Genomic DNA, 57104 nt, shown 5'->3' with positions numbered 1-57104 from the left:
GAACAGTAATTCTTTCAGCATCACAGACAGATTTCAGTCAGGGTAAACACAGTACTGAACCTCAGAAGCAGATCGCTTAATCAGCTAATCATCATCGTTTTCCATCAGGGTGACCATTGCTCCCCGGTGAGCTTCAACCATACGAATGTAGCGCATGACAGTCTGGGTCTGCGTCCAGGTACCTTCCTGCATGATCTGTGCAATGGATATTCCTTTTCTGGCCATATCCTGTGCGGCACCGACGCGGGCGCTATGTCCGCTCCAGCTTGCATAGCGCCCTTTATTGGTTTCAAGAGCCTTTGTCTCACCCGCAGCCTGACGGGCACGACGATAAATATCTTCCAGGCAGGGTGCGCTCATGGGGACTTCCGACACCCTGCCGATACGGTTAGATCGATGAACAGGACAGAAGATAACAGCGTCAGGTTCGCTGGCGAGACCCGCCGCGGTGACCCATTCGGTCAGCCTGCGGGATGACTTCGCACTGAGGGACTTAACGATGCCACCTGACTGCAGGATGGTTTTAGTCCAGCCAACGTCCAGAATGATACGCCCGTCTGCTGCACGGGAGATATCTCTGATCCGCAGACGGGAAAGCTCGCTCATGCGCAGAAGTGTGCTGTAAGCAACGTGCATAAACGCAAGGTCGCGCAACTGCTGCAGGCGCGGAGAATGAGCCCATTCAGCATCAAGACGGTTCAGATCTGGCCGGCAGAACGGGACGGCCTGTCCTGTACGCTCACCCGACATGACCGCTATACGGTTTATCTTTTTCCTGGCGCGAACTACGTCCGACGCAATCGTTGGCGGCACCAATCCGGCATTACGGTGTAACATCGACATAAGCGCCGCGTGCACCGAAATAGTTGAAGTTGAACGGCCAATGGTCTGCAGGTGAAACAGGTAGTCCTGCATGTCATCCGGTGACATCGGCAGAAAGGACCGACGATTCTCCTGCGACCAGCGCCAGCAGATCCGCATCACGCTCAGTAGCTGACGCCACGTGTTGGCAGAAAAGGCCTCTCGATGGCGGACGAACGCGGCCAGTTTAGCAGTGAGATCATCACCGGCGCTGCCGCTAAGAGTCACACCGGTAAAAGCGGAGATATCGTTCATGTTTGCTCCATTTACAACTCTTGGCTGAAAGGCAGCGCTACGTGAATTCTGAGAAAGAAGCAGGGGTACTGCTCGTCAGATTTTACGTAGCGACGCCTATTTTTTAAACACCGTCTTTCAGCCGCACGCCGTCCAGAACTTCGCCGTTTCATATAAATGGCTGTAAAGTTCAGGATCCAGCCCCGATCCGCATGATACAAGGTTTCAGAGACTATGTCTGGCCTTATATAAAGGTAATTATATAAGGTTAGAATTTTTGCCCGAACGCGAGGGCCGCTACTATAGTTAAAGAAGCATGATAATTGACGGAGCGTTTAATTTTATAAATTCTGAGGGCAATTTAAGTTCTATAGCCTAAAATAATAGAAAGTTAGCTTTAGCTGTTTATCTTAGCTTTTCAGGTGTTTAGAGTGTTTTCAATCATAAGAGCGAATAGCTTTATCAAGACATAACCTCAAAGATTTCTATTTTAACGACGTACTTGATTTAAATTAAGTACAGTTTATATAATACTTCGCAATGTATTTTTTAATGGAAAATGAGTTTTATAAAAATTGGAGTGTTAATGAAAAAGTTAGCAGAGACATATGTAAAATACGGGGTGCCTAGTGATCTAGCGGCAAAGTATGAAAAATTAAACTTATCAGCATCTTCTTTCAGAAATTTACCCAACACAATCCTGAAAGAAAAATACAAATTAAGACAAAATGAAATTAAAATAGTTAAAACCTATTTAATAAGACAGGTTATACCTCAAGACACCTTGCAGAAGTTATTAGAGAACAGTAATTTCACGTGTTGTTGCTGTACTGGAACAAAAAGTGATGCTTATATAGTTCATCATATTGTTAAATATGAGATATCACAAGACAATTCATATGAAAACCTAGCCGTTCTATGCCCAAATGATCACGACCTAGCTCACAGAGGAACAGGACTAACAAATAGTTTGACTTCTGACCAAATTAAATCGGCAAAGGATAATTGGGAACAAATTGTTCAGCTTAGAAAGCTTGTTGCTGCGTCTCCAGCCGAACTTAAAAAGTTTTATTTATCCATCCCAAGATATCAGGAAATAATTGATGAAATTGAAAGATTAAAATCAACCATCGCTGATAAAGAAGATATTGCGAAATTAAGCATTTCGGCTTTGCGAGCCGAGAGAGAAGTTAATGAATCTAATATCACAAAGCTATCAGAAGAAAAGAATACCCTTGAATTGCAAATAAAGACACTAATAAACAAACTATCTCAGTTCCAACCTGATCAGTATTCAGAAATTCATAAAATCGGAGTTGAATTATTTCTTTCAGGTGATATCAATGGAGCCTTAGGAGCATTAAGTGAAAAGGAACTTAATGTTCAGCTTGAAAAGATTATCGACACTCAAAACTCTTTACTTGAGAGTGTCAAAGGAAATATTGAATCTCGTTTTTTACGTGCAAACTTACTGTTTATAAATGGTAATGAAGCCGAGGCCTGTCATTTCGTTGGTGAAACACTAAGAGTCTGCGAGAATCTATGTGACAGCTACACTGAGTTACTCCCAAAACTAGCATCCTGCTTTGAGATAGCGGGCACTATATATTTTTGCTGTGGGCACATCGATTCAGCAGAAGCGGTTTTTCAAAAAGGGTTAGATTTATGCGATTATTTAATCAATAACGATATACCATCAATTACGCCCTTGATTCCTGATTTTTTGCATAACCTGGGAACGGTAAATTATTCGCGTAATAGGTATGTCGAAGCAAGAGAATTCCTTGAAAGCTCTTTAGAATGGTACAAAGACCTATCTTCTATTTTTATTGGAAATGAATTTCCATCTAATAACTTTATAACTAGCAATCTCATTAGAAACTACATTAACCTGAGTGTCACATATCAAGCAATGAATCTTGAAAAAGAAGCAAAAACTGCATTTGAAGAAGCCCAAAAGCTTAAGATAGAATCAAAAATATTTGAAGAAAATTCAGGTTGTATAGACGAATTACAAATAAGGTATTTATCCAGTAGCGCTAACTTATCACTTAAATCTGGTGATGCAAGTATGGCTATCAAACCTTTAATGGAATTAATTTTAATCCTTGAAGATAAATCCAAAGAAAATCCGAAAAGGTTTCTCCGGGAATTGGTGAACACCTATTTAGAAATATGCGCTGCATCATTGCAAAATAATACTGAAGTTGAGTTGGCGAATTACATTGAGCTGGCAATCATCAAAGCACGGTCTCTACTTTCCTTAGAGGTAAATGGAGACCCTAGTCCGCTTGCATATGCAATAATGTTCAAAATATTAAATAGTTTACAAAATGGATCATTGAGTGCATCAGACTTAGAAATTTTTCAAGAAGCTGTTGATATCGTTGAAGATTTAAAGCCTGAAGAAGGAGACCCAAAAATTCGCGAAGGGATAAATATACTTAAAGGCCTAATCGGCCAAAAAAAATAACTTGCTATCTTTTATTATAAAAGAAAAAACCTGAAAACACTCCATAAAAACTGTCTTTTTTACATTATGCCCATTATTTTAAAGATCTTAGAGTTTATTCAGGGCATAATGTTTGTTTAACCCCATAAGCCAGAAATATTAGGTAGCATTATTGGCTAAAGAAAAACAGCTTTTTTAACATAATAAGTGTTATGCAACATATTTTCGTCCGTTACAAATCCACGTTTAAACACCATAAATCTATTAACTGTGCAGGTAAGCAATGCGAATAAATGAACTGATGATACTCTCAGGATAAGTATGTGGTTAGATAGAAGGTACAGTAATCGCTTTTGTAATGTCTGACAGAATGATGCCGGACTCCTGCTACCGTTCTCCCGGCTGAGTGTGTTGGCATCATCAGTACCTGTAATGGTTCCGGTGACATTTAATACGTTGCGGAAGCCTTTTAAGCTCAGTCCCAATATAAAGGCGTGACGCTCAGCAGGTTGATGTCCAGCTGACTGTGCATCAGCATCACAATAAGGATGGCAGCAGTGCAAATCATCTGCGTCACTACTGCCTTATGAAGGCGTGCCACCGTTGAGATCCAGTTCTCGTCGCTAGGATGCAGCTTAGTGAGCGCGGCAATGGCCGGGTCACGCAGCCGCTTCTCAGCCAGTGAATCGATAATGAAAATAGTCACGCTCAGCACAAACCAGATCTGAAAAAGACGGTGCCAGTCATACAGCCAGAACATCCCAATGCCGCTCAGCATCAATGCCCAGCCGGCGATATTATAAAATCGGTCAGTCACAGTCAGCCCCTGCAGTAGCAGCGCTGCATTCTCTGCTCGACAAATCTTTAGCCGTGCGGAAAGCCAGGGGGCGAAGAGCAGCGGGCCAGTTGCAGCAACCGCTGCCAGTGCGTGAAATATTTTGATGACGTCATAGTTCAATTCAATTTCCTCTAGGTGTTCAGGGACAGGCGCTACTTTACTGGAGGTGGTTGGCCCTAAGAATGTTCACAGAACACATCTTATCGAATCAAACGGACAGTTTTGTGAAGTTATTGGGGCGCACTGGTCCGCTGATCCTGCAGGTGCTTGCGTATCTGACCAGGGCTGCTGTCCGCTACACGTCGGAACCAATGTCCGAATGAGTCACCGGAGGAAAAGCCCAGCATCACTGATAACTCTTCATTGGAGGCATCATTCGCCAGTCCCTGCCAGGCCACAGCCAGCAGCAGACGGTTATGCCAGTCAGTAAAACGCAGCCCGGTTTCTTTGCGGAAAAGGCGCGCAAGCGTGCGTTCAGTGGCGCCAACGCGGTGCCCCCATTCCGCCAGACTCAGACGCTGCGCGGGATCGGCTATTAGGCTGTCAGTGACCTTTTTCAGCCTAAGATCCAGCGGCAAAGGTAACGTCAGGTTGCTGTCGGGCTTCTCCTCGATCTCTTCGAATAACAACTGCAGCATGCTGTTGCGGCGTGTTTCCGACAGCGGTGCATTGGTGTCGGCGAGCCGATCGCATAGGGCAGAGATCAAAAACGAGGTATCTATCAGCTTCACCTGGGAAGTGAAGGAGTGACAAAGTGTCGGCGCAATATAGAGTACCGTCAGATCGACGCGGCTATAAGCCGCGCCCCAGTGAACAGTGTATGGCGGGATCCAGACGGCCATTCCCGGCTTCATGAGCCAATGCTGCTCAGGTGTATGCCCGTGCAGTACGCCACGTTTAACCAGCACAAACTGGCCGAGCGGATGGCGATGAGGCTCATTCTCCTTCGCCGAAATTTGTTCCAGCACACGCTCAATAATCAGCGCGTCATTATTTAACGTCACGGTATCCCTTTGTTCCGTTTTAAGGCTATTTCGCCGGATAAGCGCGGGGCAATAACAGGGTAAAGATCACCCCTATCAACATACTGACGCCAATGATAATAAAACAAATCGGGAAAGCGAGCAGGCCACTAAGATGCAGCTGCATCGTCGCCAGAATATTTACCCCCAGCGCCGCGCCCAGGTTGCGCAGAAACTGTACGGTCGCGGTCCAGGTACCAAGACGTTCCGGCGGCGCGGCGTTTTGCGCCAGCACAAGTGTGGCAGTGGCGGTGAAGCCCATGCCCAGACCGGTCAACAGCAGCGACGTCGCCATCAGCCAAGTCTGCTGCTGCGAAATGGCCCATGCCATCAGCAGACCACCGACAGCCAGCAGCAGCATGCCAGCTGCCGCCATGCGCCGATAGCCCGCTAACGCCAGCCTGGCGCCGCATATCGCCGCACCCACGACCCAGCCCAGCGCAGCCAGCATTACCAGCAGGCCGGTCGGGACACCTGTCGGCTGCTGGCTGAGTGCCAGCGGAAGCAGCGTGACAGACGCATAAAGCGCGGCACTGGAAAGCAGCACCAGCACGATAACCGGAAACAGTGTGCGCCGCTGAAAAAATGGCAGTGGGATCGGGCTACTCTCTGGCTGATACCGCACACGGGCGATAAGTGCCAGTACCCCAGCTATCAAGCCTACAGCCAGCATCGCTATCAGGGTATCGCCGCTTTCCGGTCGCGCCGTCAGAAGCAACAGGCAGCACGTGGCGACTATCAACGCCCCCTGTGCAGGAAGATCCAGACATGCTTTGCCTGCTCCTTTACTGACCGCCGGCGTTATAAACAGCAGCAGCAGCGCCAGCAGGCCAAGGGGAATATTCAGCCAGAATATAGCCCGCCAGCCGAACGTTGCATCCAGAACGCTGCCCAGCAGCGGACCAACGACGGCGGAGAGGCCCCAGACGCCGCTCAGCATTCCCTGCATCTTACCGCGCCGTTCGGCATCGAACAGGGCTGCCAGCAGAGAATAGGAAAGCACGATAATCCCACCAGCGCCGATGCCCTGTAGCGCCCTGGCCAGAATCAGCATTGGCATGGTCGTACTGACTGCCGCCCAAGCCGAGGCACAGAGGAATATCAGCAGGCATGCCTTTAGTGTTGTGGAGACGCCAAACCGGTCACCACATGCCCCGGCCAGTGGCGCCACCAGCGCCACTGGCAGTAAAAAGGCGGACATTACCCAGGGCCAGAGTGTCGGATGGCCTAACTGCTGGCTGATAGTCGGCAGCACCGTACTGACGATAGTGCTGTCCACTGCGGCAAGAAACAGTGCGACGATCACCGCCAGCACACCGACATTGTTTTTTTTAGTCAGCGCTACGGCGGGCGCTAAGGTGGTCTCTTTCATTTTCTCTCCTTACCAGGCGGTGTGCACGCGCGAGGCCTGAGAAAACTGCTGCACAATGGCTGCCGTTTCCTGGTCCATATAGTCGTCGACATTACGGATCGAGTCACCAGACTGCACGATCTCGCGAAAACGCAGTGTCATGTCCAGCTGCGTCCGGGCAGCGATATTGCCTTCGGTGTAGTCGAGATCGAACGCCGCTTTCACTGTTTCTGCGCTGGCGATTGCCAGTTGCGTATTCAGTGCCTCCGTCTCCTGCACCAGCTGATGCATACGCCGGTTTTCCGCCGCGCTAAAGGTGGGGATTATCTGCTCGAATATGGCATGATCACACTGGATATGGCGCGCTTCGTCCAGACCGTGGAAATGCAGCAGTTGTGTGAGGAAGCTGCGCTGCATCGGATCCAGAACCTTCAGACGACGCTCAAATACCGTAATGATCGACTCGCCTACATAGGCGGTGGAACAGAGTGCCGCCAGCTTGATCATCGGCGCGTCATTATCGTTGTAGAGCGCCACACGATCAGCGAACAGGTTGTTCTCCAGTTTGATATCGCGTCCTGACAGATGACGTACATATTGATAGAAGCTGTTGGCGTGATTGATCTCCTCCGAGGCGAAGCAGGAGACAGCATGATAGAGTCCGTCGCCCGCTTTAAACGGTGTCGATTCCGCCTGAAGTTCGCACAGGATGCGTGTCATCACTGTGGCGACGTGCATCTCTATTTCCGCCAGTTGCGCCAGCTCTTTATAGAGATAAGCGACCGCCTTATCTTCCTGACCCGCTTCACCGACCAGCGCCCGTGACAGAAAATCCAGCTCTCTGTCGCTAGCGGCCTGCTCCCATGGCATGCGGTTAGGATGCAAGTAATTAAGATGCGCGTATTGGTTGATACTTTTGAAATCAGTCATGATGCATTCCGTCAGGCCAGGTAAGAGAGAGCATTAAAAATGGTGCGGGCTTTGTCTTCGATGCGACGGCGGCCGTGCATCACCCGGGTGTTATCAATCAGCACGATATCGCCATGCTGCCAGCCGATATCAAAGGTAAAGCGATCGCAGATGGCATCTGCTTCACCCAACAGTTCGGCGGGAATATCATCACCATTGGCGAATGTGATTACCGGCTTCTCATAATGATTCGACGGGCCAAAAATACTGTTGGCGAAGTTGTGGCGCTCAGTCCGGTTCAGGCGGCTGGCCCTTATTGCTGGAGTCTGGAACGCATAGTGAATCGAGCCATCGTCGTTGAGGGTGATGCGGGTATTGTCTGAACCGGCGGTCAGCGACAGCAGATGATCCAGTGTGGTTTTCGCAAGGCTTTCCGGGGCATTTTCCTGAGAGGCCAGCGCGTAAAACGCATAGGTTTTCCACTTCTGTTCTTCTACCCGTCGCGTATACATAATCTCCTGCGCGCTAAATGCCCTTTGCGCTGCTGGGCTGAGATGCTTATAAACCAGCTTGCCATCACACACTGTGGTCTGCGAACCCTGTGTCGGTGCCTGCTGGCAGTAAAACCAGCAGAGATCAGGCCAGAAGGGGCTGTTGCCGTTTTCACAGTGCAGGCCGACCTTATCAAAACCGGCATCGACTTTCTGCGCGGTATCGCCGCTGAAGCTGCGCGCCGGATCGAGACTGATACGGCCGCTTGACTGGCGAACTAACTGAGAAAAATGGTCAATGCTGTGGTTAAAGCCACGCAGCACCAGATAGCCATGCTCGGCCAGTTGCGTCAGCAGGTAGGTTTTAGATAACAGGTCTACATCGCCTTCATTCAGCGAGGTGACTATCAGACCGCCGACGCGGGTATGGGCAGTTTCACGAATATTCATGCAGTCAAAGTCTCATGTTGGGCTAAGAAAGCCTTAACGGCGTTACGACGCGGTCGTCCGGTAACGGTAAACAGGCGCTCCATGATCTCCGCACTATGCGGAACCAGTAATGGCTCAGGAATAAATTCAATTTCGTTGAGATGTTCACGCGCATAGGCAGCGATGGCCTGGCGAATAGCGGGTGCCTGCCGTATATCCTCCACCACAAAAAGACCACCGAGAAACTCCTGCCTGTCACCGTAAACAATGACCTGCTGCACACCAGGAACGGCGCGATACGTGCTTTCCAGCCACTCAGGAGAAATGTTGCGGCCGTTAGCGGTGATGATGAGTGTTTTCTTGCGCCCGATGATGGAAATAAACCCATCCACATCCTGCGTGGCCAGATCGCCGGTGTGCAGCCACCCCTCATCGTCAATTGCGCAACTACTGGGATCTTCGCTGGAGTAACCGGCAAACAGCGAACTGCTGCGCAGGCAAAGTTCACCATCTTCAGCAATTTTCACTTCAACATGTGAAAGCGGTTTTCCCACTGTGCCGATACGGTTGGCACCGCGCGAGTTCCAGGTGGCAACCGAGCTGTTTTCACTCAGGCCATATCCCTGATAGACCGGAATGCCGTGGGCGTTAAGCACCTGAAGCACTTCCTCAGTAACCGGCGCGCCGCCCGCCGCCAACAGCGGAGGGACTTCCCGCCCAAATAAAGCCTGCAACAGGCCCGGACGGTCACCGTGGCTAACGGCATGTTCGGCTAACGCTTCCACCAGTGCTGGCGTCAGTGTCATTGCGCTGGGTCGTGCCGCACGGATTAGCATCAGACGCTGGGCCGCTATTACGCCAGGATGGCCCAGCGGCGGCATATCAGCGGGCGGCATTACCACCGCGCCTCCGGAAGTAAGAGGCATATAGAGAGCAGTGACCTGTTCAATCAACAGGCTGAGCGGTACCAGGTTCAGATAGCGTTGGTAGTCATCGGGTAGGGCGCACTGCCAGAGTGAGTCGACCAACGCATCCAGACCGTGTCGGCGGATCATTACCCCTTTAGGTTGGGAGGTGGTTCCCGAAGTGTGTATGATTTTAATCACACCATCCTGCGTGGTGTCGGCTGGCTGAAGGGCAACAGATGGAGCATATTGCGGCGTTTCACCCAGCGTTAACGGCACTATCACCGACTGGAGATTCAGCCCGCTAGCCTGCCACTCAGCCAGGCGCTGTGCACCTGTCGTATCTGTCAGCACAACCTGACAGTTCTGAAGCAGAAAGGCAGCCTGTTCCCAAGAAAACGCCAGCGGCACTGGCACTTCGACCAGATCTGCCAGCAGTAGCGCGATATCCGCCAGCACCCATTCAGGCGTATTGCCCATCACCATACCGACCTGTGTATGCTCGCCTGCCTCAGCCTGCAGATTGGCGGCCAGCTGGCGCGCCTCCTCAAGCAGATTGCGATATGAGCAGCACACCTCTTCTTCAAATTGGCCGTTATCTCTCTGCCGTAACTGAATAATCGCGGCGGCTTGCGGATGGCGCAGCGCCTGTGAGATGAATTCATTAATAATATTCATGCTGCCACCTGAGCGGAGGAAAGCGTGCAGCGTGAGATATGTTCAAATTCCGAGAAAACCAGACGGCCGCAGAAGTGATTAAACAGATGGCCGCATTGTTCGAGTAAAATAACGCCGGTCTGGGGCGTCTGATCATAATAACTTCCCCAGGCTGCGCGCATTTCTGGCGAAAGTTTTTCCGCCGATGCTTCGCTCAGCATGCAAAAGGGTACCTCATGAAAAGCCAGTAATTTTCTCAAGCGGCGTGTAGAAGTGCAGAGAATTGCTTTACTCCCCATAAACCAGGCGATAATCGGCATTAAACGAATTAAGTCGGCGGCTGCGTTAGGGTTATCTGACGCGAGAGAACCAATCTCAACCACCTGATGGCGAGACAGTTTTTTCCCGGTTTGTTTCAGGATGGTTTCGTCCAGCGGGGCGGAAAGATAGCGCTCCGAAAAAAGAGGTTGTGCATGCGTTACGAAGGAAATTCCGGTACAGGCGATTAATGCTGAAGTCTCTTTATTTCGACTGGCGATAATAATGTCAGGATCAGGCTTTATGTTCGCACCATAATTTTTGTTATAAATATCGGAAATATAACGCCGCGCTTCTTCAGCCGTATCGTCATCACGGCGAATAATATCCAGCGTTGTCGAAAAAATATCGATATTCTGCTGTCTATGTAAAAAGCTACTCATCCAAGCTTTCCCTCACAGTGGGTGATAACCGGGAAGAATGATAAGTTGCATTTATAAATAGTGACATGCTCAGCTATGACAAGATATCGAATGAAACAGACAACAGAATCATGAGGCTGCTAAAGTCATAGAAGTGTGATTTGATGTGAAGAAGTGTCTTAAAACACTGCAGGCAGGTGGATGTCACACCAGCGACTTGTCATCCGCAAAGTCAGCCTGCAGAGTATGACCATGCATGCGAGATTTAATTTAACATAAATAGCATTAGGCGCATTAATTCGCTGGATTTTCATTAAACAGATAGGCTCGCAGTTTTAGAACAATCACTCTTAAAACTAAATTTATTTAATCAAGTCCGGGTCAACTGCGGGTATGTCTGCACCATAATATTCTGTCATAAGGTGCGCCCGGGACGTCACCATGGATACAAATTCTGCGTCATTTCTCGCTCCCGGAGGTAACAACATAATCATCGCTACTGTATCGCGTTTTTCGAATAATTCTAGCTGGATAATAAAACTACGAAGGGCATAACGCGGAAGTCCTCTAACACCCCATTGCTTAGAGTCTAAATCCGCTTTTGACATAGCCAACTCTGCGTGATACTTACTGTAAAATAAGGGTATATAGTGTTTTTTTAATTTATCTATAAAACCGCAGTAATAAGACCCGGTATTTTTCCCTTCTCGAATTTTCATTATAGTCCAGAAAGGTTCACCAACATAAGACTCGTCGGGTAAAGCAACCGTCATCAGGCGCTGGGCAATAATTTCATTTAGTGCTGGTAAATCAGTTTCAGTAAGAAGCGTAATACCATAAGATTCACCAACCTGTCTGGCACCTTTTTGATACCCACTTTTAGATATCATAACCCCAGAGACGCCACCAATATCACTAATTTTAAAAGAAAATGAAGCAACGTCCTCTTTCTCCACAGCTCTTCCTTTGTGTTTACATTCGATCATCACTTTATGCCTGACACCAGCTTTGATGAATTCATAGTAAACGTCAATTTGATGATTAGCGCCAGATCTGCCAGTAACGCATACATTTCGGGAAACCATTACTCCTTCATCTTTCATATTTAAAAGCTGACTATAAACTTGCTGCACTTGCTCTTCCAGCATTTTCCAGTCCGTATTTTTACTCATCTCACAGATCCTTAATTCATCAAATCCAATCTTGGTATAGCGGAAAATGTCATGCTGAGCAGCCGATGACTAATGCACAAAGATCCGGTCGTAGCCGAGGTCCGCATAGCTATTTTTATGATGACGGTCCACCCAGAACGCGGTATCCATCAAAGCGTTGAGGTTGTTATACATTTCCGCCTGCCATTGTGTGGTTTGGAAGCGCCCATCATTTCACCTCTGGCCCCAGCTTTGCAACTACACGCACCTTACCAGTGTATATTGTTCCCCACCAAGTATGCAGGACAGAGTGCCTGGTACGCCCCCTGCCCCGCCCCGTTTCCGCTCTTCCCTTTACCATCATAGGGTTACACGACGATCGCAGCCCGGTTCAGAGGCTGACGCCCCGCTGTTTATTCGAGGCTGACCAGGTTATTCTCCGTATTCAGGAGAAAAGCCGGAAAACAGATCCAGACCGGATCCTCTGCGGATCGATTTATTCCCGTGGTTTTCGCTGGACAGACAGGGGAAAATACGTTCCACCCCGCCAGACAACGGAGATTGAAAGTTTGAGTACTTTGCCCCGCGAACTTATGCAGAATTCACGCAGCGACGTCAGTGGTCATAATGTGACCAGTTCGGGCGCCGCACGCTATTTTGACTACGAAAGCGCGGTAGCGCTGCGAAACCTGGCCGCCGCCTACGGCACCGACATGCCGCGCTACCTGCTGGCCCCCGAAGTGGCCGTCCTGCTGTCCAGTGTGCCCGATCTCCGCAAGCGTCTGTTCATCGATGCGCTGTGGAATACCGGGGGGCGACTTAATGAGATCCTGCCGCTTACGAAAGAAGACTTTGTGCTGGACGACCCGCTCACCGGCGCGCCGCTCTCCTCACCGTTCGTGGTCCTTCGCACTCTCAAGCAACGGAAGCTCGAAGAGGCAGCGCGCAGCCGCAGCCGCCGGCGCGGGCGCCCGACGAAGGAAGAGCAGCTGGCCGAGCGGGAAACAGAGGCGGAAATCCGGGACAACCCGCCGCGGGCAGTGCCGCTGACCGATCCGGGATTCGTGCAACGCTTAAGGGAATGGTTTGCGACGGCAGGCCTGCCTGCGGGGGCGCGGCTCTGGGACATAAAGAGTGAGGACACGGCGCGCATCTGGATAAGTCAGGCAGTGGCGGCGGCGGCGCGTGACGGTGTGACGTTTTCCATCCGGCCGGTGACGCCCAAGACATTCCGGGATTCGTTTGCGATGCATCTCGTGCAGCACCAGGTACCACAGAAGGTCATTCAGACCCTGATGGGCCATAAGGACGCAAAGTCTACCGAGTGGTATACGCGGGTGTTTGCGCTGGACGTCACCCGTCAGCTCGGGGTGCGGTTCTCCATGGATCCACATGAGGCCAGCAGGCTGCTGCTGCCCCGCTGATCTTCGCCTTGATAACGCTTACTGTCTGAATTGACGGAGAAGGCTTTCCGGTAAAAACCAGGAAGCCCCCCGGGCGAACTGACAGGCCACGCAGAGTTTGTTGCGGGTAGCGGGTGGCAACTCATTTCATCGCCGGACTGCGAGCAGCGCCCGGTGTGTTGCATCAGGCACAACACAGACGTCGGTAAAATGTCCGGGTTCTTTACTGGCTCCCCTGTTCAGGGAATGCCAGCCATACCGGTGATGTTCCTGGTAAAAGAGCTTGATGACTTCATCATCTGCGTGAAGCGTCGCCGCCTCATTCTGGCAGGTAATCAGCTCAATCTGCTTCTCATCCATACGGTGCGACTCAATTCTGATGCAGGGACTCTCGCAGATAGAACTGCACACCAACGGTGAGCTGCGCCTTGTTTTGCTGAGGATATGCCTGTCGGGTCGTGAATTGTCTTACCGCAATTGATTTCAGCAACCGGGAAAAGCTATCCAGTACCTGACATACTCCTGCCTCATTAACAGGACCGCGGAGGATACGGGAAACGTTAATAATCAATATGCCTGCTGTCTGTGAGGGGTTCAAAACATGATGTCACGCCTGAAGGCAGGGATTAGAATTGTGTGACGTACATCTGGTTCCATAGCAGGTTATGCGGAGGGAATGAATAGACATCCAGGATGGTGAGAACGTTGAATCAGCACGGCTGAGCCAGACACACCATCTTTCCTGTCGCGGCTCGCAGAGAATTGCTGTTTTAAAAATGAGTTTTTATACGCGAGGTCCCCTGTTCTTTTATCATGCTTAAGGCTGGACAGCTATGATAGCTCTGTTGCTTTGACCAGAACCGGCCCTGTCAGCTGCTGGCAATTAAAGAAAATGCTATTCGGGGAATTTCAGATTGAAATTTTCTTTCTTTATTCAAAAAAAAACATAAGGTTAAAGAAGTTTTTTTGCGGGAATCCTCTTCTGGATTTCCCGCAACCGGCAGTAAGTCATGCGTCTTTTTCATTCACAACCATACGCTCAATGACGCTTCTGACAGCGGCATCAAGTTCAGCCTGACAGGCTGCAGAAAGGCGCGAGAATTCATAAGTAACCATCCGTTTATCTGAATCCGTTTTCTTTCTGGCAAACTGCTTTTTATCAGCAAATTCAGCCAGTTTTTCAGTCACGACTTTTTTGCCGGCCGACCCTTTTTTAGGCTCTGCGATTTCAGCGCGAAAATAACTGATTATTTTTGCCTTATAAGTGGGATCACCCCTGTCGTAATGCGCGTCACTTTCGATACGTGCACGAACGTGGCCAGTTAACTCCTCCGTGCTGATGCCTCTCGTCCGGGCTCTCTCAGTCACCTCAAGCAGAATCTGATAGTCACTGATGGAGAGTTCACTGACAGAAGGAAACACCGCAATGATCTCTTCAGGAACTGCAGCCGCCTGAAACGCCCGGGTGACCTTGGCCGCAGAAAGTCCTTCTGCGGCGGCAATATCTGACTGATTCATATCTGCAGGATACATCAGCTTTAATCGTTTACCGAGTTCACGCAGCGTATGTTCTCTGGCAGTCTGAATGTCAGCGGCCAGTTGTCTGGCATCAGAGAGAGACAACGCATCACGCGTCACCAGCACTTCAAAGGCGGTCCCGTTGTAAAGACAGGCCGCCCGGCGGCGTGAACCATCGAGAATCTCTGTACGTCCGTCTACCTCCCGGCCAATAGCGGGAAAGAACTGCTGCAGTCTTATGGTACGGGAAATATCACTGACCGATTCGCGCGTCAGAAAGGCCTGGTCTCGACCATTAACGGCTGCGTCTACAAAAGTCTGTGCTTCAATGTCATCATGCAGAAACTTTGTCAGAACAAAACGGGCCTGAGTACCAGACTTCAGGGTGAAAACCCGCTCGCTGTCAGACTCGCTCATCATTTTCGAAAAACTTGAGTTACCCAGCTGCCGGCCCAGTTTCACCATTTCTTTCTTCATTTCACACCCCTGATGAACTCAATCCTTTTAAATACAGCCTGAGTAAAACGTTCTGCTTCCCGTTTTGCCTTTTTCAGCGCCTCAGCACTGCCCGGATAAGAACCCGGATCGGCGCTGATGATGGTATCAAAGCTCTCTCCACAACGTTCAAAGCCATCCAGCCGTGGCAGTGCCGCATCAAGAATGTAAGAAGTGAAGACATCGCGGGCCAGACCATGTGTCATCTCATGGTCACGCTTTGAGGTCATTTTCGACATAAAGCCTATATTCCCTTTTATACGCGGCGTAATTCCCTCTTCCTCAAGCTGCTCAATCATTTCAGGCAGTCGGGTAAGATATTTCAGAGTGGAGTGAAAATCCACCTGTGCCGGCGGTGTGGGTGTGAGCAGTAAATCGCTTGCCGCGAGAGCATTCAGCATGAAAGCATCAAGGTGAGGACCGGTATCGATAAAGATAAAATCATAATCCCCGCCAACACGGTCAATGATAGTGCGGCGCAGAACTTCTGAGGGTAACTTGTCCGGCAGGTGTTCTCTGACGAGATCATTCCACTGACTGGCAATGAAACCATCGTCTATGGAGGCGGGGATCACATCCACACCAGGAATGATTGTGGGTTTAATAATGTCTTCACGGAGCTGCTCAGCGTCAAGATCGTTAAGCATTGCCTGTGCAGCCGTCTCCATTATAGAGCCAATGCTGTTTTGCTGGCTGAGAAACATGGTGCTTGAGGCCTGGGGATCAAGGTCAACCACAAGGACACGAAGATCATGCTGCAGAAGATCCTGATGAACACGTAATCCATGTGCAAGCGTCACCGTGCTCACGGTTTTCGACACGCCACCCTTCAGATTCACAACAAAGATAACAAAGGGGCCTTCCCCGGCGTGCAAATCACGGTATTTAGGCACTTTGCGGTGAGCGTAAATATCAACTACGTCTTTAATGGTCAGCGCATAGTGTCGGGTATTACCGGCGTCTTTTCTGCCGAAGACATGCCCCTGCGCTTCCATTTCATCGATCGCCTGCTCAACTGCACGCCGGCTGAGTTTAGGCAGGTTCGCCACAGAGTTACGTGTGAATGTCTGGTAGTACTGATCCAGACCAAACTCATTTCTTCTGAGGGATATATCGTCGCTCATACTGCGCAACATTGCGCTGGCTCTGCGTGCAGTCTCGTCCACGCCACCATAATGACTTTTCATTTAACGGTTCCGTTGTCAATTTTTATGTTGATTGTACATGTCAAAAATGTCAGAGCAACATTTTTCGGAAAGACATGAATTTCTTGTACATGAGAAAAAAATATTGCTCACAGTATCACGTCTCTACCGGCAAAAGTGATGTCCTGTTAGTGAGTGAATCACAGTCTCAGCATAAGAAATGCACTGAAATTCAGATGGGTTTTACCCCACATCATAAAGCATTCAAGTATATGTTTTTGTTTGATTTTATTAATTTATTTCAGGCTGAAATTCCCTCTACTTCAGCGATAATACGCAATGTCTTTCAGTTACTCTGCAGCTGATGCCTGTACAGTTTCAGAAGTTTCGAAGGTCATTCATGCATGCTTCAGTAAATTTGGCAGAGGCACAATTTTAATTAAAAAACTGAGTACGGTTATTTTGGTAGAGAAGATGAAAAGTCTCATTTACTCAACCTTTTAGACAATACACGTCTGAAATAGGAGACTTGCAACCTAAAGCATCTAGAACTAAGCAATAGATCGTGTGTGCTGGCGGGATACGGTTGGCATGAAAGAGAATGTGCGCTGGCGGGATGTCATTTCCCAAAGGAAAATGTGTGCTGGCGGGTATTAAAAAGCACAGGACTTCAACATATGTTCTGGCGGTTCTGCTTACAGGCAGTTCCTCAAAAAGCCGTATATAACGGGCTATATGGAGCAACTGACTGATAAGGTGGACGCCTATTTACTTTGCAGAAGCAAAGAAATGCAGGCTGACAGGCTTTTTTCTTCATTTTGGATACAGAAATGTGTGCTGGAGGGATACGAGTTTAGGTGAAACTAAAATGTGTCATGGCCGGTTAAGCCCGTCCGAAAGTCACGATCATGTGTGTTGGCGGCAAACTGAGCTTCAGGAACTTCAGAAAAGTGTGTGCTGGCAGGATAGGTTATCCTGAATGACTCATAATTATGTGCGTTAGCGGGAGATTAATGTGTGCTGGAGGGGATCAGCTGTGCTTAAATTACCCGAGAGTGTGTGCTGACGGGCTGCTGTTAAGAGTCAGAGCCCTTAATATGTGCCCTGGCAGGTTTCCGGAACAATGCATTGACTGAGCATGTGCGCTGGCGGGATAGCATAATTACTGTTCTGAAGTGGAGGGCTGTCTAAGGCCCCCGATAGCACACATTCAGATGTCAGCTGGTTTAAGTTTGGGGTTACGCTTATGAATAATAACGAAATTTTCCCGCGCTTTACGAACCAGTGAGAATTCCAGGTAACCTATCTTTTGTAACTGCTCAAGCGCTTTTTTGATTGTGCGGTTTTGTTCGCTTACAGAACTGCTGAGAGAGAGACGTTCACGTAAACGTGAAAAGCTTACCGGAATAGGATTGGCTGGAAGGCTTTCAATGAAAGTGTAAATAGCCTGAGCCGCTTCCTTCTTGGGTAGTGCTTTGATTGCATGTTGCTGAAGAAGGACTCTGTAGTCCAGCTGAAACAGTTCCCAGAGTTTTTCATCCGCTTCAAGCTGGACGATATCTTTTTCAGCATCAAAGTAGCCTGTTTTCAAAAGCCCTGTCTGATAACTTCCCTTAGCATCACGTCCACGTTTGAAAGAAATTGATTTATTACGTAATTTCCCCAAAGACTCATGGATCGAAAGGCGTAGCCTGCCGTCTATACGTTTAGCAGAAAAGCCACACCCTTTAGCAAACTCAGTGAATTTCAGTTCAATTTTATTCGATGTCAGTCCGTGTCGGCTGAAAGCATAGATAACTCCTATCCACACTTTGAAGTCACTATCCATATCGAGTCGCGGACCTGAAATATTGATATGATCGTAACCTTCAGCCCGGGCAATCTCCAGCTGTGAAAACAATTCCGAAGCATCAACAATATTGTTTTCACCCTGTGATTTTGTGGGTTTAGGCACGAAAACACCAAGGCGCATCAATGCCACTGGCTGAACAGTATTGTTAGAATTAACTGTGAGCTGTTTTTCTTTACTGACCATGTCACTATAAAGTGCATCGCCAATGAATGACTTATCTGTCATATAGTTATCTCAACTCTGCGTCACAGGATCTTCCTGTTACTAAAAATGGCTTCTATCCCAACAGCACACACACTACATCCCAACAGCACACATTACCAGCCCACCAGCACACATGATTTTCCCTTCAGAACACATGTTTATCCCGCCACCACACATCATAAAAGTGCTTCAGGCCTTATGTGGCAGGGCCTGAGAGACAGCGGGATCTTTTAGGAGCTATAAGGATCTAAATTGGTAAGTTATTGGATCGAGCCTGTGCAAATGTGGATAAACGATCTTCTTTGCTAACGCGCCTGCGGCTTGTTCAACTGACGGCGCACACACAAACAATTTGTGTGTGCGCCGTCAGTTACCGGTAAAATCTTGCTGCTACTCCATGCAGTCTCTCATTTAACGAATTTCCATACGTGTGGCGGAACGCGATCAAACAACTTTCCCATTGTCAATTCAGCTTTACGATGATCATATGCTGAGTTAATTGCGAACTCTTCTTTCGAGTCACCTTTGTATTTCAGGTGCTCATATACAGCCTCCAGCGTATCAATCGAACGACAACGTCTGAATCGCATCAACCAATCTGTTTTTGTCATTTTTCCCTTATGCCAGTTCTGACCTGCAGGCGGGCTTTCACAGGACTGCACCGCTCTGATACTCATCATATATTTTAAACGCCCAGGTGCCGGTTCTGCCGAAGTGTCTCTGTACGAATTTACAAATGTTCCAGTAGCAGAAGCGCTTGAAAGCTATCAAAACGGGGTGTACTCGTAAGAGTGGTGGTTGATGAAAAAAAGTCACGGCAGCTGGTTACTGATTAACGGACTGCCGATTCGGGTGTTCCGGTCAGAAAGGATACACAGTAAAGTATTATGCATAACGAATTTATTACGACAGGAAAAAGTGGCGTGCAGACCGGAGCGTTTAATTACACCTCATCGGCTGAAAAACGTAATGCTGAGAATGCCCTGGTTATCCGGGGCAATTCATTCCTGAGTCAGCAGTATCAGAATGAATTTAACCGCCTTTGGGCAGAGTCATCGCCCGTACAGTGCAACTATTCATGATCTACAGGCGAAATATAATCTGCTGAGCGGACTGTATATGACAAAGAAAAAAGTTTATCCGGTTCACTTCACTGGTCAGCGGGGCCAGCAGGAGGCGTCTGAGGCTTTCCAGCTGAATGAAATATCCGCCTGGCAGCGCTGGCTTAAGCACTCCCGGGATAATAAAAAAACTACAGTGGTGACCTGCAGGTGTCTGCCGGCGGAAAGTGATCCTGTCAGGAGGCGCCTGAAAGTTCACTACTCCCGGGATACCGAACGCTGCTGGCTATCTTCATACGCGTTTACAGGTAATGAGCATAAACCTGACTGCCGGTTTTATTCGGTGTGCTCTGATGAACGTCAGGCAGAGATTTATCAGGGAGAAGCTGTCCGTGCTGCAGCGGATGGCACAATTGTGGTCAGACTGCCCACGGGCCTGCAGAAAAAGGCACCTTCTGATGTAAAACCGGCTCAAAATGTCTCAGATGACGAACCGGTCAAACGAAAACGACGGCCATCGATGAGCCTGCTGGGGCTTCTGCACCTGTTGTGGGAGCAGTCTGGTATTAATGTCTGGCACCCCGCTTTCGATAAAAAGAAACGTACCCCTGGCTGGGTGAGCTGGCACCTGCAGCAGACTGCGGCCCGGATTCGTATTGGTCGCGTGCCACTGGAAGAATCCCTCCTGCTCATGGCCCTGAAAGGTACTCAGCAGGTTATCGCCAACCGGGAGCATCTGAGAGCAGCCGAAAAAAGCAAAAGGCGACTTATTGTGGTTTCCATGTTGGCTGGCTGGAGTGAGGCCGGTGAAGCACGGCTCCAGGCAATGCTGCCGCTGGGGCTGTTTTCTGGCTTTCCTGATCTGGTTATGCCTGAAGACGTTCGTCACCGCTTGGAGCGGAGCTTTAGCCGCGAACTCGGGGACTGGCGAAGGGGAATGAAAGTCGTGGTTATCGCTGAAACAGAGCCGCCTGAAACGTCGTTCAGAAAAGTAGACGGGCGTAACCGGCCGTCGAGCTGCAGTACCGTGCTCGATGTGGCGCTGATGACGGTCAGTCCACGCTTTATTCCGCTCGATTCCGGCTATGAGGCGGCTGTCGAAGACAAACTATGGAAGGAAGAACGTGCCTTCATCAAGCCTCTGCGCTACGACGGTGAGGAAGACGTATTCCCGGACTTCGTTCTGAAGGACGTGAAAGGCGTGGATGCGCTGCCAATGGAAGTTTTCGGAATGAACACACCCGAATACCTACAACGTAAACAGGAAAAATCTGCCCATTATGATGTGGAATATGGTCAGGGCCGTTGGTGGTACTGGGAGGCAGCAGGCAAAATGGAAATGCCACCATTCCCGTCTGTCTGAAAGTCCTGGCGGGATTGAGACGTGAAGGTGATTAGCAAGTCACCTTCACTGGGAATATTTAAACAAACTTCAGGACCATATGAGACCCCTGAGTTTTTTTGACTGCTTCATCGATATAGTGCTGACGAACGGCATCAGTTACGGGTTCACTTTCGTAGGGGGGTTCAAATTGTTTCATAGTGCTTGTTTCAGCCACGAAACCACCCACGACCATTTCACCTTCTGCCCTGATTTTTTTTCCGTCTATATCGAGCATCACATATGAACTGGTGCCTGTAATTTTCATATCAGTTATCCCTTACAAAAATGACTTTTTCCGTCTGTGATACCGGATCGATTGTGGTGATTTTCGTGACGTTATCATTGCCCATCAGGCGCGGTAACTCAACGTTTTCCCAAATATTACCTTCACGCAGTGACTGTCCCACGACGGCCCTGACTTCTCCAGATACCTGTTTTGCATAAGATGCTGAGACGTCCTCCCAGGCCTTGATGCTCTGCGGGTTGTCGAAATCCCATTCAGGCATTTTAATGTTTTTATCTTTGATTGTGGACTCAAGCGTGACACCGCCCCGGGACTTGGCAATGCCTTCTGCGACGTCAGGGCCGCCGACACCTTCAGTTCGTCCTGACCAGAAAAAGGCACTGTCCGGATCGGTGGCCAGCTGGGGTTCTATTTCTTTGAGGTTGATGAGGCTCTTAGGCGTGTTGCGCCATGCATTGAAGGCTGAGCCTCCTTTTGCGCCGGCAAGGCCTCCAGCAAACGCACCGCCCAGCGAAAGCCACTTCTGACCGTCAGAACCTTCGCCCCATAATTTCCCGCCTATGTAAGCGCCACCATAGCCTCCACCCATGCCTCCCGCAAAACCAAGCAGGGCTATGGCCGGCCCAGCCAGAACGGCAGTGGCAGCGAGGCCTACACCCAGCAGCACTCTGTCAACCCAGTCCGGAATTTCCGGACTGATTATGTCAGTCTGCTCTTTACTGCCACCAATGTAGACGTTGGGGGAGCCATCACTGATTACACCACTGCATGTCAGGCGGTCCCCCGTCCTGGCTGCGGGAAGTCCATTGATGAATACGCGTGAAGACCCTTCTGCTACACGCTGAAGGGCCGTGCCGTGCTCGTCACAGTCACCCACCGACATATGCGACATCACCGCCGGCCTTCCGTTGATGAACACGTTTGATGAACCGGTGACCAGATGGCCGGTTTCGTGGTGGGGTGCCCACGACATGCTGCCCAGAACTTCTCCCAGCCCGCCGCCACCTGCAGCACCAGCGATCGTCGCGGCCAGTACTACGGTTCCTACGCCCCCCGTGGCCAGCGTTAACGCCGCGCCGGCAATGGCCCCGCCTATCAGACCGAGCACCAGCCAGCCTTTAGAGGCAGAATGTTCTATGCCGTCCCCCACTCGTGCAGCGGAAAAGGCTTCAGCTGCACCACTCATTTTTCATTTATCCTCTGGCTGAGGTAAGCCTCAACAGCTTCAGCTGTATCCAGGCCGTTAACACCCCGGACACTTCTGGCCAGAAGCAGGCTTGATTTGAGTCCCGGAGTTCTGGCACCGGTCATCTTCCACAGCGCAAAGCGGCCAGCATGCTCGCCGTCAGGTATCGGAGACAGCATCAGCGGCTCGCCGGCAGCGTCAAAGAACAGATAACTGCCGTTCCTGGCCCGACTGAGATCAATAGATGAGTAGAGATCAGAAATTGAAGGGAACACGGTAAGTTCGCGGCTGTCACGGTCAAAGCTGAAGAAGATTTCCTGACTGTCGGCGGAGATCTGGCTGCCCCGCGCGGGTGAACCTTGTGCATCGTCCGGAAATGTAATGCTGTCCGTGATGTTGTCGTAGATGCGGCTATGGTAATCGTCAAACGCATCCGGGCAGGTGCCAATGAAGCAGAGCAACTTTTTCCCAGTACTGAATTCAGATGTCAGTACAACCCTTTGTTTCTGAAAGATGATTCTTTCGCCAGATTTGAAACTGTAAAACAGTTCCAGTGCCTGCCTGCCATTTATTTCGGTGAGCCGGGCATGATTAAGTGAGAGATCCTGCAGGGTAGCCTGCAGTTCGGATGACAGTCTTTGAGATACTGACTGAAGCGTGTCTTCTGCAGCAGCTGTTGCGCGTGAAATCACGAAGGTGAATTCATTGGCATTCGTATGGCTGAGGGTAAAGAGGTTCATGGTGCGATCGCGGAATACGTCAGGCACCGTTACGTTGCAGTCCTGCAGGGTATATTCAGACATCTAAAGCTTCTCCGTTCCGTGAGTCCGGACCAGAATATCAGCGTTTCAAAAAATGATCTCCCTATGATCCTGTCCGAAAGTTAATCCGGGAGGAGATGCAATAGGCCGGGGTGATGTATGCCTCAAGCGATATTATTCCGCGGCCTTAGCACCATCTGGCGGGAAGGCAACCGGTACGCCAATGCAGGCGTCATGCCAGATGACTTTCAGAAACGTAAAAAGGCGGGGTGGCCCTTTCCGCCTTAATTCAAATGCCTTAAGTCCCTACTGACGTCCGGTCAGTCTGAGCGCCCCCAGTCAGGTTGGCACTGAACTTCAGCGCAATGTCAGCAGGAAAAGTGTCATACTGTACACCGGTTACAAAATGTACCTTAAGGCCTGCAGTATCCATCACAAGATCTGCTTTATTAAATTTTTTATGAAGGTTAGTAGATGGAGAAGAATTAAGTTTCGCTTGGTCCAAAGAGGTAATCGACGGGCTGGGATACCAAATGTCATCTTCGGCATTTTCGTACATTTCAACCCTGTATTTTACGCCGTTCGCACCTCCATTTCTCACGCGAGACGAATTTCTGAACAGAACGATATTATATTTAGCATCATCCTTATTTTCGGGGTGTGCACTCTGCGTTGAATGAAACATTATGCCGTCCAGCTTTAGTGAATCAGAAATGCTGAGGTATTCTGAAACAGCCTGAGTTATCAGATATTCGCTGTCCGTCCGGGCAGCTGTTACGGGGACCGTGAGCTTTCGTAATAAGGTTCTGAGGAACGATGTGACTTCAATCTGGCCAAGTGTTTCCGGATCGAACAGGCTGCCCTCTTTTATTACGATGTGTTCAAGCGCCGACAGGTCAAGAATACGCATCGGGCGCGTTGGTCTGAAGGGTGCTACTACCACCACACTACCTACAGCGGGTCGGACCTCGGCAATTGCCGTTTCACGACTGGCTGCGCCGTAGAACACCGGTACACCCGGAGCGTTCATCCTTCCGGCTTGAGCCTTGGCTGAAGGTGGCGGACCGAAATTACGCTCAGGATGTTCTAACTCTGCTTTGATTTTATTGTAATCATCAAACGCTCTCGCCCTGTACATAACATCATTTTCATCAATGATCCTGATTGTCACGCCGGATGAAATGTATGCTTGTTCCACGCCCGAAAATATCCGGTCAAGAAAGGTGCGCAGGCTACTGTTAAAATAGCGACTTTCGGTCTCTAGCGACTTCTTGATTTTTTTCCATGTGTAATCAAATTCCGTTACTTCAAATGGCTCTTTAACATAAACATAGAAAATACTGTACGTTTCATCTTCCCATTCATTATATTTCTCACAGAGAAGATCAAATATATCCCGGCAGGCCGCTTCATTCACGCCCAGTTCCTCTGATATGACTTCCTCCGTGGTAGCCCCGAACGCAAAGTTTTCGTTTTCAAAATATGATGTGTAGTAACCATTAAATACCGCATGCATACGGTCTGCGACGTCACTTAGCTCAACCGTGCTTTCTGCCTGTCCGCAGTAACTGCACGGTTCCCCGCTTTGTCCATGCGATCGGATATGCTGGCTGACGTAAGAGTCTTCGATGCAGACGTCACAGATGTACTTTTCTTCGTCCATAGTTTTTTTGCTTTTATCTGACCGGATTATGTCTTTCCATTTTACCTGATAGCACTGCGCTGGCTCGCATTTCTTTTTTTTACACAGTGACCAGGCATGAAGCAAAAGGTGACTGGTAAATAGGCCTGACATTGACAACGGATGAAGGCATACTTTATAGCTCTCAAGTTACACTTTCCATTCAGGGGTGATTGGTGATGGAACAACACACCTTCATAGACCGTTTTTTTCATAGTAGTAAAGAGCTAGCAGACTTCAGGAACATGGGGGAACGTGACATAAATACGCTTTTCAGCTTCCTTAATAACCTGCACTCATTTCAAGATCGCATTCGCATGCAATTTGATTTAAGCATTGCTCAACACCCGGAATTCAAGCTTCTGAGGATTATCAGAAACTATTTCCATCACGTCGGGGATGTTGATGAATTCAGAGTATTTAATGCCAGGAATGAATTTTCACTTAGCCATACAGAAATGATTATTATCCCCGTCTCTGTGATAGCTAAAGCCGTATTAAACACGAAAAAAAGACGTGATGGCTTAAAAGAAATTGAGTCTATATGTGAGTTTATCGATGGATTTGAATATATATCAGAGCAGGATTCATTTCTGGCTCAGGGACGTTATCTTATTCATGAGGGAAAAAATTATTACCCTGGGTTCGACCTTTTTAAGTGTATTTATAACATAACAAACGTAATAGCTGACATGTGCCGCGAAACGCCAGAGTTTTCACAGAAACAATGTGTGCTTTCGCTCGATAGTACTTATACTAGTGATAATAATATAGGGAAGTTCAATCTATACTGTCACGCCGGAAATGTTCCATTCCTCTCAACTGAAGGATATATATTTCCTTCTCAAAACTGAGTATATGGTGAGGTTGCATAATGTTAAGAAATCTGGAAAGGATGAAACATGCCCTCACTGAGTGGGCTATAAAAGAGGGCATGTTAGGTGATGCGCATTTTTATACCCGGAAGGAATGGAACAAACGAAAAGAAGAGGTGCATGACGATGCGCTGATGGTCATGGTGATTGACGGTAGCGGGTTATGGAACCTGGTGAACACGGGGTGTGACACCACTGAATTTGAGGATCTGATTGAGTCCTTTGGCTTCTGGTATGAACTGGGTTATTCCTGGAGCATAGGATTTTATCCTACCGATAATTATGACTACCGCAGGCTCAACGGTACCTATGCCTCAAAACTCTGCGATCCGAGATGGAAACGGAAAGCCTCTCTGGTAAAGGACGTGGCCGGTCACGAGTGCCAGGACTGTGGTGCAAACGGCTACTTGGAGGCGCATCACTGTTATTACACCACGATAAGTCAGGGCTATGAGCCATGGGAGTATCCGCTCAGTGCATTTCGCGCGCTGTGTTCTGACTGCCACCGGACACGCCCTGTTTCTGAAATCAGGATGCGTGCCTTCCTGGCTCGGCTGACCCAGTCCCAGCTGGCAGGACTTATTGATGGGCTGGACAATGGCTTTAACCGTTTTGAGGCCGATTCGTTAATTCAGTTTATGCAGAAAGCGACATTTCAAAAGAAACCTATGGATGAGGCGCTTATGCTTCTGAAAATAAACACTGATATCTATGACTGAATTATCTGAAGAAATTCCTTCAGGATGTTATTTTCCCAAGTCTATATTCAATTTTTAAAGGAAATAAAATGCAAGCAAGTGATTTTAATAATCCTTTCGTCAGTAGTGTTGCGATTAAGGTAAGGGGGTTCAATAATTTAATTTTTATGCTGGCTTTTAGAAGTGAGGATATCGATAAGAATTTTTCTTTCAATGAAAACGGCAGCCAAGCCCTTGGCTGGCCCGCTCATATAACTAACATGTATGCATAACGTAATATGTGGGACGTGGACTACAACCGTTTATATCAGATATGCATAATATCTCACTGTTCAGAGCTTGAGTATTTCTTCAAAACGCTTTTTGATAAATATCTACATCTTCCAAAAAAGAAAATAACTTTTACCAGAAGTTTGGTCTTGTTATAAATGAACTGAATAAAACGGGGATAGATTTTACCTCCATTCAGCAAGATATTGATCTGGTAGGTATTGCCTTTCAGGTCAGGCATATTGGTATCCATAACATGAGCATTGTGGATGAATATTTTCTGAAAAACACGAATGGACTCGGAACGCTGGGACATCCCTTTATCGTAGACCAGAAATTTGTGAGGGATACCTCATCGGCTATCGATAAGATCTTCAAGCGCCTCGACGACGCCCTTCCTCCTGTTCCCGCCGGACATTGCTTTTCCCGGCGGTACTAGGCATTGAGCGAAGAGAGCCTTGTGAGAAGGTAATGGCATCTCTGAATCCGATCTAAACCAGCGCTGGATGTGAATGAAGGGCACAGGAGAAAATCGTATGCAAATCTCTTGGAATTCCCTACCTGCATAATCGGGTCATAGGATTAAACCCAAAAGGTCTTCAGCCGATAAACAAAGTCATAATACCTAACAGGAACACACTTCAGATAAAGGATAACAGTCATGACCCGAGCAATAAGCGACAATGATTACCGTTCACAGAAAGCCGCGCTTTACAGCTTGATGGGCGAGTTTGCCGTAGAGTTTGAAATCATCTGCCTGAACATGCGCATGGGTATTACTATGCTGGCAACACAATCCGGGCTTCAGGATCAGAACATTATGCAAGCGGCGATGGCTGAATATTCAGCCGCACCGCTGCTGAAAGTATTCCGCTCCATGTTTATGGATTCTAAATGGATCACCACGGAGGTGGAACAATCCCTCAAGGACATAAACCGGAGAATGATAAAGCTCACTGAAACCCGTAATCAGTACATCCATGGTACGATTTTCGTAGGATGGGGTAACGGCAATGAAACTGAGTTTACTCACGCAAACGGACATAAAATTGTCAATACGAGTACAGGAACAGAGATAAAACATTTCACCGTTGATGAAGAAACCTTCAGGCCGATATTGAAGGAGTGCCGGGAACTCGCCGCGCTGGTTCAGGAAACGTGGACTGTTGCGCTGTTCGGCCATTTTTCAGCGCCGGATGCAGATGCCGGGACATCTACGGGATCTCAAGCAAATCAAAAGGAGGAATCGAAATGAGTTTTACTAAGCGGCTGCTTGAAGAGGCTGAAGAAGAAGAAGCGATGAATGAATGGCTTCGCGATCACGTCGATTGGGGCGTGGTGGAGGGCGATCCAGAATGGGAGGAAGCCAAACAAGAGTACCTGGCTGGCCTCACGTGGGAACCTGACTGGGAGCAAGAGAATTTCGAGCAAGAACTGGCGCGATTAACCCAGGACGATCTGGCCCACGCATCGTTCTTCAATCAGATGTCCGCTCTGGAAGATGATCTACCGGATTCACCGTCTGAGTCACTACTGAAAATGACCTATTCCTATTCCGTCACGCTGATGGAAACCTGCCTCGGTGACATGATTAAAAGCGTGGTGCTCAGTGATGACTATTATCTGAAAAATGCCATTACAAGCGTAACTGAATTAAAAATCATCAAGCTGTCGTTGATGGAGGTTTATTCAGACAGCGCTGTCGTTAAAAAGGTCGTATTAAAAACGCTCTCCGATTACCTGTATCATAATATTGAAAAAACCGTACCTGTATACAGCGCGATACTTGGCGAGAAGACGCCGGTGGACGTCAGAAATAACATGCCGTCGGTGATCCTAATCGCCAAAGTCCGGCATGACATTGTTCACCGTAACGGCGTGGATAAGGACGGCAACCACGTCCCACTGAATAAAGAAATCTTACTTAAGGCCATGAAGGACATTAAAGAATTCGTTAATCACATGAAGGTATCGATTGATGCTTCCATGTATAACCGCACTTTAAATCCTGTACCGTAATCTTTCTATAAAATACGGGAATCGTCATCCCGCTAAGGCCGTTAATAACCAGCCTTAGCGGGAATATTGCCCGAGAAATAAACCAATCAGGTATGTAAGGAATTTAGCATGACGATAATGGCTGACGATATATTCCTTGTTACAGGCCGCATTAGTGCGTCAATGACACTGGTCTCCGCACAGAAAGCTGTCTACCCTAAAGCACGTTCAAGTCATGTGGAATTGCACCTTGGCGATGGGACGTTGATCCATTCAACGGCGGATGGCGGAGTTCACCTAACATTTTTACTGGATGAGTTAAAGAGTATCAAAGATAACTGGAGTGTAATTCGCCTTAAAGGACTCAGCGAATCGGAACGGGATGGTTTAATCACAGCAGCTCTTTTTTTTTGGCAACAAAGCTATAATAAAAGGTTTTTTTTAAAAAGCGTGAGTCATGCATCTTTTTACTCAGAATTTATTGCAAAGGCTTATTTAAAAGCAGGCATGCCAATCCTTGCTGGAAAAAAACCAAGTCGAGTTGCACCTGCTCATTTTGATAAAGCTCTGGATAAACGGCTAGAATGGGAAGATGTCACCCATGAATATAATGATCTCATATCACGGATGCAGTCTGAAGAGTGGAAGTATCGTTTTGCTTTTTCAACTATACAGGGTGCGCTGAATAAAAGAAATGCACTGAGTAAGATGAGAACCGATGCATTTCAGTATATACAGGATGTTTCTCTGGTAACGGATGAGCAGAGTATGTTTGATCTCATTGAGTCATTGAAAAAACAACTCACGGAAAAGCGCACTCTGACCTTTTGGAATGAACGCGACTGTTTACCTTATAAAGATAAAGGTAAAAATTAGTTATAAGCCGAGGAAGGGTTTAAGCATGCTTTTCAGTAAGCATCAGTCATAATTTTACTTATCTGCAGGAGGCTTTATTAAAGGCCTCCTGAGATATTTTTAAAGCAAGTCAACCAGTACTGATTATGGCTTCCTGGGAGGAACTTTAGGCCCGTTTGCCGGGGCAAACGTCCGCTGCGGAGAAGCCGATGGCGCCGTCTGCTGCCCGTATTCCCTCGGCTGAAGACCCGTAACGTGATGACGTTGACCCCGCTGCACGCCTTCTGTCATTAACTGATTACCAGAGGTAGATTTTTGATAGCCCTCTCTTGCTACCTGAAGACCATCCATTGCGACTGCATGAAAAACATTATTCTTCGGCTGCGCCTTCTGATCCTGATCTTTCGACATTTTTAGGCACCTCTATGTAGTTTTCGAAAATTACCATCTTGCCGTACTCCTTAGACAGATACATAAAATTTGTCATCCAGAGCTGTTTTCCCGTCTCGGCATGCAAAACCGTCACATTTTCTAGGCCGAGCTCCTGAGTTTTGTCACTTTCATTATAAAGAAATATCGTTCCATGGAGCAGAAGATTATCTTCATGAAGGAGTGCATAGCAACTCCCGCCGTTTTTATGAAGAATCTCCAGAGAACGGATATAGGCGTTATCATCGCCATACTTATTGGATATGCCCTTCCTTAGCAAAAATTCATGTAACGATCTTCGGGTTGAGATAAAAACCCAAAAGAGTCCAAGCGGAACAGAAAGCAATCCGCCCCATAATATTTCTAACGGATTTAATTTTATTTTTTCTTCACCGTTCGCCACAGACCATACTGAAAGAAGATACCAATCGATAGACTTGGTATCTTTTATTCCATGGAAGATCTGATATCCCGAAATAAGCCCCTGCATCACCAGATAGGTTGTTATTCCAAAAACAATTGACATTAGTATGTAGCGAAAGGAATCCCAGGGTTTGTGCTGCGTGTAGGTATCATAAATCAATGCCATGATGACGCCGGGGATCATGATAGCAACAAGTGAAATGGTCAGAGCGTTCATTATTCTTCTCTTTCAGGTTGTTCCGAACATTCTACCATCATTACGATGAGACGCCGATGGTCGGTGTTTTGTCGTTGAAGGTATTTCTTCTCTTACCAGGTATTGAGAGTAGAGTTCCTGGATGTGGATCAGAGTGTCCACTTAGGGAGAATGCCAGCCTGTACGAGTGTTCCCCATGCGCTGAATACTGTAAAAATGACTGCCAGGATGCTCCAGAAAAGTGTCCAGTTCTTGATCTTGCTGTCCCGTTGTTCCCTGTCATTTTCATGTCGGTACTTTTCAAGTGTTTCAAGAGCCTTAGGCTGAGCGAGATAATTACCCGTGCCATCTATTTTCAGATCGCCACTTACAACCAGAGAGTTAAGGTAAAACCTTATCCTGTTGTGAGAGTTTGTGCTTTCAGGATGAAAAAGCCACTTTGAAGTATAAATTTTATTCATTACTGATATAGAGCTAATTCCATGTGGTTTGTCTTCGATAAAATATTCATCAAGTACAACACTCAGAATTTCCAGCCGATCCTTCATTAAAAGTGTCCGTTTGTTAAACCTGTACTGAGCATAGGAACGACGGAAGTTACCAGATAATGCTGTAATCTTATGAAATGTGTTTTTAAGTGTTAATTCTTTTAAGTTGTTATAAATAAACTCATTTGCTTTATAGTAATGTCTTACAGAAAAATATTGCTGATTTAAATCTTCTGGCTTTAATTCTGTCATGATTGAAAAGGCAGAGCCGTCATACTTTAATGCCTGAACTCGGCCCCCGGAGAAACTCTTGAACATGTATAGGTGTTCTTCGTTTTTTCCGGTGGTCATTCTTACATCATAAAAATCATAGTGAATTGCCACATCGAAATTTAATGTGATCCGGTCACTATCGTGCTTCTTTTTGTTAAATTGCTTAAGCCAGAACTGTATCATCATAATTTTAAGCTCGATTTTAATGATTTTTATCTTTCGTTTTTGACGTCATTAGCAGGAAATATGAAGGATGACTCTGAATTTCGGCAGAATGGCTGTGGCTATCATACAGCCCCTTCAGTAGCGATATAGCCCCGGTTGTCATTGTTACCCAGCTTGGTGCGCCTATGATCCCTATAACTGCCGGTGCGACATTCAGTAAAAGGTCTTTCTTACTTCTACGCTTATATGCTTCAATTTTTTGCTCAATATCACTCAGTCCTTCATCCCAGACTCTCTCTGTAAACCGTCTGTTTATCAGCTGCCTCCGGTAAGGGTCACTCTCTGCTTCCATATCAAAAGCAGTGTCACGTAACACCGCCCGGAATGCGTTAAAGCTCGACTCGAACTCGGTTCTGATGCTGAAAAGTTCACCGGGAGTTAGTCCCTCCAGAAACGGCACATCTACGGAAAGTTTGACTCTCTGAACTTCATCTTTCGGATCCAGCTTACGAAGAACTTCCCCCTGAAGAGGACAGTAGGTACCAAGGGACGCCCTTCCTGCATGAGCCTGCTCAAGATCAGCTATAAGATTCCTGTAATGAAAGAGAACGGTGCGGTTTTTTGCACCTTGCACCCACCTTTCATAGCTTTTTTTATCTCGGTGGGCACCCATCACAATATCCGAGAGCACTATGCCATCACCATTATCAGTGACTTTTCCGGCGTGCTGATACATATAGCCATTAGTATAATTGCTTCTGCAGCCCTCGATTTTAATCATGATTTCATTTGCTAAAGCTCTTTTGTCCAATAATTGAATCCTGTTGCTGCGCCCTAATCTCCCGATATTTTGTACAGATAATTTCTTTTCATAAAGTCGGGCTATTTCGGCCGGAAGATAGCGATAGATGAATTTCGACTCAGCATTATCAGTTAATATTCCGTTAGCCCTTTCGGATTCTTTAATTACCGATTCACTTCTTGTGAAAACAATAAATTCTCCCTGTATGAGGAGAAAGTTTTCCTTCGCAAAGCTTATAAATGAAGCTATCTCTTTTCTTAGTTTGTCTGACCTTTCATCGCTGTCAGTCTCGACAAATTTGTCAATGACGTTTTCCGTTAAGTTAACCCTGTGTCGCAGAGTCAGTGAATATAGGATGTCATCCAGGATGACCCGGTCCATTGAGAAAATTCCGCTTCGGTAGTTAGCAATGTTTTTATCTCCGGCCATATAAACATTGAGTCGGGAGGGTTGTAAAGCATTAGTAGCTTGGCTTATGAGCAGGTCTATTTTTTTGTTGTATTCATTTAACTCATTCAACAACTCACTGAATTCTATATCTGCATATCCATTGTTTAACAGTTCATCAACCCAGAAAAGGCTGTCAGTCAGAGCGTAGAGATTGTTATACATGGTTTGTTCCTTTTACCTGGCTTTTGGTCACAGCGATTGCCGCATGGCTGAGCTGTTTTCAGACGGGAAGGCCTTCATCTTACAACCATATGCGTGACCAGGCATCCAGCATAGAGTGCCTGGTATCGCCCCGCACCAGCCATATCTTGCATTTTTGTAAAAAAATCGAGTTTCATCAGACAGATAGCCGTGAAGAAACTGTACCCGCTCCTTTAGCGACGCCGCGTGTGCGAGCAGGCGTACCTGGTTATATTCCTTATAGCGGAAAAAAGGCCGATCCGTCCTTACCCGATCACCGATTTATTGCGGTCGGTTTTTCTGGACAGATGCGCGAAAATACGTTCCATGACCCCGGACAGCGGAGATTTAAAAATTGAGAGGGTTACCCCGCGAACTATCGCAGAATTCATCAAATTCATCGAAAGGAAATTCTGCGTGCTGAGATCTCATTCCCGGCAATGTGCTACCGGCAGGCTATGTCCAGAAAGTGACGGGCTACAGGTGTGGAACGTTTAAACAGTGCGCTGTGAGCCACCGGCGTGATTTTTTCGTTGTTATGTGCAAATTCTTTCAACGCAGTCTTTGCTGCATTCTGTCTGCTTACATGTATAAATGTAATAAACCTCACTAACAGCAAAATATGCTCTTCTGTGCTGCATTGTGACTTTTTTCACTACATCCTTCACACAGCTTGTCTGCTGAATCAACCAGATCCGGAAAAGGGTGAAAGAAGAAGTGAAAGACTCAGAAACCTCGGCCCGAGTAGCAGGCCGTGCAATTAGCTAGCGTCTCTAATCGGTAGTCAGATGACGCTAGCTAAAGATATTGCGTTACTTTGATAATTCAATTACTCAAATAATTCTTTAATCAATTTCATGGTGATTCAATGTGATATATGTTGATGACTATACTAAATATTTGCAAATCCGCCTTCTATATACCATCTTTCGTTAATTAACTTACTAAATAAGGCGTACTCCCAAGAGTCAGGGCGACGACTAACCATATTTTTTTGATCAATAAGCTCCTGATAAACCGAATCCCAATCATTCAGAACCAGTAGAGGCTGGAAATTATTTTTCAGATCTTCTAGTCTGACTATGGCGTTTGAAGAATAAAGCTCATCTAGTTTCAAGCGTCTGAAATGGCTTTTAAGTTTCTCGTCTGCACCGTTTCCTAAGTGAATGTTATTTTTACATACGAAAGTCAACTCTATAGGGTTCATGCTTGTGAATCTGACTTCAAACCATTGTGCTTGTGAAAAGTTATCATAATAAGGATGAATGAACTGTTTATCGAGTTGGTTAGGCATTGTGTGTTTTTTTGCTTCGTTACATCTGGAGCAGATAGGCACTAGGTTTTTTGGGAAAACAGAATAGAGAAAATAAGTTGATTTGGGCACGTGATGGTCTAAGGCTGTTACTATACTTTCCGAACACATAGGGCATTTTTTTCTTGGTGCCGAAGCCAAAATTCTATCATAATCATTGCGGCAACAGCCTGTTTTGCCTACAAGTTGTTTGGTATAGATATTTTTCATAAAATCTGCGTTCAGATTTCCATGTGCCAGCGAACGCGGTATCGTATAGCCCCTACTCGAAGTCATCAAACGATCATAGTCTTGATAAATCTGTGTGAAGTGTGGAATTGCGCCCCTCAATTCCTGCGCTAATAAAGCATCAGTACAAGCTGAAGCACAATTGATAATTATGTTGATATCATTGATGGCTGGCTTGCTTATATTAATCATCGCTATCCCTTTTTTTCTTATTTACAAGGGACCGGACTAATGCTCGTGCTTCTCCGCCTAACTTATTACTGAAATAATTATTCACTTCATCAAAAGTAGAAAATTTTTCACAGGCGTCCGCTATCATTTTATAAAAGCCCGTGTTCACGACTTCATGGCTGAATACTTCACGCGTCAGGGTTCCGACATTTTCCCCAAACGTCTCAATTTGCGGCCGGTCGGCACTGACATACTGACCTGTTCTGTTTAATATCCATACACAGTCTGAGCGAACCTCCTGAAGAACTACCGGAGAGTGTGTGGCAACAATCGCTACTCCGTTTCTTTCACTCATAAGATGTGAGACAGCACGGATATAAGCAGAAATCAACGGAGGGTGCAGGTGAGCTTCAGGTTCGTCAATAAGAGTCAGAGATCTGTCTTCTGTTACCTCAACCAATTTAGTGATACTGAGTAGCGTAACCAGATGACCTGAGCTTAGCTTGTTCAGAAATTTTTTAACAACCTCTCTCCAGTTCTTTGAATAGTCTTTATCCTCGAATTGCGCGAGTTTCGAAACGCCTGCCTCAGAAAATAGTGGATCATTCTCTAAAATATTCAGACATTCCTCCCATCTGTTCCTTCGTACTCCTATTAAACATTCCTGCATACTTTTGCAAAACTCTGCATGTAGTTCATCTGAACTTTTTGGTCTTAGTTTATTTTCATTGTTATCTCCTCTCTGATCTAGTACCATCAAACCTATATACTGATATTTAACTCCAGAGGGGAGATTATTAACTCCGACAGGGCCAAACCTGTCAAATGGGCTATATGAACATAAGTTTAGTGAGTTAAAATATGTGCTATTGTCTTCCCACTCAACATGTTCCTTTACTTGAAGAGATCCGACAGGGTTTTCATTATCAGTATCAAGTTTTATTACACCTTTAATAAAACCTGAAAATAAGGTTGTTTTACCTACTCCATTCCTGCCAATTATAGCTTGGATATTGCTCTGTGGCATGTCTTTATTGTCAACGCTGAATTCGAGCCTTATTTCATGTTCATTAACATCTTTGGTTGGGAAAAGATAGGAGAAATTGAAAGGCCTGTTGTGGTCTTCTTCATAAGCAATAGCATGCAAAGATTCTTTAACATTCCTTTCGCTAATGTCCCTTAAAAGAGAATCCCTCATAGCAGGGTGAGATTTGTAATTTTCAAAAATCTCCAAATTGTATGCGCAGTCCCTGATGCCTTTCAGTATTTCAACTCTTGTATTTCCAGTTATTTGGTTAAGAGTTTCATAAAAGTTCTCGCTTTGACCCAGAGAGAAAAAACTTTCATCCAGATAGGGGAATGTATCAGGTAGGTCAGGAGTATAGAAAGGCTCTCCCTTTTCCTCCTCTGAAAGTGAAGATGACGCCTTCATATCTTTATCTGCTATTTTTGTATAGCCAATCTTGGATAATTCACCAGAGTCATTGCTATAAAACATAGTAAAAAGAGTTTCCCAGTAAAACCAGTCATTCCATCCATCTTTAACTAGGTAGACCGTATTTTTTTCTGACTTATCTGGTATGTTCTTTACCTTTCTAAATTCCATAACTTCTCCCTACATTGAGATTTACATTGAAGCTGCTCATTTAGTTTTTTAGCCCAAAAATTCAAAAGCTTAAGTACCTAACTAAATTGTTAAGGTATAGCTTTCCCATCGCGTACAGGCCAGAAGTTAGCCCTGATCGCAACTAATCGGCAGCGTCTGGCTTTCAGAATTTCACCAAGACCCTGTCAGCTTCGCTTACCTGAATAATATTATATTTCCCCCCCTAACACAGCTTATAAAAGTAATTCTGTCCCAATTGAAAGTTAACTGATTCATTCACTGCGCATTGCACATTCCTTTTTGTTATCTCCCGCAGGCCAGGGGAAAAGGCTTAATTCGGATTTTTTCCTGTCTGCTGTTCAAAAAGAGTTATTTTTTTCGTGAAAATCCACAATTGAACATTTTGACTCGTTCATTTTATCGATGGCTAACTCATAGAATTCTTTATGCTTTTTATTGTCACTGAAATAATTTATTTGTTGATTGGTAAACCTTAAAAGAGGTATTTTTGCGCCTTTAAAAATTGTGTTTTTTATTTCATCCCACTGCTTTCTTTGAACGTCGTTGTGTGTAGGATCATCGACTTCAACACCAAATATTACCTGCGTAGTTATACTATTACACACCAGAAAATCTACAGATTTAAATCCTAATTGATGGCGCCAATATTTTACCAGTTTCTCTTCATGAGGATATTTTAATTCTTCCAAAACATGATTAATCTTTAACGCGTCTTTAATTATTTCTTTATCAACGTCAAAGATCTGCAATAAATGCACCTGCGTAAATATCCTGTAAGAAGAAGTTTTAACAATTTTCTCCAGCAAGTTTAATGCCTTTATTTCAGTTTCCGTTAATACTCCCTTAGAACGTTTTAACTTGATGATGGATTTATTATGGATCTCTGGTCCCAGCATTTTAAAGATCCCTTCGCCAAATGGGTTAAAAGGCATGTTTTTTCCTTACTTAAGATATTCCCACGATAATATTATTTGTATTTCTTGCAGAGCAGCTTCTTAAAGGAGAGATATGGCCTAAGCAACCCCGCGAACTGCTCAGATTTCCATCATAATATCTAAGGTAAGAATATCCCAGGCTAATTTGAAGCGCTTGCATCAATTCCTTGTTGTTAAATCTATGAGATCCGAAAACCGTAGGAACCGGATCTTGACTGGTCAGTGGCGGCTTTTGCGCAGGACACTACATATGGTGGCTATATCAGCTGTTGTAACCACTACATATAGCGTCATAACTCATGGCAGGGCCGCCTGCGCCGGGCTTTTCCCCGCCCCGCCGCCGTGCTACGCTTCCGGTTACTGCCGTATCGGGAAAAAGTCGGATCATACAGACAGGGTGATGCGGTAATTGCGGAATGAAACAGTTTTAGCTGTTAACAACGCGACATTTCCAAAAGTGCATTCTTATTGACTCATTATAAGTACACTGAGAATTAATAGCCTCTAATTTGACGCACACTGTCTTTTCCGTTCAGCCTGTTGTCACCTGCCTGCAAAAAGAAGAAAGGTTGAGTCATGGCGAAAATTCAGGCCCGTAACGTGGACGACGCGCTCTATCAGCGCATCGAGCAGTCAGCAATGAAAAACGAACGATCGCTGGAAGGCGAAATACGGACTGCCCTGCGGGAGTATTATCAGCCTGTCGTCAGTCAGGAGCCCATGATGTCAGAACGGGAACGCTGGCAGCACGAAACGGGCAAGCGACTCAGGTGGCTGTTTGACCGGCTGATGGCGGACAATTATTTTCGGGATTATGCCGGAGGAAGGACGCTGGATACCTTTGACCTGGTCCGGCTCGGCAGACAGCTTAATACATCCCCCGGGCTCCTGATGGATATCATGGACGGGCTGCAGGAGCTTACGTTTGAGCTTGCGGACGTGATTGCTGAAAAATTTGGCTCCTCCGCTGAATGGTTGCTGGGAGAAAGCGGGCAACCCTTTCCGTTTGTTGACATTGGCTCTGTGGGGTATCGGGAGTTTTTCTTTCCTGCCGAAAGTAAAAGCGATTACACGTTTGAGTTTCTGAGAATATCCGGCGGTATGCACAATGGCACCCTGCTCATATTACGTAAGGATATGCAGACAAAACGGATCACTCCCGGCGTCATCAATGATTTTCATCTGAACAGCGATATGGGGAGCGGCGGATACGGGAATATGAAAAGATTCCTCCTGCTTCTCAAAACAGAAGGTGCCCGGCTGTCCATCAATACTTTTGACTGGACGCCCGAGCACCCGAATTTTGGATTCTCGACTGTCATAGGCCAGCATCATCACGTTTATTTTCAGGACTCGCCTCACCGTTCATCTGCCCGCTGGCTGCAGCAGGTGTTTAACGGTGAAGATCCGGGCGGCTGGTTCAGCAACGGATGGACATCCATTCTCAGGGAGATCGGCGAAACGCCTTTTGGCGCTCAAAGCAAAGAGGCGGACGGAGTGGTTTCAGAGTGAATTCAGCCGTAATAAGGGATTTGATGTGCGGGTTACTTTGTTCTGGACTGATACCAGCGGCTGGAGCGGCAACGAATGAGGAAATGAGCCGTCTTGATGAGGCTTATCCGCCCGGGAGTGTGGTGATCTGCCGCCAGGATCTGCCAGAAGACGGTATGGTGCGCCTGCCGACCCGGCTGGAGATCCGGGAAACTGTTATCAGCCGGAAGGCTGACCTGACCACAGGACGGGGTGTCGCCACCTGGATAACGCATGGCAGCACCGCACCCGGTCTGACGCTCACGTATATGTTCAAGCAAAGGAAAAACGGGTCGGGTTATTATTCACGAATCGATCCTGCCAGTATGGCCGTCTCAATGCCCGCTGTCGGGCCTGAAGGGGAAAAAACCGTTCTTGAGGGTTTTCGCCGGCGTCTGCCTGCAGGTGAAGAATTTGCTCCCTTCAGCCAGACAGAAATTACGGATTTCCCTTCCTATGTGGTCCGGAAACCTGGCGAGCCTGTGAGTTTCTGCCATAAGGTAAAGCAGAAATGACCCTGACGCTGCCGTCTCATTATCCGCACGCCCCCGTTCCGCAGCTGCAGGTTGCGATTACAGACCCGTTACTAGCGATACAGGATGATCCGACACAATGAACAGAGTGAAAAGGAACGCGCATCGATTCTGCACGGCGGCCATTTTCGCCGGCACGGCTTTCGGTGCCAGGGCCGTTACCCAGGAAGAGGCTCATCGTCTCGATACTGCCTACCCGCCAGGCAGCGTTGTGGTCTGCCGTTCTGATTTACCGGCTGCCGCAAAGTCAGCAGAACATACAACTGTGGTTACCCGGGGAAAAGTACTCGCCCGCCACGATAACCTCACGGATTTCGACACGGAAATCGCGTGGCTTAATGAGGGGACGGGTGCAAAGGCCATGGCCCTGACGTTCCGTTCGAGCGAGCGCGCCGTACCCGCTGGCGTCTATCTTCGGATCGAGCCGGACAGTATGGTCCTGACGGTGCCCGGCGCACCGCCCGAAACCGTGAAAAATTTCCTGAATAGCTTCAGAGTCGCTATGGCGGGCGAGGAGCATTATAGCCCTTACTCTGACACCGATATCACGGATTTCCCGTCCTACGTGACACACAAGCCCGGCGAGCCGGCAGCATGGTGCAGTAAGGAGGAGCCCGCTCATGAGTAACGGCAGGGACCTGACGTATCTGCCAGCCGGATATTCTTCACCGGCCACCGCCGCCCTCCCGGTTGCAATTGATTATCCCGCAGCACTCGCGCTGCGCCAGATGGCCGCGCAGCACGATGAATACCCGCAGTACCTGCTGGCTCCGGAGGTCAGCGCGCTGCTTCATTATGTGCCGGATCTGCACCGCAAGATGCTGTTCACTACCCTCTGGAATACCGGCGCGCGTATTAATGAAGCGCTTGCGCTGGCCCGGGGAGATTTCAGCCTGGCGCCGCCCTACCCTTACGTGCAGCTGGCCACGCTCAAGCAACGTGGTGAGAAGGCCGCCCGCGGTCCGGGACGCGCTCCCGCCGGTATTGTGCCGCACCGCCTGGTGCCGCTGTCCGATCCGCAGTATGTAGCCCAGCTGGAGATGATGGTCGCCACGCTGAAAATCCCGCTTGAGCGACGCAACCCGGAGACGGGCCGGATCGAAAAGGTCAGGCTCTGGACGGTGACTGACCGGACGGTGCGCACCTGGCTGAACGATGCCGTCGCTGCCGCTGCCGATGACGGAGTCACGTTCTCAGTGCCGGTAACGCCACACACATTCCGGCACAGCTACGCCATGCACATGCTCTATGCAGGTATTCCGCTCAAGGCTCTGCAGAGCCTGATGGGACATAAAAGCATGAAATCCACTGAAGTCTACACGAAGGTGTTTGCGCTGGATGTGGCTGCGAGACATAGAGTGCAGTTCCATATGCCTGGAACGGAAGCTGTTGCGATGCTCAAAAATAATATCTGATCTGTTTCAAATGTAACGACCTCTAAAAATATCTATTATTTATCAGTTTCTTACTTTCATCTCTACAAATCAAGATGATGGGTGTAATCACATGATTATATAATTTTATAATCATGTGATTTATTGATTTTATAATCACATAATCTTTTTCATTGAGTTTTAAACTCACGTACGTATAGTTACAGGATTACAGGATTACAGGATTACAGGATTACAGGATTACAGGATTACAGGATTACAGGATTGCAGGATTACAGGATTACAGGATTACACGATTGCAGGATTACGATTTTTGAGGCGAATTTTTACATTTGAAAGGTGTGTTTATGGCTAAAGTCATTTCTTTTTTAAACGGTAAGGGGGGAGTTGGTAAAACGACTACTTCAATAAATGTAGCTACAGCAATCGCAAAAAGGGGGGCCAAAGTAATAGTAGTCGATACTGATCCACAGAGTAGCATCGGAAACTGGTACAACGAGGATAAATGCCTCTTTGACGTAGCTGATGCAGGATCAGAAAAAGAAGTCTACTCAGTAAGGAAAACATTGAAATCATATGATTACATAATCATAGATGGTGCTGCTGCGATATCTGCTATTTCAGCTGCTGCAGTCATGGTTTCCGACGTGGTTTTAATTCCTGTAACACCTTCACCGCTGGATTTTGCCGCCTGTGGCGCCATCATTGCTGTGATTGAAGCGCGGCAGGAACTGCAACCAATCAAGGCTAGATTTGTAATAACAAAAAAGGTTAATACAGCCAAAATGCTGAGCGTTCTTAAGGCATCGATTGAAGATACGGGCATTCCCGCGCTACGGACAGGAACGACGCAAAGGCAGAGTTACATTAAAACAATGATGGATGGCGGCACCGTTTTTGATACGGACGATTCAAATGCCAAAGGTGAAATCGACGTACTTACAAACGACATTCTGGAATTATGCCAATGAAAATGAAACTCGGTGCTAGCAAAAGTACAATGCAGGCGGTTGACGCTATCCACAAACCGGTTTTGCCGACAAAGAAACTCCAGATGAACATTCCTGAAGATCTGCACAAGTCCTTCAAGCTGGCATGTTTGAAGCAGGACAGAGACATGACTGATGTAACAATTGAACTCATCAATGATTGGATGGAAAAAAACCGGTAATTAGATGATTACATGATTACATGACTATATACTTATTTGATGCCTTACTGGCTATGGGTGGGCTGCTTTATGGACAGGTTAAAAATAATGCTATCTGCATTTTTGGGCTTTAAGCCGATGAGTTCGATGAGTGATAAAGATAGAAAAATCGCTGCTGAATGGGGATTCCTGCTGAGCACGCTGTTTATCGTGCCGCTTTTCTTCATGCATGAGGCCAGTGAACTGATCAAAATAGGTATGCAACTGCTGTGGGGTGCCTGCGTTTCGCGCGCCGCATTTCTGGCAAACGGCGGCTGGAACAAGAAAAAATCACGTTAATAAATCACCTTGAGGGGGCTGATGCTCAGTAGAACGAAAACTCACGTTGTGTTTCACAAAATACAGGCATGGATCATTGGGGGAGATTGTTTAGATAGGGTTCTGGCTTAGAACCCCAAAGGGCCACATCGTATGAGTCACTAGATACCGTCGAGAAGAAAATCAATAGCAGCTTTAATCTCTGTACGATAGATAGATGAATCGCAGAACACAACCCCCAAAGCACGAGTAGGAATGCTCGCCATTTCATGCGTCATTACGGCATATTCTTTGTCATCAGTCAGTCTGATAAGCGGAACCAGCCGTTCAGGTCGCGTGCTGCTCGGGTACTTTTCAAGAGGCAGCAAGGGGATCACAATCCTGCGGTTCAACTGCCCGATAATATCGCTGGTAACATCGAGCAGCAGGGGATAGACGGCGCTTTTCCCGGTATTACTGTATACAGTGAACTGCATTCTTAAAATGTCCTGTACTCATCGCTGAAACAACCGTGTTCATCGTGAAAGCGGTTTAGAGCTTCCAGTGCTTCGCTGTTTTCCTCCTGCCATTTTTTTGCCTCGTACTGACGAAGTTCAGCGTCGAGGGCCGTGGTCAGGGTAGCACTGAGATTAATTCCGGCCTCACGCGCACGGCTGAGTAAGTCACGTTCTACGGTCATGGTAACGCTTTGCGTTGCTCGTTGTATTATAGCCATAAATACCCCACGTAAAATCCCGTGTAACTAACACTGCCAATCACACGTAATATAACACAGGAAAATAACTTTGAGGGAGTAATAGCTTAACGTGAGTTTTCGTTCCACTGCGCGTCAGCCCCCTTTTAATGCAGAAATGTTGATGGAAATACAGGAACTACTGACGTATATGCGCGGGTAGGGGGTGATGCTCATAACGATTACCCAGTGAGCCGATATGTTTAAGGGTCCTGTCCAAAGGCGCTGCCCTGTCTTTAAGGGATGGCTTTATCAGCTTGCTCATGGTGACAGGCTACCACGCGGGCGATAATTCCGTGGAAAACGCCCGTGCAGACCTCTCTACGCTGTTGGTAAATTCTGGCAGCACTCTTCTTGAGAAATCAGGGCTTCAGGCGTACATCACACTCTCCTGAAACCGGCTACATCACGCACGCTACCGGAATATCGCTCCAGCGCGTTGTCCATGCCGGTGAGAGCATGTCCCGCTTCATTTTCCATTCCGTATTCACGCCCTGACCGGCAAACCACACACTGCCCAGCCCGGACTGATTGATCCCGTCAAGAACCTTCATCAACTGGGCACTGTTAGCACGTGGCTTATTCTCATCGAACAGATTCAACTGACTGACGCCGTTAGGCGTAAAATCGTCGAGCATTATCCCGGCCTTCATGTAACGTCGCCCTTCAAGCCAGATGCGATCGAGAGACCGCATGGCAACTTCAATTACGTCACGTGTGTCCTGGGTAGGAATCTTAAGACTCTCACCGGCGCTATTGCCATAAAATATCTCACCCTGCGCATGCGGCGAGGTGCGAATAAAGACGCTGATACGCCGGCAGAACTGACGCTCCTTTCTGAGCTTCTCTGCAGCTCGGGTTGCATACTGACACAGCGCCTCCTGCATCAGCACCTTCGACGTAATTCTCTCGCCAAAAGAGCGGCTGCAGACGATCTGCTGTTTCGCTGGTACAAATTCTTCGAGAGGAATACAGGATTCCCCATTAAGTTCCCGTACAGTACGCTCCAAAACCACGCTGAAGTTTTTACGGATAAGGGCAGGGTGGGCGCGTGACAGCTGCAGGGCATTTTCAATGCCCATCAGATTAAGGCGCTTGCCTATGCGTCGACCGACGCCCCAGATTTCCTCAACGGGCTGGTTCGCCAGCAAGGTGGCGGTGCGCTTCGGATTACCCGGAGTCAGCGCTAATACACCGCGGAACTGCGGCCACTCCTTGCTGGCCCATTGGGCTGATTTGGCCAGGGTTTTTGTCGGCCCCATACCCACGCCGACAGTGAGGCCAGTCGTAGCCAGTACGTGTACGCGCAGGCGCCGGCCAAAATGTTCAAAGTCTTCACAGAAATCAATGCCGGTCAGGTCCAGGAACATCTCGTCAATGGAATACTGTTCCACGCGAGGCGTTATCTCTTCCAGCGCGGTCATTACGCGTTGAGACATACTGTGGTAAAGCGCGTAGTTTGAACTGAAGACGTGCACACGCTCGGCAAAATCCTGATTTTTTATCTGGAACCACGGTGCGCCCATTTTGATGCCCAGCTTTTTTGCGCCGGCGCTGCGCGCGATGATGCAGCCGTCGTTGTTCGACAGGACGACAACGGGCTTACCGCGCAAATCAGGGCGAAACAGTGCTTCGCAGCTGGCATAAAACGAATTGACGTCGGCCAGGCCAAACATTGGCATGATCACCTCCGGCGGGCTCGGGTACTGTTGAAGAACCAGGTAACCACACCGAGCAGCTGCAGCTCCTCCGGATAAATTACCGGATAGGCCGGGTTCATCGGCAGCAGGGCGAGCCTGGGCTGCAGCTGCAGACGCTTGACCGTAAATTCGCCGTTAACCTCAGCGATCACGATGTCGCCGTGAGCCGCCTCTTCTGCCCGGTCAACCACCATGACATCACCATCGCAGAGACCGAGGTCCCGCATACTGTTTCCACTGGCGCGCACGAAAAAGGTTGAGGCGCGCCGGCGGATGCAGAGCTCATTCAGATCGAGTTCTTTCTCAACATAATCCTGAGCGGGGGAGGGGAAGCCTGCGGCGCACGGATCGGCATACAGCGGCACCCGGACACGGGGCGTAAATATGGGTGGCCAGAGCAACGTCAGCCCGGGAGTATAGTTACCCGGATTCATGACCTGATGCCCAGGCCATACTGCAGCAGTACTGCGGAAACTTTGTTGAAATTGCGCATAAAAAATTCCTCCTCTTATTTTACTGTTTATACGTACAGTATTATTGAGGTGGATTAATCTGGCAAGAGGGAGCGAAGCGGCCATGTATAAAAGCGAAGCCATCTGTCTGACAGGATGGGGAATTTTATAAAGGTCAGCCCGGCACTAAGTGGCCCGGCTGCTTTAACAGTAATGCGGAATATATGTATGGTGTGTAAGCAGTCCATACCGGCATCGGTGAAATGACGCTTCCTCGTCACGACTGTTCGTTCCTCGCTGCGCTGCGGTACGCCTCAGCCGGGCCTGCGGCGAGCGTTACAATTGCACGTTCAGGGAAAGAAATATGCAGCCCTGTTACTCTTCCGGCTTACCTATTCCGGCAACAATACCCAGCTGAGAGATGCGAACTATAAAAGCGTTAATCCTTATCTGCCGGTGAGATTTCGATAAGCTCGTGGCCCTGGTTATGAATATTGCCTACTTTTTTGCTGACAGGATGCCAGGTAAATGCTTTTTCCGGAATGGCTGCGTCGCGGGCAATTTCTTCTGCACGCGCTGGAGACGTTTCGTCACTGAGCCATTCACGAACAGCATCAGGCGTAATCACCAGCGGCCGCCTGTCATGTATATCGACCATGCCCTGATTGCTGGCTGACGTGACAATCACGAAGCCCTCTTTGCCGTGATCCTGCCCGTACGGCTGCCTGCCGATGGCGGCGAAGAAAAGTGGCTCCTTTTTTTTGTGAAAGATGAAGAATGGCTGCTTCTCACCACCTTCTTTCTGCCATTCGAACCAGCCGTCAGCAGGCACGATAGCGCGGCCATGATTCCAGAGAGGCTTAAACATGCGGCCGCTCGCAGCCGTCTCACCGCGCGCGTTGATAAGTGGCTGCTTATCCCACCATTCCGGTCCGTAGCCCCAATATACCGGATCGAGGCGCAACGAATCTTCCTGCTCGTTTAGCAGTAGTACTTTAGTCCCTGGTGCTACGTTAAAGCGACCGACAGGCTCTGGATCGAATGTGATTTCGTCCGGTTTCAGGCCGAGTGAATCAAAATAGTCGTCGCGACTGCTGTACTGCGCAAATCGTCCACACATGGGTACCTCCTGCTGTTGATGTAAGGATAGCGACGTATACTGATATCAGGAGTATTAAATGCGCCTGCATGACGGACACCCGGTCGTTATCAGGTTCACCTCATAAGGCTGAAAAGCTGTAAAGAATGGAGCAATTCATGGCCTTTCAGAGTCCGGCCCAGAACTACACCGAAACGCGCCTGAGTCTGGGCGATCTGGTGCATCTTTCCCCTTACTCTACCTATCTGATGCGCAGCGAAAGCGACTGTCCAGATGCTGGTATTATTAAAGGGTCCGTGCTGGCCATCGATCGCGCGCTGACACCGGCACACGGTCAGTTAATCGTTGCAGAGCTCGAGGGAGAACTGACGCTGAGGCGGCTGCTGCTCAATCCGGTTCCCGCCCTGCAGGCGCTGGACGCGGACGAAACTGTTACGCTGCTTGATGTAAGCCATGTGCTGCCAGTGTGGGGTGTGGTTGCCTATGCCCTCACCGATGTAGCCGGAGTGGGATTTAACGGACCGGCAGGAGATGAGTAATGTTTGCGCTGGCCGATGCCAACAATTTTTACGCCTCATGCGAAACCGTATTCAGGCCCGATCTGCGTGGTAAACCGATTGTCGTCGTGTCGAACAACGACGGATGCGTTATCGCACGATCGGCCGAGGCAAAGCGTTTAGGGGTTAAAATGGCCGCCCCGCTATTTCAGAATGAGCGTTATTTCAGGCAAAACGGTGTGCACGTGTTCAGCTCAAACTACGAGCTATAGTAAGTTACGTGGAATGCAACATTTAATGGGTAAACTTTGAGCAGCAATGCTGCTGTCAGATAAACGCAATAATGATTCCATCGGATGAACATGTCGTGTTATCGGCAGAACACCGGCAAAACTGCTGTCTGATACCGATACGTAGCGCTAGCCTTACCTTCTCCTCGCAGCCGGGCTTTAAGCTGTTAATTTTGTGCCTCTACAGCAGGCCCGCTTTCAACAAATAGTTGAAAAATTATGCTGGTTATAACTGTTTTTTGGTCAGACATTGCCTTAGAGCGAAAAAAAGATCACAAAAAAACCTTCCAGCTATTGCGGTTTACACAAATTAATATTATTAACTAAAACCTTACTGATGAATTACAAAAAACATAAGGGATGGAAATGAAAAAGGTTCTTCACGCGTTAACTGGAGCTGTACTGGTTGCAGGAATGTTATCTTTATCAGCGCAGGCTGCAACAGGAGGGGCTTACTCAAGTGCTTCAAGCAGGCCTATGACTATTACAGCCCCTAATACCTGGTATACCAATAACTTTCCGATTCGAAGTGGAGATATCATCCCTTCAAATAATGGTGTAATTTCAGTTATTTATTATCGATATGCTGTGGGTCAGGTAAACGTGGGTAGTAAAGGAACACTGAACGTTCAGCTTTGTCAGGGCTCTACAGCTAACTGTACGGACATTACATCAGCTCAGTCCGGATCAACTACTGCCTTTAAAGGTCAATCGGTTTATACGCCATTCTTCCTTTACTATCAGGTAAAAACTACCAGATCAACCACAGGCACAATCACTGGTTCGAGCGACACTCAAATTACTGTTAATTATGATATTCCTCAGTAAGTGACGCCTGGTTTGCCGGCAATTTAGGTTGTCGGCATCCGGCTGTATTTTGAACAATCCCCTCACCTAATATCAGCTCATCCTACCTGCTCAGCATCCGGACCTGCGTAATGTTTAAAAATCCTTACTTATCAGGAGTTTCATTCAATGAAATTCCTGCCCTGACGCTTGAAAAAATTAGTTTTTTTTATAAAAAAACAGCTATTCCTAACGAAATATTTTCGGATGTTTCATTCAGTGTTCTGACCGGTCAAACCTGCGCCATAACCGGGCCGTCAGGGGCAGGCAAAAGTACACTCATGAGTCTTATGGGCTTACTTGAAAGGCCTGCATCGGGAAAAATTTTTATCGAAGGTGAGGATGTCTCTTCCGCAGGCAATGATGAACGCTCCCGCCTGAGAAATATGCACCTCGGATTCGTATTTCAGGGGTTTAATCTCTTTCCGAGGCTGACCGCACTTGAGAACGTTGCCGTTCCGCTAATGTATCGGGGCCTAAACCGCAGGGAAGCCTCCCGGATAGCTGCAGTACAGCTTAAAAATGTTGGCCTAGGGGAATATCATAATCATCGTCCGAATGAAATGTCGGGAGGACAGTGTCAGCGAGTTGCGATTGCTCGGGCTCTAAGCGGGTCTCCTGCTATAGTCCTGGCAGATGAGCCTACGGGAAACCTTGATGACGTTAACGGTAATATAGTCATTGAACTTCTGCTTGAAATGAATGAACGCTTAGATACAACGCTTATTGTTGTCACTCATGATGAGTCGATAGCGGGACGTATGAAACGTCGCTTCGTAGTGGATGCCAGAAAGGTGGCTGAAAGATAAATGACTGACCTAATGCCAGATCCAGATCGGAGGAATTATCGAAGCCGCAAGATTTACGGGCCTTCTTTCTGGCAGATCTTCACAGCGGCGATGGACAGTATACGGTATCTTGGCCGGCGAGCTGTTCTGGCTCTTACAGGCATAGCAGCAGGCAGCGCTATTGTCGTTGCGCTCATTAATATTGGCAATATGGCGCAGATGGAATCGGCAAATGTCTTTCAGGGGATGGGTGGTGACATTCTTATGGCTAACTTTCAGCCTGCGCCTGGCCGTCCTGTCAAAGGCTTCATGCCCGGTGATATTGACATGACCCTTTTGGTCAGTTCTCTCGATGCTTCCTTAAAAGCGGTAGGAATAGTGATGACTGCATCTGAGCTTCCTTCCGGGAGGTCCCGGATGCCGGTTGTGCTTATTGGTCAGAGCGGTAATCTTGAAGACATCATGGGGCTGAAACTGCAACATGGCCGGTTTCTTACGCGAACAGATGCCAGCAGTACATATGTCTTTATTGGCAGTGAGCTGGCCCGGGGACGCCATATCGGCGACCAGTTAAGGCTGGGGGAGTATATCTATACCATTATTGGTATTCTTGCCCATCGCGGGAATAATCCTCTTTTTCCGTTCGACCCTGATAATGCCGTGTTTCTTACCGATGTGGGAATGAAGCGGATAATGCCCTCGCCCTATCTGACAATGCTGATAGTAAAATACCGTCAGGCTTCTTCGCAGAAAATGGCTGACCAGCTGCAGCACATACTGCATTCATTCCGGCCTGACATTGATATTAACGTACAACTTCCAGAGACACTCATCGACGGCATGGATCAGCAATCCAGATTATTTGGCTGGTTACTCATCTGTATGGGATGTATCGGTCTTCTTACAGGAGGAGTCGGCATTATGAATGTGATGCTTATGAATATCATTGAGCGAAGAAAGGAGATAGGCATAAGACTGGCTATAGGCGCACGCACAAAGGACATTGCCTTACAGTTTCTACTGGAATCTCTCATCCTAAGTGCAGTAGGCGCTATTGCTGGCTGTGTCACGGGAGTGGCCGGAGCTCTGTTATTTTTTGAATTTGCAGGCTGGTCTACTCTGGAAATTACTGCGTCTTCATTGTTGCTGGGAGCCGGCAGCTCCTTGCTCTCCGGGCTTCTTTTTGGTTTTTATCCTGCTATAAGGGCAGCACAAACCGAGCCTGTTAGGGCAATGAATGATGCGTAAAGCGTTACTGGGTTATCTGGCCTTCAGTTTTATTTCCTTTCCTTTAATCGTATCAGCCGGCGAATCACTGCATACAGATGCGATGCATGGAGACCTGATTCACTCAGACAACAGGCAGGTCATGCTGTCACTGAGCGAAGCAATATCGCTGGGGCTGAGAAATAACCCTGCTATAAGAAGTGCCTATCTGAACCGTATCTCACAAAAATTTGATCTGCGCGTTGCTGAGGACAGCTTTACCCCTAAGCTCGTTATATCGGGAAACTATCTGCGTGGGAAAAATCAGGAAAATCTTTACTCACAGAATACACTGTCACCTGTAACAACGCTGCTGACGCCGTACGGCACGCGTCTGAGTCTGGGATGGGCACATAACTCAGTGCATAGTGATAGCAGCGAAACTTACAGCAATGATGGGGCGGATTTCACCGTTATACAGCCACTGCTCCGTAATGCCGGAAAGGAGGTTACAACGGCAAACAGAGAGCTGGCCAGACTGAGTGAAGCCCAGCACCTGCTTGAACTGAAAAATACCGTTTCCCATACAGTCACTGAAATAGCTGAAGCCTATCGTGCGCTGCAAAAAGCCGCCCAAGAAGCTGTAATATTGCAGTCTTCGCTACAACGGGCTAAGGATCTTGTTATGGTAAACAGCGCCCTGATTAAGGCTGGCCGTATGGCGCGCCTTGATATTGTACAGACTGAGGCAGAAGTAGCCGGGCAGCAGCTTTCGCTTGAGCAGGCACAGAATGCGGTTGAAAGTGCGAGACTGCAGCTTTTGCAACTTCTGGCAATTGACCTTAGTACCCCGCTGGTCACCGAGCCCGTAAGTACTCCTGTATACACTGCCATTAATTCTGACAGGGCTATCCAGATAGCCAAAAATGTTCAGCCTGCTTTCCTGAACCGGCTTCTTGAAAATAAAAAAGATGACATTAACGTATTACTGGCCCGTAACGGCCAACTGTGGGATGTTTCGCTCATTGCCGGCTCGAGTAACAGGCAATCGAGAGGTGCAGGCTCAGGTTCTGACCATAGCCGGAATAATTATGTTGGTATACAGGTCGATATTCCTGTCGGGGATTTATCCTCACGGCAAGCTGCGCTCAGTGCAGAGGTCTCCAAGAGGGCTGGCCGTCTTGAAGCTGATGACATGGAACAAAAGTTGCGCAGAGATATACTTATCGCCACGAATGATATTACCACCCGATGGAAGCAGTTCGTTATATCACAGAGGGCAGCTGAACTTACTCAACAAAAAGTGGATATCGAAAGGCAGAAGCTGGCTGCCGGACGCTCGACTAACTTTCAGGTTGTCTCATTCGATGCTGATTTGAGAAACGCAGAAAGTGCACGGCTGGCTGCGGCCATCAGCTATCAGAATTCACTGACTGAACTCGATGAAATCATGGGAACAACGCTTCAGAGCTGGGGCATTATGCTGAATGATAAGGAAAACGATGCCGGGCAGGAATAAGGCGGTACTGGGGAGCCTGCTTTTGGCTGTTTTTCTTCTGGCCGGATCATGCCTTATCATCGGTTTTCATGACAGGAATGAACCAGGAGAAACAGGTTCCTTGGAAACGTGGCTACCGGTTAATTATGCCCCGGTCAGTAAATTTATGGGGCTGGCAGGTCACATTGAGGCCGAAGAAGACGTAACCCTGAGTGCACCATTTGATGGGGTCATCAGTAAGGTCGGACCGGCACCAGGCAGCCGCGTTAAAGCCAGCACACTTATATTTGCAATAGATCCTGCACAGTTAGAGGTTCGTATCAGGACGGCACTTTCAGATCAGTTAAAAGCGCAAAGCGAAGTTAACAGGCTTGAGCACTGGATGAGTTCTCCTGAAATCACCCGTTTGCGCCGGCAGATTAATATCGCCGCAGCTGAGCTTGGGGATACGCAGGCAAATTTGCATGAAACAAAAGCGCTCTACGAAAGAGGTATTGTCGCACGCAGCGAACTGGATGCTCTTCGTATGCAGGTCAGAACACAGGCTGAAGAACTACAGAACTCAAGAGATGCGCTTGCGCAGGCCCTGTCTGATGCTGATGGCAACAATATGCGCATTGCACAAATGGTGTTACTCAATGCAAAAACGCAGTACAACTCACTTGTTAGCCAGGCTGCCAGAAAGGAGGTTCGCGCACCTTTTGACGGACTTTTGCTGCCAGCCGCCCTGCCGGGCGGTGCGAAAAGTCTTAATGCGATACCCGGACAGCAGGTTATGCAGGGTGCACCTGTATTCAATCTGACACGACTTGACCGTTTTCTTGTCAGAGCTCGCGTTCAGGAAGGCGATGTTCGCTTTCTCAAAGAAGGTATGAATGTAAAGGTGACTAGTGATGGACTGCCAGGCGAAAAACTGTCAGGAAAAATCATACGGATAGCATCACAGCCTTCTGCAAAAGATGAAGCATCAGGCACAATAACATACGATGTAATCGCATCCCTGAATTTCCCGCCGGAAACTTTGGGCAACGTACGGCTTGGCATGAGCGCAGATGTGCAGATCCTGACATATTCAGATGCCCATGGCATGGTTCTGCCCGCGCAGAGCATTAAGGATGATGGCAGTGGCAACAGCTATGTAGTTTATCGTGAAAAAACGGATACAAAACCTCGCCGGGTTTTTGTGACGTTGAAAGAAACCGTTCCGGCAGGAATTGTCGTTGAGGGGCTTCTTCCGGGAGAGATTCTTATCCCGTCGTTGCAATAAACACAATAAACAGATTAATTGGCCCGGCCGGCCTTAGTTTTCGTAAACTTGCAGGAGCATTCCATGGTCAATACCAGGAGCAGTGTCATTATTTTTTTTGCTCTTCTGATTACGTCAACACAGACTCTGGCCGCTGAAGGAGGAGCTTATAACAGCAAGCCTTCTGAAACCATGAAACTGGGAACAGCAAATCAATGGTACGAATATCAGTTTCCGGTAACAGCTCTTCCGGAAGCGGGCGCGAAAGTATCCGTAGTTTATTATGAATATGCTCTGGGCCCGGGAGACCTGCGCGGCCGGGGCACTCTGTCAGTGAGACTGTGCCACGGGGCTACCGATAACTGTACGGATATTTCTGGTCAGCAGACAGGTTCAACTCTTTTCTTCAGAGGACAGGATGCAGGTCAGCCCTTTCAGCTTTATTATGGACTGACCAGCGATAAGCCTGTTATCAGCATGACGGGAACCGGAACGACGCAGATAACGGTAAACTGGGAAACAGCAGAATCACACTGAACGCGGCATTGCGCTCCGGACTTCAGTTGGCGAAGCTCCCCTGCTGAGCCAGTGACAAATATTTCTCAAACATCAGCTCATAATACTTCATTTCTTCCAGCGGGAGCTGAGTATTCAGAACCGGCAGTCGGAATGGCTGCAGCGTAAAGGGCTCAGCAGTGAGCGGGACCAGGTGGGGGCATCGCAGTGAGGACTGCACCAGTTCATCAATAAAACCGGTATCGCTGTCATGCACGCTGGTCTGAACAATAATTCCACCCGTAACACGGGTTTCGCCGTGTCCTGACTGAAGCAGGCATGCGCCATAAACATACTCTGCTTTGTGCGGAGTATAGCTGTGAACGTGACCGGACATGTTCCTGTCAGTAAAAGTGCAGTGAAACAGTATGACTGTCATAAGTTTCCTTCCAGAATCTTGCAGAACTATCTTCCCCCGTTTCGAATCCTGAGGGAAGATATCTGTATAAGATTAACGCAGGTTGACCAGGGTGTTGAGGATCTGATCCTGCGTCTTAATGGTCTGAGCGTTAGCCTGATAGTTACGCTGAGCAACAATCATATTGACCAGTTCTTTACTTTGATCCACGTTCGACGCCTCAAGCGCACCTGAAGTCAGCGTGCCCAGATTTCCTGTGCCGGCAAGACCGACCAGAGCCTGACCTGATGCTGCTGTTGCAGACCAGACGTTATTTCCTTCTGACTTAAGCCCTTCAGCGTTTGAGAAGTTAGCCATAACTATCTGACCCAGAAGCTGGGTTTTCTGGTTTGAATAGCTGCCTGATATTGTCCCATCATTGTTAATTACATATGAGGTAAGCTCACCCGGCGCATAACCATCTTGTGAAGGATTACCAAATGTACTTTTGGTACCGGTATTCTGCTGCTTTGAGCCTAGCAGACTCAACTGCATCGTCTGGTTAGCTGCTGAACCGTTCAGTGCGCCGATGTCCACGGATACATTGCCCGTACCATTGAGTATACCACTTGATGTGAAAGTCAGATTTGTCGCCGGACTGGCAACGCCGGTTGTACTGTCCACCGGATGCAGTGTCCATGCATTATCACCAGTTTTAACAAAATATAAATCAAGCTGATGCGTATTCCCAAGCGAATCGTAAACGCTCATGGATGTCTTATCGCTGTAGCTGTCTACATTTGCTGTGTCGAAGGGAGTGACTGTAGGAACGTTATAAGATGAATTAAGGGTAGCCTCCAGTGCGCCGGTGGACGTCGGGTTCGCTGACATTGCCGTCGAGGGAACGGTGAGTTCTACGGGGTTGGCACCTGTCTGAACAACTGGCGGTGTACCAGCGACCGGGTATCCTGTCAGAGCCATTCCACTGGTATTGACGATTTTCCGGTCTGACGTCAGCGTAAACTGACCATTGCGGCTGTAATAAGTATTACCCGCATTGTCCTGGAGGCGGAAAAAGCCACCATTGCTTATAGCCACATCCAAACCGCGACTGGTTGTGGTGGTATTACCGTCTGTAAAGTTCTGAATGACTGCAGCCACTTTAGTGCCAAGGCCCACGCCAGACCCCGCAAAAACATCCGCAAAGGCAGCCGTGCTGGCTTTAAAGCCCGCAGTGGCGGAGTTTGCAATATTGTTACCTATAACATCCAGGTTACTTGATGCAGCATTAAGGCCGCTGACCGCTTGTGAAAAAGACATATCTAGACTCCGGCTGTGTATACGATAATGTTATTTAATGAAAGTCCACTAACTCCATACGTATCACCGGCTGACTGGTGCCTGTACGGATAAATGCACAATGTGTGAAAGCTGACTAAAGTGATTTGCCCAGACTGCACTTCTGACAGGTAAATATCTGGATAATCATGAATGAATATTATCTCGACAAGTTAAACTGTCATGTCATGAATAGAGGGGCAATTCATGTACTATTCATTCCATAATCACCTGACTGGTCAGCAGCAACACCTGTGAATCCAACGGTTACAAATGTCTGTGCATGGTTGACTTGGCCATATCATTTGCAGGTTTGAGTAATTCATAGTCGTGACCACCTTATAGTTCAGGCAAAAGAGCTTACTCTCTCGTTTTTCACAGCTAATGCATGCATAAAGCGTGTGTTTACATCAGCTTCATGTTCCTGTCTGCAGTCAATTAATCACGATTACCACTGTAGTTTTCCATTCCACATAAACGGCGATATGTCTGCACGCATGATGGCCATACTGGGCGAGATGGCTGCTGGACAGGAGGTTTACTCCATTGATGAGTCATTTCTGGACGTCACCGGCATTGGCAATCTGATCCCGCTTGAGACATTCGGACACCAGATGCGTGAGCGTATCCGAAAGGAAACCGGGCTGATAGTCGGCGTGGGGTTCGGGCCGACTAAAACCCTGGCCAAACTGGCCAACCATGCATCTAAAAAATGGACGCAGACGAATGGCGTCGTAGATCTGTCAGACAGAAGCCGACAACGAAAACTCCTTCATCTGACTGATGTCAGTGATATCTGGGGCATTGGCCGGCGGATCAGTCTGCGCATGAACCAGCTGGGAATCACCACGGCCCTGCAGCTTGCTGACAGCAACGTCAGCATGATACGCAAGAACTTCGACGTTATCGTCGAGCGCACCGCGCGTGAACTCAACGGAGAATCCTGCCTGGCACTTGAAGACGCACCTCCGCCCAAGCAGCAGATCGTTAACTCACGTTCTTTTGGCCAGCGCGTTACACAGTTGGAGAAAATGCAGCAGGCCGTGGTGCTGTATGCCACGCGCGCGGCGGAAAAACTCAGAGAGCAGAATTCGCGCTGCCGCCATATAAGCGTCTCGATCGCCACCGGTCGCCACGGTGATGAACCGCAGTATTCGAATACTGCTTCCCGCATATGCGATTATCCGACGAATGACACGCGGGACATTATCGAATCAGCTCTTCGAGGCCTCAGTACTATCTGGCGTGAAGGCTACAGGTATGCCAAAGCAGGGGTCATGCTGGCCGATTTTTACCAGTCAGGCGTGGCGCAGTTTGACATGTTTAGTGAGCAGCAGCCGCGCGCGAACTCTGATGCTTTAATGGCAGCGCTGGACGGCATCAATCGCTCAGGCAAAGGAAAGGTCTGGTTCGCGGGTCAGGGAAATCGCGACAGTTCTTGGCAGATGAAGCGCGGAATGCTGTCGCCGCGCTACACAACGAGAATAAAAGATATCCCAGGAATAAAATAATTTTAGAGTAATTGAGGGAACTCTTTAACTAAGAGTCCGCTATGTGCCAGAAGCGGACATCAATGCATCCTTAAGAGATGACAAAACCTGATTAGCGATTATTTATTTCCTGAGCCTTTAAGAAAGCGGGGCGACTCGTTGCTCTTGATATGTAGCTATCAAGCTCTTCGGTGATTTCCAATCCGCACAGTTTTGCCCATAACAACGTATGAGAAAGAAAAATATCGGCCAGTGTAAAGTTGTTACTCGCAATCCATGTTTGAGTTGGGTTAAACCTAATCTGAGAGATAACTTTATCTGCTTCCTTACTGAGGTAATTCATTAAATCTAGGGAACGTTGATTTTCGGGAGTGAAGACAACATGTTTGAGCAGACTCCAGACGGGGGCTTCCAGATCGGATAGCGTGAAGCTTAACCACGAATTAACGGAGGATTTTTCTTCAGCAGTTGCGGGATAAATAGAGATGTTTTTATGTTGTTCACACAGGTAAATACAGATCGCTAAGGTTTCACTGATTGACACTTCACCATCGGTCAAAAAAGGAACTTTTCCCAATGGATGGGGTGATTTAACCTCAGAAGCAGGGTTCAAAAGATCGACTCTGATAGACTCGTAATTCACTCCCATTTCTTCAAGAGCCCAGAGTACTCTTAATGATCGGCTTTTGGGGTAAGTATAGATCTTCATTTCAATATCCCTTTGTTGTGAAAACAATTTTATAAGGCAAGTGGGTAGCTCATGTCAAAATTTCTGCTCCTCGCTCATACCGAATCTTGGCCTGCATTTAGTCCGC

57 protein-coding genes and 1 pseudogene are annotated in these 57104 nt (G+C 47.8%); 26 read left to right on the top strand and 32 right to left on the bottom strand.

Annotated features, from left to right (window positions below; genetic code table 11):
* Positions 1-84 precede the first annotated feature (84 nt).
* Entirely contained in the window at positions 85-1116 is a 1032-nt protein-coding gene (locus tag ACO6VX_RS21455) for a tyrosine-type recombinase/integrase (RefSeq protein ID WP_346544249.1), read from the bottom strand.
* A gap of 565 nt (positions 1117-1681) precedes the next feature.
* Here ACO6VX_RS21455 and ACO6VX_RS21450 point away from each other — a divergent pair.
* A complete protein-coding gene (locus ACO6VX_RS21450; RefSeq protein WP_422431947.1) occupies positions 1682-3568 on the top strand; it encodes a tetratricopeptide repeat protein in 1887 nt (628 codons plus the stop codon).
* Positions 3569-4022: 454 nt separating this feature from the next.
* Here ACO6VX_RS21450 and ACO6VX_RS21445 read toward each other — a convergent pair whose 3' ends face one another.
* The 8 genes from ACO6VX_RS21445 to ACO6VX_RS21410 form a co-directional block, all read right to left on the bottom strand.
* Positions 4023-4364 carry a hypothetical protein gene (locus tag ACO6VX_RS21445; protein WP_234305636.1) on the bottom strand — a complete coding sequence of 114 codons (342 nt, stop codon included), beginning with the start codon at positions 4362-4364 and terminating at the stop codon, positions 4023-4025.
* A gap of 251 nt (positions 4365-4615) precedes the next feature.
* Positions 4616-5389 (bottom strand): AraC family transcriptional regulator, encoded by a 774-nt coding sequence (locus ACO6VX_RS21440; RefSeq protein ID WP_010260963.1) that lies wholly within the window; start codon positions 5387-5389, stop codon positions 4616-4618.
* A 25-nt stretch (positions 5390-5414) separates the two neighbouring features.
* A complete protein-coding gene (locus ACO6VX_RS21435) occupies positions 5415-6779 on the bottom strand; it encodes an MFS transporter (protein WP_172607966.1) in 1365 nt (454 codons plus the stop codon).
* 9 nt (positions 6780-6788) lie between these two features.
* The gene (locus ACO6VX_RS21430) at positions 6789-7688 is read right to left on the bottom strand and encodes a hypothetical protein (protein ID WP_010260968.1); all 900 of its coding nucleotides are present in this window, start codon (positions 7686-7688) and stop codon (positions 6789-6791) included.
* Between the two features lie 11 nt (positions 7689-7699).
* Complete coding sequence (locus ACO6VX_RS21425) at positions 7700-8608, bottom strand: TauD/TfdA family dioxygenase (RefSeq protein WP_172607965.1); 909 nt, start codon at positions 8606-8608, stop codon at positions 7700-7702.
* Positions 8605-10170, bottom strand: a complete 1566-nt coding sequence (locus ACO6VX_RS21420) for an AMP-binding protein (protein WP_235765226.1) — start codon at positions 10168-10170, stop codon at positions 8605-8607. The genes ACO6VX_RS21425 and ACO6VX_RS21420 overlap by 4 nt, the downstream gene beginning before the upstream one ends.
* Positions 10167-10850, bottom strand: a complete 684-nt coding sequence (locus tag ACO6VX_RS21415; protein WP_010260973.1) for a thermostable hemolysin — start codon at positions 10848-10850, stop codon at positions 10167-10169. The genes ACO6VX_RS21420 and ACO6VX_RS21415 overlap by 4 nt, the downstream gene beginning before the upstream one ends.
* A gap of 341 nt (positions 10851-11191) precedes the next feature.
* Positions 11192-12001: a restriction endonuclease gene (locus ACO6VX_RS21410; protein WP_172607963.1), complete on the bottom strand. Its 810-nt coding sequence runs from the start codon at positions 11999-12001 to the stop codon at positions 11192-11194.
* Positions 12002-12549: 548 nt separating this feature from the next.
* Here ACO6VX_RS21410 and ACO6VX_RS21405 point away from each other — a divergent pair.
* Positions 12550-13404 (top strand): tyrosine-type recombinase/integrase, encoded by an 855-nt coding sequence (locus ACO6VX_RS21405; RefSeq protein ID WP_422431951.1) that lies wholly within the window; start codon positions 12550-12552, stop codon positions 13402-13404.
* 126 nt (positions 13405-13530) lie between these two features.
* Here ACO6VX_RS21405 and ACO6VX_RS21400 read toward each other — a convergent pair whose 3' ends face one another.
* The 5 genes from ACO6VX_RS21400 to hha all read right to left on the bottom strand — a co-directional run bounded on the left by ACO6VX_RS21400 (position 13531) and on the right by hha (position 19208).
* Complete coding sequence (locus tag ACO6VX_RS21400; protein WP_235765228.1) at positions 13531-13743, bottom strand: hypothetical protein; 213 nt, start codon at positions 13741-13743, stop codon at positions 13531-13533.
* A 648-nt stretch (positions 13744-14391) separates the two neighbouring features.
* Entirely contained in the window at positions 14392-15378 is a 987-nt protein-coding gene (locus tag ACO6VX_RS21395) for a ParB family protein (protein ID WP_422431954.1), read from the bottom strand.
* A complete protein-coding gene (locus ACO6VX_RS21390) occupies positions 15375-16583 on the bottom strand; it encodes an AAA family ATPase (RefSeq protein ID WP_069026998.1) in 1209 nt (402 codons plus the stop codon). The genes ACO6VX_RS21395 and ACO6VX_RS21390 overlap by 4 nt, the downstream gene beginning before the upstream one ends.
* A gap of 1168 nt (positions 16584-17751) precedes the next feature.
* Positions 17752-18618, bottom strand: a complete 867-nt coding sequence (locus ACO6VX_RS21385; RefSeq protein WP_010260494.1) for a RepB family plasmid replication initiator protein — start codon at positions 18616-18618, stop codon at positions 17752-17754.
* Positions 18619-19004: 386 nt separating this feature from the next.
* The gene (gene hha / locus ACO6VX_RS21380) at positions 19005-19208 is read right to left on the bottom strand and encodes a hemolysin expression modulator Hha (RefSeq protein ID WP_172607959.1); all 204 of its coding nucleotides are present in this window, start codon (positions 19206-19208) and stop codon (positions 19005-19007) included.
* A 276-nt stretch (positions 19209-19484) separates the two neighbouring features.
* On the opposite strand from hha, the gene ACO6VX_RS21375 reads away from it, so the two are divergent.
* Together ACO6VX_RS21375 and ACO6VX_RS21370 are read left to right on the top strand one after the other, a co-directional pair.
* Positions 19485-19679 carry a phospholipase D-like domain-containing protein gene (locus ACO6VX_RS21375; protein ID WP_235765230.1) on the top strand — a complete coding sequence of 65 codons (195 nt, stop codon included), beginning with the start codon at positions 19485-19487 and terminating at the stop codon, positions 19677-19679.
* Positions 19624-21021 carry a DUF1173 family protein gene (locus ACO6VX_RS21370; protein ID WP_422431956.1) on the top strand — a complete coding sequence of 466 codons (1398 nt, stop codon included), beginning with the start codon at positions 19624-19626 and terminating at the stop codon, positions 21019-21021. Before ACO6VX_RS21375 ends, ACO6VX_RS21370 begins: the two co-directional genes overlap by 56 nt.
* A 58-nt stretch (positions 21022-21079) precedes the next feature.
* Here ACO6VX_RS21370 and ACO6VX_RS21365 read toward each other — a convergent pair whose 3' ends face one another.
* The 4 genes from ACO6VX_RS21365 to ACO6VX_RS21350 form a co-directional block, all read right to left on the bottom strand.
* Positions 21080-21307, bottom strand: a complete 228-nt coding sequence (locus ACO6VX_RS21365) for an Imm74 family immunity protein (protein WP_008924478.1) — start codon at positions 21305-21307, stop codon at positions 21080-21082.
* 1 nt (position 21308) lies between these two features.
* Positions 21309-22472, bottom strand: coding sequence for a PAAR domain-containing protein (locus tag ACO6VX_RS21360; RefSeq protein ID WP_172607958.1), 1164 nt, complete (start codon positions 22470-22472; stop codon positions 21309-21311).
* Positions 22469-23275 (bottom strand): DcrB-related protein, encoded by an 807-nt coding sequence (locus ACO6VX_RS21355; protein WP_422431959.1) that lies wholly within the window; start codon positions 23273-23275, stop codon positions 22469-22471. The genes ACO6VX_RS21360 and ACO6VX_RS21355 overlap by 4 nt, the downstream gene beginning before the upstream one ends.
* A 256-nt stretch (positions 23276-23531) precedes the next feature.
* On the bottom strand, positions 23532-24896 hold the full coding sequence (locus tag ACO6VX_RS21350) for an RES domain-containing protein (protein WP_422431961.1): 1365 nt from the start codon (positions 24894-24896) through the stop codon (positions 23532-23534).
* A gap of 197 nt (positions 24897-25093) precedes the next feature.
* Here ACO6VX_RS21350 and ACO6VX_RS21345 point away from each other — a divergent pair, with 197 nt between their 5' ends.
* The 6 genes from ACO6VX_RS21345 to ACO6VX_RS21320 all read left to right on the top strand — a co-directional run bounded on the left by ACO6VX_RS21345 (position 25094) and on the right by ACO6VX_RS21320 (position 29631).
* Positions 25094-25768 carry a hypothetical protein gene (locus ACO6VX_RS21345; protein WP_172607955.1) on the top strand — a complete coding sequence of 225 codons (675 nt, stop codon included), beginning with the start codon at positions 25094-25096 and terminating at the stop codon, positions 25766-25768.
* A 20-nt stretch (positions 25769-25788) separates the two neighbouring features.
* Positions 25789-26508, top strand: a complete 720-nt coding sequence (locus ACO6VX_RS21340; protein ID WP_422431963.1) for a hypothetical protein — start codon at positions 25789-25791, stop codon at positions 26506-26508.
* Between the two features lie 68 nt (positions 26509-26576).
* Positions 26577-26759, top strand: a complete 183-nt coding sequence (locus ACO6VX_RS21335; RefSeq protein WP_422431965.1) for a hypothetical protein — start codon at positions 26577-26579, stop codon at positions 26757-26759.
* 659 nt (positions 26760-27418) lie between these two features.
* Positions 27419-28012: a hypothetical protein gene (locus tag ACO6VX_RS21330; protein WP_422431967.1), complete on the top strand. Its 594-nt coding sequence runs from the start codon at positions 27419-27421 to the stop codon at positions 28010-28012.
* The gene (locus tag ACO6VX_RS21325) at positions 28009-28776 is read left to right on the top strand and encodes a hypothetical protein (protein WP_422431969.1); all 768 of its coding nucleotides are present in this window, start codon (positions 28009-28011) and stop codon (positions 28774-28776) included. Before ACO6VX_RS21330 ends, ACO6VX_RS21325 begins: the two co-directional genes overlap by 4 nt.
* Before the next feature lie 108 nt (positions 28777-28884).
* Positions 28885-29631 carry a hypothetical protein gene (locus ACO6VX_RS21320; protein ID WP_422431971.1) on the top strand — a complete coding sequence of 249 codons (747 nt, stop codon included), beginning with the start codon at positions 28885-28887 and terminating at the stop codon, positions 29629-29631.
* 349 nt (positions 29632-29980) lie between these two features.
* On the opposite strand, the gene ACO6VX_RS21315 is transcribed toward ACO6VX_RS21320, so the two are convergent.
* From ACO6VX_RS21315 to ACO6VX_RS21290, 6 genes are all read right to left on the bottom strand, one after another.
* The gene (locus ACO6VX_RS21315) at positions 29981-30679 is read right to left on the bottom strand and encodes a hypothetical protein (RefSeq protein ID WP_422431975.1); all 699 of its coding nucleotides are present in this window, start codon (positions 30677-30679) and stop codon (positions 29981-29983) included.
* A 128-nt stretch (positions 30680-30807) separates the two neighbouring features.
* Entirely contained in the window at positions 30808-31605 is a 798-nt protein-coding gene (locus ACO6VX_RS21310) for a hypothetical protein (RefSeq protein ID WP_172607948.1), read from the bottom strand.
* Positions 31606-31621: 16 nt separating this feature from the next.
* Positions 31622-32998, bottom strand: coding sequence for a hypothetical protein (locus ACO6VX_RS21305; RefSeq protein WP_172607947.1), 1377 nt, complete (start codon positions 32996-32998; stop codon positions 31622-31624).
* Positions 32999-33908: 910 nt separating this feature from the next.
* The gene (locus tag ACO6VX_RS21300; RefSeq protein ID WP_172607946.1) at positions 33909-34748 is read right to left on the bottom strand and encodes a hypothetical protein; all 840 of its coding nucleotides are present in this window, start codon (positions 34746-34748) and stop codon (positions 33909-33911) included.
* Positions 34741-36333 carry an AAA family ATPase gene (locus ACO6VX_RS21295; RefSeq protein WP_033768242.1) on the bottom strand — a complete coding sequence of 531 codons (1593 nt, stop codon included), beginning with the start codon at positions 36331-36333 and terminating at the stop codon, positions 34741-34743. Before ACO6VX_RS21295 ends, ACO6VX_RS21300 begins: the two co-directional genes overlap by 8 nt.
* Positions 36334-36692: 359 nt before the next feature.
* Positions 36693-37286, bottom strand: coding sequence for a DUF2726 domain-containing protein (locus ACO6VX_RS21290; RefSeq protein WP_422431980.1), 594 nt, complete (start codon positions 37284-37286; stop codon positions 36693-36695).
* A 579-nt stretch (positions 37287-37865) separates the two neighbouring features.
* Here ACO6VX_RS21290 and ACO6VX_RS21285 point away from each other — a divergent pair.
* From ACO6VX_RS21285 to ACO6VX_RS21255, 7 genes are all read left to right on the top strand, one after another.
* On the top strand, positions 37866-38801 hold the full coding sequence (locus tag ACO6VX_RS21285) for a FitA-like ribbon-helix-helix domain-containing protein (RefSeq protein ID WP_124890869.1): 936 nt from the start codon (positions 37866-37868) through the stop codon (positions 38799-38801).
* An 83-nt stretch (positions 38802-38884) separates the two neighbouring features.
* The gene (locus ACO6VX_RS21280; RefSeq protein ID WP_124890871.1) at positions 38885-39334 is read left to right on the top strand and encodes a hypothetical protein; all 450 of its coding nucleotides are present in this window, start codon (positions 38885-38887) and stop codon (positions 39332-39334) included.
* Between the two features lie 97 nt (positions 39335-39431).
* On the top strand, positions 39432-39980 hold the full coding sequence (locus tag ACO6VX_RS21275; protein ID WP_172607945.1) for a hypothetical protein: 549 nt from the start codon (positions 39432-39434) through the stop codon (positions 39978-39980).
* Positions 39973-40767, top strand: coding sequence for a site-specific integrase (locus ACO6VX_RS21270; RefSeq protein WP_422431982.1), 795 nt, complete (start codon positions 39973-39975; stop codon positions 40765-40767). The genes ACO6VX_RS21275 and ACO6VX_RS21270 overlap by 8 nt, the downstream gene beginning before the upstream one ends.
* Positions 40768-41093: 326 nt before the next feature.
* Positions 41094-41717, top strand: a complete 624-nt coding sequence (parA, locus tag ACO6VX_RS21265) for a ParA family partition ATPase (RefSeq protein ID WP_031594621.1) — start codon at positions 41094-41096, stop codon at positions 41715-41717.
* Entirely contained in the window at positions 41714-41917 is a 204-nt protein-coding gene (locus ACO6VX_RS21260; protein WP_031594620.1) for a plasmid partition protein ParG, read from the top strand. Before parA ends, ACO6VX_RS21260 begins: the two co-directional genes overlap by 4 nt.
* A gap of 69 nt (positions 41918-41986) precedes the next feature.
* Positions 41987-42235, top strand: coding sequence for a hypothetical protein (locus ACO6VX_RS21255; RefSeq protein WP_254072831.1), 249 nt, complete (start codon positions 41987-41989; stop codon positions 42233-42235).
* Positions 42236-42375: 140 nt separating this feature from the next.
* Here ACO6VX_RS21255 and ACO6VX_RS21250 read toward each other — a convergent pair whose 3' ends face one another.
* The 5 genes from ACO6VX_RS21250 to ACO6VX_RS21230 all read right to left on the bottom strand — a co-directional run bounded on the left by ACO6VX_RS21250 (position 42376) and on the right by ACO6VX_RS21230 (position 46219).
* Complete coding sequence (locus ACO6VX_RS21250; protein ID WP_422431985.1) at positions 42376-42690, bottom strand: CcdB family protein; 315 nt, start codon at positions 42688-42690, stop codon at positions 42376-42378.
* A 2-nt stretch (positions 42691-42692) separates the two neighbouring features.
* The gene (locus tag ACO6VX_RS21245) at positions 42693-42929 is read right to left on the bottom strand and encodes a type II toxin-antitoxin system CcdA family antitoxin (protein WP_422431987.1); all 237 of its coding nucleotides are present in this window, start codon (positions 42927-42929) and stop codon (positions 42693-42695) included.
* Between the two features lie 419 nt (positions 42930-43348).
* Positions 43349-44623: a translesion error-prone DNA polymerase V subunit UmuC gene (gene umuC, locus ACO6VX_RS21240; RefSeq protein ID WP_422432018.1), complete on the bottom strand. Its 1275-nt coding sequence runs from the start codon at positions 44621-44623 to the stop codon at positions 43349-43351.
* Positions 44624-44631: 8 nt separating this feature from the next.
* Positions 44632-45081 (bottom strand): translesion error-prone DNA polymerase V autoproteolytic subunit, encoded by a 450-nt coding sequence (gene umuD / locus ACO6VX_RS21235; RefSeq protein ID WP_072124008.1) that lies wholly within the window; start codon positions 45079-45081, stop codon positions 44632-44634.
* A gap of 457 nt (positions 45082-45538) precedes the next feature.
* Complete coding sequence (locus ACO6VX_RS21230; protein WP_346458166.1) at positions 45539-46219, bottom strand: SOS response-associated peptidase family protein; 681 nt, start codon at positions 46217-46219, stop codon at positions 45539-45541.
* A 137-nt stretch (positions 46220-46356) separates the two neighbouring features.
* Between ACO6VX_RS21230 and ACO6VX_RS21225 the strand changes: the two genes are divergently transcribed.
* The 8 genes and pseudogenes from ACO6VX_RS21225 to ACO6VX_RS21190 all read left to right on the top strand — a co-directional run bounded on the left by ACO6VX_RS21225 (position 46357) and on the right by ACO6VX_RS21190 (position 53106).
* On the top strand, positions 46357-46737 hold the full coding sequence (locus ACO6VX_RS21225; protein ID WP_187495410.1) for a S24 family peptidase: 381 nt from the start codon (positions 46357-46359) through the stop codon (positions 46735-46737).
* A pseudogene (locus ACO6VX_RS21220) lies at positions 46737-46964 on the top strand (DNA polymerase V subunit UmuC); the annotation flags it as partial. The gene ACO6VX_RS21225 and the pseudogene ACO6VX_RS21220, both read left to right, overlap by 1 nt.
* Before the next feature lie 387 nt (positions 46965-47351).
* Complete coding sequence (locus tag ACO6VX_RS21215) at positions 47352-47813, top strand: flagellar protein FlhE (RefSeq protein WP_422431990.1); 462 nt, start codon at positions 47352-47354, stop codon at positions 47811-47813.
* Between the two features lie 110 nt (positions 47814-47923).
* Positions 47924-48640, top strand: a complete 717-nt coding sequence (locus tag ACO6VX_RS21210; protein WP_422431992.1) for an ABC transporter ATP-binding protein — start codon at positions 47924-47926, stop codon at positions 48638-48640.
* The gene (locus ACO6VX_RS21205) at positions 48641-49867 is read left to right on the top strand and encodes an ABC transporter permease (RefSeq protein ID WP_422458292.1); all 1227 of its coding nucleotides are present in this window, start codon (positions 48641-48643) and stop codon (positions 49865-49867) included.
* On the top strand, positions 49857-51344 hold the full coding sequence (locus ACO6VX_RS21200; protein WP_422431996.1) for a TolC family protein: 1488 nt from the start codon (positions 49857-49859) through the stop codon (positions 51342-51344). Before ACO6VX_RS21205 ends, ACO6VX_RS21200 begins: the two co-directional genes overlap by 11 nt.
* A complete protein-coding gene (locus ACO6VX_RS21195) occupies positions 51328-52590 on the top strand; it encodes an efflux RND transporter periplasmic adaptor subunit (protein ID WP_422458291.1) in 1263 nt (420 codons plus the stop codon). Before ACO6VX_RS21200 ends, ACO6VX_RS21195 begins: the two co-directional genes overlap by 17 nt.
* A 63-nt stretch (positions 52591-52653) precedes the next feature.
* On the top strand, positions 52654-53106 hold the full coding sequence (locus ACO6VX_RS21190; RefSeq protein ID WP_422432000.1) for a flagellar protein FlhE: 453 nt from the start codon (positions 52654-52656) through the stop codon (positions 53104-53106).
* 22 nt (positions 53107-53128) lie between these two features.
* Here the strand turns inward: ACO6VX_RS21190 and ACO6VX_RS21185 are convergent, their stop codons facing one another.
* Positions 53129-53503: a hypothetical protein gene (locus ACO6VX_RS21185; protein ID WP_422432002.1), complete on the bottom strand. Its 375-nt coding sequence runs from the start codon at positions 53501-53503 to the stop codon at positions 53129-53131.
* A 72-nt stretch (positions 53504-53575) separates the two neighbouring features.
* Entirely contained in the window at positions 53576-54781 is a 1206-nt protein-coding gene (gene flgE, locus ACO6VX_RS21180) for a flagellar hook protein FlgE (RefSeq protein WP_422432004.1), read from the bottom strand.
* A 419-nt stretch (positions 54782-55200) separates the two neighbouring features.
* Here flgE and umuC (ACO6VX_RS21175) point away from each other — a divergent pair, with 419 nt between their 5' ends.
* Entirely contained in the window at positions 55201-56310 is a 1110-nt protein-coding gene (gene umuC, locus ACO6VX_RS21175; protein WP_422432006.1) for a translesion error-prone DNA polymerase V subunit UmuC, read from the top strand.
* A gap of 91 nt (positions 56311-56401) precedes the next feature.
* On the opposite strand, the gene ACO6VX_RS21170 is transcribed toward umuC (ACO6VX_RS21175), so the two are convergent.
* On the bottom strand, positions 56402-56998 hold the full coding sequence (locus ACO6VX_RS21170; RefSeq protein WP_422432008.1) for a glutathione S-transferase family protein: 597 nt from the start codon (positions 56996-56998) through the stop codon (positions 56402-56404).
* Positions 56999-57104: the final 106 nt, after the last annotated feature.

Origin of the sequence: Pantoea sp. BJFS-204, from assembly GCF_049310725.1 — a bacterium.
Classification (GTDB): Bacteria; Pseudomonadota; Gammaproteobacteria; order Enterobacterales; family Enterobacteriaceae; genus Pantoea; species Pantoea agglomerans.
The sequence above is the reverse complement of the archived record's forward strand: the minus strand, read 5'-3'. Positions and strand labels throughout refer to the sequence as shown.

Bases quoted from the DNA above. Each gene is read 5' to 3' on its own strand.
- ACO6VX_RS21310 (WP_172607948.1), bottom strand. From the start codon at position 31,605: ATGATGATACAGTTCTGGCTTAAGCAATTTAACAAAAAGAAGCACGAT.
- ACO6VX_RS21335 (WP_422431965.1), top strand. From the start codon at position 26,577: ATGCAAGCAAGTGATTTTAATAATCCTTTCGTCAGTAGTGTTGCGATT.
- ACO6VX_RS21410 (WP_172607963.1), bottom strand. From the start codon at position 12,001: ATGAGTAAAAATACGGACTGGAAAATGCTGGAAGAGCAAGTGCAGCAA.
- umuD (WP_072124008.1), bottom strand. From the start codon at position 45,081: ATGAATCCGGGTAACTATACTCCCGGGCTGACGTTGCTCTGGCCACCC.
- ACO6VX_RS21280 (WP_124890871.1), top strand. From the start codon at position 38,885: ATGAGCCGTCTTGATGAGGCTTATCCGCCCGGGAGTGTGGTGATCTGC.
- ACO6VX_RS21245 (WP_422431987.1), bottom strand. From the start codon at position 42,929: ATGGCTATAATACAACGAGCAACGCAAAGCGTTACCATGACCGTAGAA.
- ACO6VX_RS21290 (WP_422431980.1), bottom strand. From the start codon at position 37,286: ATGCCTTTTAACCCATTTGGCGAAGGGATCTTTAAAATGCTGGGACCA.
- ACO6VX_RS21435 (WP_172607966.1), bottom strand. From the start codon at position 6,779: ATGAAAGAGACCACCTTAGCGCCCGCCGTAGCGCTGACTAAAAAAAAC.
- ACO6VX_RS21190 (WP_422432000.1), top strand. From the start codon at position 52,654: ATGGTCAATACCAGGAGCAGTGTCATTATTTTTTTTGCTCTTCTGATT.
- ACO6VX_RS21205 (WP_422458292.1), top strand. From the start codon at position 48,641: ATGACTGACCTAATGCCAGATCCAGATCGGAGGAATTATCGAAGCCGC.
- ACO6VX_RS21170 (WP_422432008.1), bottom strand. From the start codon at position 56,998: ATGAAGATCTATACTTACCCCAAAAGCCGATCATTAAGAGTACTCTGG.
- ACO6VX_RS21260 (WP_031594620.1), top strand. From the start codon at position 41,714: ATGAAAATGAAACTCGGTGCTAGCAAAAGTACAATGCAGGCGGTTGAC.
- ACO6VX_RS21305 (WP_172607947.1), bottom strand. From the start codon at position 32,998: ATGTATAACAATCTCTACGCTCTGACTGACAGCCTTTTCTGGGTTGAT.
- ACO6VX_RS21225 (WP_187495410.1), top strand. From the start codon at position 46,357: ATGGCCTTTCAGAGTCCGGCCCAGAACTACACCGAAACGCGCCTGAGT.
- ACO6VX_RS21250 (WP_422431985.1), bottom strand. From the start codon at position 42,690: ATGCAGTTCACTGTATACAGTAATACCGGGAAAAGCGCCGTCTATCCC.
- ACO6VX_RS21275 (WP_172607945.1), top strand. From the start codon at position 39,432: ATGAACAGAGTGAAAAGGAACGCGCATCGATTCTGCACGGCGGCCATT.
- hha (WP_172607959.1), bottom strand. From the start codon at position 19,208: ATGACAAAAACAGATTGGTTGATGCGATTCAGACGTTGTCGTTCGATT.
- ACO6VX_RS21360 (WP_172607958.1), bottom strand. From the start codon at position 22,472: ATGAGTGGTGCAGCTGAAGCCTTTTCCGCTGCACGAGTGGGGGACGGC.
- ACO6VX_RS21255 (WP_254072831.1), top strand. From the start codon at position 41,987: ATGGACAGGTTAAAAATAATGCTATCTGCATTTTTGGGCTTTAAGCCG.
- ACO6VX_RS21365 (WP_008924478.1), bottom strand. From the start codon at position 21,307: ATGAAAATTACAGGCACCAGTTCATATGTGATGCTCGATATAGACGGA.
- ACO6VX_RS21390 (WP_069026998.1), bottom strand. From the start codon at position 16,583: ATGAAAAGTCATTATGGTGGCGTGGACGAGACTGCACGCAGAGCCAGC.
- ACO6VX_RS21425 (WP_172607965.1), bottom strand. From the start codon at position 8,608: ATGAATATTCGTGAAACTGCCCATACCCGCGTCGGCGGTCTGATAGTC.
- ACO6VX_RS21375 (WP_235765230.1), top strand. From the start codon at position 19,485: ATGCATAACGAATTTATTACGACAGGAAAAAGTGGCGTGCAGACCGGA.
- ACO6VX_RS21370 (WP_422431956.1), top strand. From the start codon at position 19,624: ATGAATTTAACCGCCTTTGGGCAGAGTCATCGCCCGTACAGTGCAACT.
- ACO6VX_RS21270 (WP_422431982.1), top strand. From the start codon at position 39,973: ATGAGTAACGGCAGGGACCTGACGTATCTGCCAGCCGGATATTCTTCA.
- ACO6VX_RS21210 (WP_422431992.1), top strand. From the start codon at position 47,924: ATGTTTAAAAATCCTTACTTATCAGGAGTTTCATTCAATGAAATTCCT.
- ACO6VX_RS21195 (WP_422458291.1), top strand. From the start codon at position 51,328: ATGCCGGGCAGGAATAAGGCGGTACTGGGGAGCCTGCTTTTGGCTGTT.
- ACO6VX_RS21285 (WP_124890869.1), top strand. From the start codon at position 37,866: ATGGCGAAAATTCAGGCCCGTAACGTGGACGACGCGCTCTATCAGCGC.
- ACO6VX_RS21415 (WP_010260973.1), bottom strand. From the start codon at position 10,850: ATGAGTAGCTTTTTACATAGACAGCAGAATATCGATATTTTTTCGACA.
- ACO6VX_RS21295 (WP_033768242.1), bottom strand. From the start codon at position 36,333: ATGGAATTTAGAAAGGTAAAGAACATACCAGATAAGTCAGAAAAAAAT.
- ACO6VX_RS21385 (WP_010260494.1), bottom strand. From the start codon at position 18,618: ATGACAGATAAGTCATTCATTGGCGATGCACTTTATAGTGACATGGTC.
- ACO6VX_RS21450 (WP_422431947.1), top strand. From the start codon at position 1,682: ATGAAAAAGTTAGCAGAGACATATGTAAAATACGGGGTGCCTAGTGAT.
- ACO6VX_RS21300 (WP_172607946.1), bottom strand. From the start codon at position 34,748: ATGATTAATATAAGCAAGCCAGCCATCAATGATATCAACATAATTATC.
- ACO6VX_RS21320 (WP_422431971.1), top strand. From the start codon at position 28,885: ATGACGATAATGGCTGACGATATATTCCTTGTTACAGGCCGCATTAGT.
- flgE (WP_422432004.1), bottom strand. From the start codon at position 54,781: ATGTCTTTTTCACAAGCGGTCAGCGGCCTTAATGCTGCATCAAGTAAC.
- ACO6VX_RS21400 (WP_235765228.1), bottom strand. From the start codon at position 13,743: ATGGATGAGAAGCAGATTGAGCTGATTACCTGCCAGAATGAGGCGGCG.
- ACO6VX_RS21420 (WP_235765226.1), bottom strand. From the start codon at position 10,170: ATGAATATTATTAATGAATTCATCTCACAGGCGCTGCGCCATCCGCAA.
- ACO6VX_RS21430 (WP_010260968.1), bottom strand. From the start codon at position 7,688: ATGACTGATTTCAAAAGTATCAACCAATACGCGCATCTTAATTACTTG.
- ACO6VX_RS21315 (WP_422431975.1), bottom strand. From the start codon at position 30,679: ATGAACGCTCTGACCATTTCACTTGTTGCTATCATGATCCCCGGCGTC.
- umuC (WP_422432018.1), bottom strand. From the start codon at position 44,623: ATGTTTGGCCTGGCCGACGTCAATTCGTTTTATGCCAGCTGCGAAGCA.
- ACO6VX_RS21325 (WP_422431969.1), top strand. From the start codon at position 28,009: ATGAGTTTTACTAAGCGGCTGCTTGAAGAGGCTGAAGAAGAAGAAGCG.
- ACO6VX_RS21455 (WP_346544249.1), bottom strand. From the start codon at position 1,116: ATGAACGATATCTCCGCTTTTACCGGTGTGACTCTTAGCGGCAGCGCC.
- ACO6VX_RS21340 (WP_422431963.1), top strand. From the start codon at position 25,789: ATGTTAAGAAATCTGGAAAGGATGAAACATGCCCTCACTGAGTGGGCT.
- ACO6VX_RS21350 (WP_422431961.1), bottom strand. From the start codon at position 24,896: ATGGACGAAGAAAAGTACATCTGTGACGTCTGCATCGAAGACTCTTAC.
- ACO6VX_RS21185 (WP_422432002.1), bottom strand. From the start codon at position 53,503: ATGACAGTCATACTGTTTCACTGCACTTTTACTGACAGGAACATGTCC.
- ACO6VX_RS21395 (WP_422431954.1), bottom strand. From the start codon at position 15,378: ATGAAGAAAGAAATGGTGAAACTGGGCCGGCAGCTGGGTAACTCAAGT.
- ACO6VX_RS21230 (WP_346458166.1), bottom strand. From the start codon at position 46,219: ATGTGTGGACGATTTGCGCAGTACAGCAGTCGCGACGACTATTTTGAT.
- ACO6VX_RS21345 (WP_172607955.1), top strand. From the start codon at position 25,094: ATGGAACAACACACCTTCATAGACCGTTTTTTTCATAGTAGTAAAGAG.
- ACO6VX_RS21355 (WP_422431959.1), bottom strand. From the start codon at position 23,275: ATGTCTGAATATACCCTGCAGGACTGCAACGTAACGGTGCCTGACGTA.
- ACO6VX_RS21200 (WP_422431996.1), top strand. From the start codon at position 49,857: ATGATGCGTAAAGCGTTACTGGGTTATCTGGCCTTCAGTTTTATTTCC.
- parA (WP_031594621.1), top strand. From the start codon at position 41,094: ATGGCTAAAGTCATTTCTTTTTTAAACGGTAAGGGGGGAGTTGGTAAA.
- ACO6VX_RS21330 (WP_422431967.1), top strand. From the start codon at position 27,419: ATGACCCGAGCAATAAGCGACAATGATTACCGTTCACAGAAAGCCGCG.
- ACO6VX_RS21215 (WP_422431990.1), top strand. From the start codon at position 47,352: ATGAAAAAGGTTCTTCACGCGTTAACTGGAGCTGTACTGGTTGCAGGA.